45 protein-coding genes, 1 other RNA gene and 2 pseudogenes are annotated in these 41,694 nt (G+C 70.2%); 32 read left to right on the plus strand and 16 right to left on the minus strand.

The features are described from left to right. Nucleotides 1-54: 54 nt before the first annotated feature. Both ABD207_RS02135 and ABD207_RS02140 read right to left on the minus strand, forming a co-directional pair. Nucleotides 55-270, minus strand: coding sequence for a DUF397 domain-containing protein (locus ABD207_RS02135; RefSeq protein ID WP_344009583.1), 216 nt, complete (start codon nt 268-270; stop codon nt 55-57). Then, entirely contained in the window at nt 267-1,157 is an 891-nt protein-coding gene (locus ABD207_RS02140) for a helix-turn-helix domain-containing protein (protein WP_344009682.1), read from the minus strand. The genes ABD207_RS02135 and ABD207_RS02140 overlap by 4 nt, the downstream gene beginning before the upstream one ends. 148 nt (nt 1,158-1,305) lie before the next feature. Between ABD207_RS02140 and ABD207_RS02145 the strand changes: the two genes are divergently transcribed. The 3 genes from ABD207_RS02145 (at nt 1,306) to ABD207_RS02155 (ending at nt 3,562) form a co-directional block, all read left to right on the plus strand. Next, on the plus strand, nt 1,306-1,812 hold the full coding sequence (locus ABD207_RS02145) for an ATP-binding protein (RefSeq protein ID WP_344009585.1): 507 nt from the start codon (nt 1,306-1,308) through the stop codon (nt 1,810-1,812). A 515-nt stretch (nt 1,813-2,327) separates the two neighbouring features. Further along, entirely contained in the window at nt 2,328-3,149 is an 822-nt protein-coding gene (locus ABD207_RS02150; protein WP_344009587.1) for a hypothetical protein, read from the plus strand. Further along, nucleotides 3,149-3,562, plus strand: coding sequence for a hypothetical protein (locus ABD207_RS02155; protein WP_344009589.1), 414 nt, complete (start codon nt 3,149-3,151; stop codon nt 3,560-3,562). Before ABD207_RS02150 ends, ABD207_RS02155 begins: the two co-directional genes overlap by 1 nt. 67 nt (nt 3,563-3,629) lie before the next feature. Here ABD207_RS02155 and ABD207_RS02160 read toward each other — a convergent pair whose 3' ends face one another. Beyond that, nucleotides 3,630-4,289 carry a TetR/AcrR family transcriptional regulator gene (locus tag ABD207_RS02160; RefSeq protein WP_344009592.1) on the minus strand — a complete coding sequence of 220 codons (660 nt, stop codon included), beginning with the start codon at nt 4,287-4,289 and terminating at the stop codon, nt 3,630-3,632. Between the two features lie 108 nt (nt 4,290-4,397). On the opposite strand from ABD207_RS02160, the gene ABD207_RS02165 reads away from it, so the two are divergent. From ABD207_RS02165 to ABD207_RS02205, 8 genes and pseudogenes are all read left to right on the plus strand, one after another. Continuing rightward, entirely contained in the window at nt 4,398-5,090 is a 693-nt protein-coding gene (locus ABD207_RS02165; protein WP_344009594.1) for an NAD(P)-dependent oxidoreductase, read from the plus strand. A gap of 46 nt (nt 5,091-5,136) precedes the next feature. Beyond that, nucleotides 5,137-5,541, plus strand: an RNA gene (rnpB, locus tag ABD207_RS02170) — RNase P RNA component class A. A gap of 441 nt (nt 5,542-5,982) precedes the next feature. Beyond that, nucleotides 5,983-6,467, plus strand: a pseudogene (locus ABD207_RS02175) (MFS transporter); the annotation flags it as partial. Nucleotides 6,468-7,609: 1,142 nt separating this feature from the next. Next, the gene (locus ABD207_RS02185; protein WP_344009596.1) at nt 7,610-7,798 is read left to right on the plus strand and encodes a hypothetical protein; all 189 of its coding nucleotides are present in this window, start codon (nt 7,610-7,612) and stop codon (nt 7,796-7,798) included. 145 nt (nt 7,799-7,943) lie between these two features. Beyond that, complete coding sequence (locus tag ABD207_RS02190) at nt 7,944-9,095, plus strand: PLP-dependent cysteine synthase family protein (RefSeq protein WP_344009599.1); 1,152 nt, start codon at nt 7,944-7,946, stop codon at nt 9,093-9,095. Beyond that, complete coding sequence (locus tag ABD207_RS02195; protein ID WP_344009601.1) at nt 9,092-10,393, plus strand: MFS transporter; 1,302 nt, start codon at nt 9,092-9,094, stop codon at nt 10,391-10,393. The genes ABD207_RS02190 and ABD207_RS02195 overlap by 4 nt, the downstream gene beginning before the upstream one ends. 82 nt (nt 10,394-10,475) lie before the next feature. Continuing rightward, complete coding sequence (locus tag ABD207_RS02200; RefSeq protein ID WP_344009604.1) at nt 10,476-11,696, plus strand: DUF1015 family protein; 1,221 nt, start codon at nt 10,476-10,478, stop codon at nt 11,694-11,696. Between the two features lie 666 nt (nt 11,697-12,362). After that, nucleotides 12,363-12,680 carry a hypothetical protein gene (locus tag ABD207_RS02205; RefSeq protein ID WP_344009607.1) on the plus strand — a complete coding sequence of 106 codons (318 nt, stop codon included), beginning with the start codon at nt 12,363-12,365 and terminating at the stop codon, nt 12,678-12,680. 83 nt (nt 12,681-12,763) lie between these two features. Here ABD207_RS02205 and ABD207_RS02210 read toward each other — a convergent pair whose 3' ends face one another. From ABD207_RS02210 to ABD207_RS02220, 3 genes are all read right to left on the minus strand, one after another. Continuing rightward, nucleotides 12,764-13,417 carry a hypothetical protein gene (locus ABD207_RS02210; protein WP_344009609.1) on the minus strand — a complete coding sequence of 218 codons (654 nt, stop codon included), beginning with the start codon at nt 13,415-13,417 and terminating at the stop codon, nt 12,764-12,766. A 488-nt stretch (nt 13,418-13,905) separates the two neighbouring features. After that, nucleotides 13,906-14,346, minus strand: a complete 441-nt coding sequence (locus ABD207_RS02215; RefSeq protein ID WP_344009611.1) for a hypothetical protein — start codon at nt 14,344-14,346, stop codon at nt 13,906-13,908. A gap of 184 nt (nt 14,347-14,530) precedes the next feature. Then, nucleotides 14,531-15,106 (minus strand): histidine phosphatase family protein, encoded by a 576-nt coding sequence (locus ABD207_RS02220; protein ID WP_344009614.1) that lies wholly within the window; start codon nt 15,104-15,106, stop codon nt 14,531-14,533. A gap of 265 nt (nt 15,107-15,371) precedes the next feature. Between ABD207_RS02220 and ABD207_RS02225 the strand changes: the two genes are divergently transcribed. After that, on the plus strand, nt 15,372-15,593 hold the full coding sequence (locus ABD207_RS02225) for a CbtB domain-containing protein (protein ID WP_171110568.1): 222 nt from the start codon (nt 15,372-15,374) through the stop codon (nt 15,591-15,593). Nucleotides 15,594-15,609: 16 nt separating this feature from the next. Beyond that, complete coding sequence (locus ABD207_RS02230; RefSeq protein WP_344009621.1) at nt 15,610-16,374, plus strand: CbtA family protein; 765 nt, start codon at nt 15,610-15,612, stop codon at nt 16,372-16,374. A 540-nt stretch (nt 16,375-16,914) separates the two neighbouring features. On the opposite strand, the gene ABD207_RS02235 is transcribed toward ABD207_RS02230, so the two are convergent. After that, the gene (locus ABD207_RS02235; RefSeq protein WP_344009624.1) at nt 16,915-19,488 is read right to left on the minus strand and encodes a heavy metal translocating P-type ATPase; all 2,574 of its coding nucleotides are present in this window, start codon (nt 19,486-19,488) and stop codon (nt 16,915-16,917) included. 139 nt (nt 19,489-19,627) lie between these two features. Then, a complete protein-coding gene (locus ABD207_RS02240) occupies nt 19,628-20,107 on the minus strand; it encodes a general stress protein (RefSeq protein ID WP_266552449.1) in 480 nt (159 codons plus the stop codon). Nucleotides 20,108-20,505: 398 nt separating this feature from the next. Here ABD207_RS02240 and ABD207_RS02245 point away from each other — a divergent pair, with 398 nt between their 5' ends. The 4 genes from ABD207_RS02245 (at nt 20,506) to pspAB (ending at nt 23,122) form a co-directional block, all read left to right on the plus strand. Beyond that, nucleotides 20,506-21,282 (plus strand): PspA/IM30 family protein, encoded by a 777-nt coding sequence (locus ABD207_RS02245; RefSeq protein WP_344009633.1) that lies wholly within the window; start codon nt 20,506-20,508, stop codon nt 21,280-21,282. Further along, the gene (gene pspAA, locus ABD207_RS02250; RefSeq protein ID WP_344009636.1) at nt 21,279-21,557 is read left to right on the plus strand and encodes a PspA-associated protein PspAA; all 279 of its coding nucleotides are present in this window, start codon (nt 21,279-21,281) and stop codon (nt 21,555-21,557) included. Before ABD207_RS02245 ends, pspAA begins: the two co-directional genes overlap by 4 nt. A 5-nt stretch (nt 21,558-21,562) precedes the next feature. Then, the gene (gene htpX, locus ABD207_RS02255; protein ID WP_344009684.1) at nt 21,563-22,465 is read left to right on the plus strand and encodes a zinc metalloprotease HtpX; all 903 of its coding nucleotides are present in this window, start codon (nt 21,563-21,565) and stop codon (nt 22,463-22,465) included. Nucleotides 22,466-22,543: 78 nt separating this feature from the next. After that, nucleotides 22,544-23,122: a PspA-associated protein PspAB gene (gene pspAB, locus ABD207_RS02260; protein ID WP_344009639.1), complete on the plus strand. Its 579-nt coding sequence runs from the start codon at nt 22,544-22,546 to the stop codon at nt 23,120-23,122. Nucleotides 23,123-23,228: 106 nt separating this feature from the next. Here the strand turns inward: pspAB and ABD207_RS02265 are convergent, their stop codons facing one another. The 5 genes from ABD207_RS02265 to ABD207_RS02285 all read right to left on the minus strand — a co-directional run bounded on the left by ABD207_RS02265 (nt 23,229) and on the right by ABD207_RS02285 (nt 29,220). Further along, entirely contained in the window at nt 23,229-23,552 is a 324-nt protein-coding gene (locus ABD207_RS02265; RefSeq protein ID WP_344009642.1) for a thioredoxin domain-containing protein, read from the minus strand. A gap of 277 nt (nt 23,553-23,829) precedes the next feature. Continuing rightward, on the minus strand, nt 23,830-25,428 hold the full coding sequence (locus ABD207_RS02270) for a multicopper oxidase family protein (protein WP_344009645.1): 1,599 nt from the start codon (nt 25,426-25,428) through the stop codon (nt 23,830-23,832). A gap of 74 nt (nt 25,429-25,502) precedes the next feature. Beyond that, nucleotides 25,503-25,949 (minus strand): DUF6153 family protein, encoded by a 447-nt coding sequence (locus ABD207_RS02275; protein WP_344009648.1) that lies wholly within the window; start codon nt 25,947-25,949, stop codon nt 25,503-25,505. A 104-nt stretch (nt 25,950-26,053) separates the two neighbouring features. Further along, complete coding sequence (locus ABD207_RS02280) at nt 26,054-26,389, minus strand: metal-sensitive transcriptional regulator (protein ID WP_344009650.1); 336 nt, start codon at nt 26,387-26,389, stop codon at nt 26,054-26,056. Continuing rightward, on the minus strand, nt 26,386-29,220 hold the full coding sequence (locus ABD207_RS02285; protein WP_344009653.1) for a heavy metal translocating P-type ATPase: 2,835 nt from the start codon (nt 29,218-29,220) through the stop codon (nt 26,386-26,388). Before ABD207_RS02285 ends, ABD207_RS02280 begins: the two co-directional genes overlap by 4 nt. 207 nt (nt 29,221-29,427) lie before the next feature. Between ABD207_RS02285 and ABD207_RS02290 the strand changes: the two genes are divergently transcribed. From ABD207_RS02290 to ABD207_RS02345, 12 genes are all read left to right on the plus strand, one after another. Beyond that, nucleotides 29,428-29,694: an SHOCT domain-containing protein gene (locus tag ABD207_RS02290; protein WP_344009686.1), complete on the plus strand. Its 267-nt coding sequence runs from the start codon at nt 29,428-29,430 to the stop codon at nt 29,692-29,694. Between the two features lie 28 nt (nt 29,695-29,722). Next, the gene (locus tag ABD207_RS02295) at nt 29,723-29,968 is read left to right on the plus strand and encodes a DUF2933 domain-containing protein (RefSeq protein ID WP_344009656.1); all 246 of its coding nucleotides are present in this window, start codon (nt 29,723-29,725) and stop codon (nt 29,966-29,968) included. 42 nt (nt 29,969-30,010) lie between these two features. Further along, nucleotides 30,011-30,286: a hypothetical protein gene (locus tag ABD207_RS02300; RefSeq protein WP_344009658.1), complete on the plus strand. Its 276-nt coding sequence runs from the start codon at nt 30,011-30,013 to the stop codon at nt 30,284-30,286. Continuing rightward, complete coding sequence (locus tag ABD207_RS02305) at nt 30,286-30,993, plus strand: methyltransferase family protein (protein ID WP_344009660.1); 708 nt, start codon at nt 30,286-30,288, stop codon at nt 30,991-30,993. Before ABD207_RS02300 ends, ABD207_RS02305 begins: the two co-directional genes overlap by 1 nt. 6 nt (nt 30,994-30,999) lie before the next feature. Beyond that, nucleotides 31,000-32,040 (plus strand): ABC transporter ATP-binding protein, encoded by a 1,041-nt coding sequence (locus tag ABD207_RS02310; RefSeq protein WP_344009662.1) that lies wholly within the window; start codon nt 31,000-31,002, stop codon nt 32,038-32,040. Then, nucleotides 32,037-33,530 carry an ABC transporter permease gene (locus ABD207_RS02315; protein ID WP_344009664.1) on the plus strand — a complete coding sequence of 498 codons (1,494 nt, stop codon included), beginning with the start codon at nt 32,037-32,039 and terminating at the stop codon, nt 33,528-33,530. The genes ABD207_RS02310 and ABD207_RS02315 overlap by 4 nt, the downstream gene beginning before the upstream one ends. Nucleotides 33,531-33,756: 226 nt before the next feature. Then, entirely contained in the window at nt 33,757-34,110 is a 354-nt protein-coding gene (locus tag ABD207_RS02320; protein WP_344009666.1) for a cupredoxin domain-containing protein, read from the plus strand. Nucleotides 34,111-34,163: 53 nt separating this feature from the next. Beyond that, nucleotides 34,164-34,577, plus strand: a complete 414-nt coding sequence (locus ABD207_RS02325) for a DUF6153 family protein (RefSeq protein WP_344009668.1) — start codon at nt 34,164-34,166, stop codon at nt 34,575-34,577. Nucleotides 34,578-34,668: 91 nt separating this feature from the next. Then, nucleotides 34,669-35,301: a DUF305 domain-containing protein gene (locus tag ABD207_RS02330; protein WP_344009669.1), complete on the plus strand. Its 633-nt coding sequence runs from the start codon at nt 34,669-34,671 to the stop codon at nt 35,299-35,301. Between the two features lie 301 nt (nt 35,302-35,602). Then, on the plus strand, nt 35,603-36,064 hold the full coding sequence (locus ABD207_RS02335; RefSeq protein WP_344009671.1) for a hypothetical protein: 462 nt from the start codon (nt 35,603-35,605) through the stop codon (nt 36,062-36,064). Nucleotides 36,065-36,154: 90 nt separating this feature from the next. Beyond that, nucleotides 36,155-36,814, plus strand: coding sequence for a DUF305 domain-containing protein (locus tag ABD207_RS02340; protein WP_344009673.1), 660 nt, complete (start codon nt 36,155-36,157; stop codon nt 36,812-36,814). A gap of 119 nt (nt 36,815-36,933) precedes the next feature. Beyond that, on the plus strand, nt 36,934-37,800 hold the full coding sequence (locus ABD207_RS02345) for a F510_1955 family glycosylhydrolase (protein ID WP_344009674.1): 867 nt from the start codon (nt 36,934-36,936) through the stop codon (nt 37,798-37,800). Nucleotides 37,801-37,814: 14 nt separating this feature from the next. Here the strand turns inward: ABD207_RS02345 and ABD207_RS02350 are convergent, their stop codons facing one another. Both ABD207_RS02350 and ABD207_RS02355 read right to left on the minus strand, forming a co-directional pair. Continuing rightward, the gene (locus ABD207_RS02350) at nt 37,815-38,720 is read right to left on the minus strand and encodes a DUF5134 domain-containing protein (protein ID WP_344009676.1); all 906 of its coding nucleotides are present in this window, start codon (nt 38,718-38,720) and stop codon (nt 37,815-37,817) included. A 146-nt stretch (nt 38,721-38,866) separates the two neighbouring features. Beyond that, on the minus strand, nt 38,867-39,481 hold the full coding sequence (locus ABD207_RS02355) for a TetR/AcrR family transcriptional regulator (RefSeq protein WP_344009678.1): 615 nt from the start codon (nt 39,479-39,481) through the stop codon (nt 38,867-38,869). 99 nt (nt 39,482-39,580) lie between these two features. On the opposite strand from ABD207_RS02355, the gene ABD207_RS02360 reads away from it, so the two are divergent. Together ABD207_RS02360 and ABD207_RS02365 are read left to right on the plus strand one after the other, a co-directional pair. Then, a complete protein-coding gene (locus ABD207_RS02360) occupies nt 39,581-39,826 on the plus strand; it encodes a hypothetical protein (RefSeq protein WP_344009679.1) in 246 nt (81 codons plus the stop codon). Next, a complete protein-coding gene (locus ABD207_RS02365) occupies nt 39,823-40,371 on the plus strand; it encodes a hypothetical protein (protein ID WP_344009680.1) in 549 nt (182 codons plus the stop codon). The genes ABD207_RS02360 and ABD207_RS02365 overlap by 4 nt, the downstream gene beginning before the upstream one ends. 221 nt (nt 40,372-40,592) lie before the next feature. Here the strand turns inward: ABD207_RS02365 and ABD207_RS02370 are convergent, their stop codons facing one another. Beyond that, nucleotides 40,593-40,811 (minus strand): hypothetical protein, encoded by a 219-nt coding sequence (locus ABD207_RS02370; protein WP_344009681.1) that lies wholly within the window; start codon nt 40,809-40,811, stop codon nt 40,593-40,595. 266 nt (nt 40,812-41,077) lie between these two features. On the opposite strand from ABD207_RS02370, the pseudogene ABD207_RS02375 reads away from it, so the two are divergent. Then, a pseudogene (locus ABD207_RS02375) lies at nt 41,078-41,650 on the plus strand (multicopper oxidase domain-containing protein); the annotation flags it as partial. Nucleotides 41,651-41,694: the final 44 nt, after the last annotated feature.

Consider the following 41,694-nt stretch of genomic DNA (forward strand, 5'->3'; position numbering starts at 1 on the left):
ACCCCGCAGTCCGCCTGAAACAAGATCACCGGACTCTACGAAACTCGGGACAGCTCAGACGTGCTGCCCGGACGTGGCGTGCCGGACGAACCCCGCCCATGCCGCACGCGAGACCGTGAGGACGGGACCGGTGACGGCCTTGGAGTCCCGGACATGCACAGCGGCTGTACCGGTTGCGACCTCCACGCAGTCGCCTCCCTCGGCTCCGCTGTAGCTGCTTTTGATCCAGGTGAGGGCGGAGGCAGTGACCGAGGACTCGGCGTTGTTCATAGCTCTCTCAGCAACCCTTCGATGAACTCCAGCGACTCTCGTGGGGTGAGAGCCTGCGATCGGATGATCCCATAGCGGGCGGCGGCGAGCGTCGCCCAATCCGGGTCGGTTTGCAGGGTGCTGGTTCCCTGGGCCTCTGCATAGACGAACTTCTTGCCGCCCTTCTTCGTGACGATGGTGAAGGGGCCGTCCACGCCAGCGCTCTCCTCGGACCGGAGCGGCATGATCTGAAGTTCCACGTTGGGTTTCCGGCCGATCAGGAGCAGATGCTCCAGTTGGCCGCGCAACACCTCCTTGCCGCCATACCTGCGGTGCAACACAGATTCATCCATGACAAAGCTCAACAGTGGAGCGGGTCGGCGATCGAAGATCTCCTGCCGTGCCAGACGTGCGGCCACCCGTTGCTCGATGGTGTCTTGGTCCAGAGGAGGGCGCCGCATCCCCAGCAGTGCTCTCATGTACTGCTCGGTCTGGAGCAGGCCCTTGACCACCAGGGTGTCGTAGGAGAGGAGCTCCACAGCCTCCTTCTCCAACTGCGCCATCCCCTGAAAGAACACCGGATACTGCGCCCGCTCCACCTGCTCCTTCCACACACGGAGCAGCCCATCCGCCCCCAGCACCTCGTCCGCCCGGTCGATCGTGCGGGGCGAGGGGATCCTCCGCCCCTGCTCGAAGGACGCGACCGTGGCCGCCGAGTAGCCGATCCGCCGGCCGAACTCGGCGCGGTCCAGCCCGGCCCGTACTCGTAACGTCTTCATGGTCTGCCCGAACGCGGCGACGACGCCTTGGTGGGTTCTGTCCGCCGCCCGGCCCCCGGTGTCTCCGTCGCCCGCCCATCCGTTGCCCGGGACCGTGCCCGCGTCGGTCTCGACCGGCTCCGTCGTCACCGCGACCACCGCCTCCCCGGCCCAACGCCCACGGAGGGGCGCTGTCACGCCTTGCGTCTCGTACACATCGCCGCACCGCGCGTACACCCCAGCGGCGTCAGTGCGTCACCACTGGTAACGCTACGCGACCGGCGGGATCTTCGTAGGCATGTCGACCAATCCGCCCAGCATCGTGCGTACCACGCAACTCTCCAGCCCTGCAGCGCACTCGGAACCCGTGCATCTCTTCGAGATGCGCTTCACCTCCTCCCCGCGAGGCGCCCGTCTGGCCCGGCGTCTGTGTGCCGTGCGCTTGGACGCCTGGGGTATCCCGTACGGATCGCGGGCCCATGACGAGATCACGCTGATCGTCGCCGAGCTCACCGCGAACGCCGTGCGGCACGGGCATGTACCGGGCCGGGACTTCCACTTCCGGCTGCATGTGACCCCCGGCAGCCGTACCGCGCGCATCGAGGTCACCGACACCCGGGCGGAGCGCCGCCCCCGCCGTCCCGACGACCCTCATGGGCCGGCCGCAGACCCGTTCGAGGCGGCCGGTGATGAGGAGGGCGGTCGCGGACTGGTCCTCGTATCGCACCTCGCGACCTGCTGGGACTGGCACCCCCGCCCGGACGGGCCGGGCAAGACCGTGTGGGCGGAGTACACGGCTCTCTGAATTTCACCAGTACTACTACTTGATAACCAGGATCATCAACCTGAGCCACCGTCAACAATCCATGCCACTCCTACGGTTCCGTTGCGTCGACAGGCACCGGCGGCCCCAGCCGGCCTCCCGCGCCTGCCGGTGCTCGCCCATCCACATCAGTGTCGCCGATGTCGACGATCTGAAGGGGACCGCGGCCGCCGACGCCCACAGCAGGGCCCAGCTGCTCCAGGCCGCCCTGGACCACAGCGACCGTCACGCCGACGACACGGCATGCCCGGTCTGTGGCACGGAGCGGGTCCTGGACCGGGAGTGGGCCTCACGTGCCGAGGCGCAGATCGCCGCGCTCCTGCGGGAGGCCGAAGCGGTGCGTGCGGCCGTGGCCGCTCTGCGGACCGCGCAGCGGACCCTGCACGACCTGATCCTCCCGCCGCGGGAGATCCCCGCCGTGCTCACCGAGCCGTGGCAGGCCTGGATCGACTGCCGGCGGATCACCGACCCCGCCGAACTCGCCGAGCGCGCGTCGAGTGCCGCACTGGCCCTGGCGGAGGCGTGCGACATCGTGGCCCGGACGGCCCGCGAGGAGCTCGCTCGCCGCCAAGGACGAACGCTGGCGCGCGGTCGTCGAGCTGCTGGCCGAGTGGACGAAGCGGTCCAGGGAGGCCGACGCGGCCAAGCCCCGCAGGACGGAGATCAACGCCGCCCTTGCGTGGATCAAGAAGGTGACGACCGAGATCCGCGACGCCCGTGTCGACGCCTTCGCCGGCCACATGCAGCGGATCTGGGAGAAGCTCCGCCGTCAGAGCAGCGTCGACCTGAAGAACGTCCTGCCGCACGCCTTCCGCCGCCAGGGCATGCCCGTGACCGTGCTGAAGGTGGAGCGCGGCGAGAGGTCCAAGGTGCACGTCACCACCGAGACCGACCCGGTGCAGGAGGCGATCGACGACGCCACGGCCCTTGCCCAGACCAAGGAGTGCCCCGCAGAGGCACTGCGCAATGTGCTGCCGGCCCTGTGCCGGGAGGCCCTGGCCAAGGCGATCGTGGAGGCGGCCTGGATCCGCCGGAGCCGCACGGGGCTGTCCGTGGACCGTCTGCAGGCCGCCATCGACGAGACCGACCGGCTCATCCCGCTCGCTTCCTTCGCCCTCTTCGACGACGGTGAGGTCCACCCCGACGAGGAGGTCAGGAGCCGTCTGCGCACCCTGTACGGGCCCGAGAGCACGACCCTGATCCGCCAGTGCCAGCGCGGAGCCCACCCCGACGGATTCCTCCCCGCCGACGCCGTCGCCTTCGTCAGGAAGGTCGAAAACCTCGCCCATCGGATCCGCAAGCCGGAGGTGAACGCCTGATGCCCGCCGCTCCCGCTGGCTTCACCGCTCTCGTCGCGACCGCTGGCGCCCTCCTCTCCGAGACCCTGGGTGGGCCGCTGACCCCGGCCGGCCGCGCCCGCGGCGCGGCCTACGCGCTGCGGATCGCTCTCGAAGCGCTTGTCGACGCCGCCCTCACGGCCCGGGAACCCGGACTCCGCAAGGTGAGCATGCGCGCGAAGATCCTCTGCCTGCGCCACTACGCGGGCGCCGACGTGGCCCACCGCGTCAGCGCCCTGTGGAACGCTCTCGGCGCCGGCTGCAAGTACCACCACGACGAACTCGGCCCGAGCCACGCCCAGGTACACGCCTGGCGAGAGACCGTCGGGGCGCTCGGTACGGCGCTCGCCACGCCGGATGCCCCAGCCGACGGGCACGCGGCGTCCGCGGACTGAGGTGAGATGGAAGCGTGCGCATGTCGAACGCGCGTTCGAACTGGAGGCCGCCGACTTCCTCTGAGACTCACGGCCGGGCGGAGGAGCCCCGTGCGCTTCGGCGGATGCGCCCTGTCGCTGCTGTCGTGCGGGGCGGTCTCGGGGCCAGGGCCGCCTGCAGTGCGGGGGTGAGCATGTGGCGGGCCTCGGACGGGGTGAGGGCGGCGGGGGTGGGCAGGGGGTTCAGATAGCGGGTGTAGATCAGACCGCCGAGGATCGTCACCACGGCCGTTGCGCGGGCGGTCGCGTCGCGGCCGCCGAGAAATTCAACAAGCCGGGCCAGCAGCTCGCTCTCGAGGTACTCGCGGATCACCTCGGCCGCCTCGTAGCCCTGCGCGGTGAGCTGCAGGAAGTCGGCGTCCTCCCACAGGTCCGTCACCGCGTCGACCAGACGGCCGGCGAGGGTGGCCGGGTCACCGCCCAGGACCTCGTCCACCGCCAGTGTCTCGGCGCAGTGGACCTGCATCACCTCCGCGAACAGGCCCTTCTTCGAGCCGAAGTGGTAGGCGATCAGTGCCGGATCGACACCGGCGGCCCCCGCCACCGCCCGCACCGTGGTGCCCCGGTACCCCCGCTCCAGGAACAGCGCGCGGGCCGCCGACACGATCGACGCACGGGTCGGTGGATTCCCGCGTGGACGCCCCCGGGGGCGGGCCGGGGCGGCAGGAGCGGCAACGGCGTTATTCATCAGGCTTGAGCCTCGCGTCCCGCCACCGGCACGGTCAAGGGCATTCCAGACATCTCACGTTCCAGCCATCTCACGTTCCAGCCATCTCACGAGGGGACGCCCGCAACCATGCGCATCGCAGTCTTCGGCGCCAACGGACCGACCGGCCGCCATCTGACCGCCCAGGCTCTCGCCGCCGGCCACGAGGTCGTCGCCGTGACCCGCCGCCCCGGGTCGCTCTCCGAGGGGCCGGGCCTCGGCGTGGCCGTCGCGGACGCCACCGACCCGGCAGCCGTCGAGGAGGCGATCCGCGGGACGGACGCCGTCCTGTCCGCCCTGGGCACGCGCTTCAGCAAGGACACCATCACCACCTACTCGGCGAGCGCCACGGCCCTCACCGGGGCCATGGCCCGCCAGGGCGTCAAGCGTCTGCTCGCGATCAGCTCCAGCGTCGCCGACCCGGGCTGGCGCCCCACCGGAGCGCACTTCTTCAACCACGTCCTGGACCCCTTGGTGAACCGCCGTCTCGGCCGCACCCTGCACGCAGACATGCGCCGCATGGAGGCGGTGATCCGGGAGACGGAGCTGGACTGGACCCTCGTCCGGCCCTCGGGCCTCTTCGAGCACCCCCAGGTCACGGACTACGTGACCGCCGAGACCAGCGCCGACGGCGTCTTCACCGCCCGCACCGACCTCGCGGCGAGCATGCTGCGCGAACTGGAGGAGCGGCGGTACGTCCGGACGGCCATGGGCGTCGTCACCACGCAGGTCAAGCCGAACATCGTCAAGCTGATCTGGAACGAGGGCGTGCGGAAGAAGTGAGCCCGGGTGGGTGTTGTACGTGCCGTACCATGGTCACCACGGCAGACGAGCCGGGCGGACGGCCGCGTGGAGTTCCCCTTGCGGGGGCTCCCCGAGGAACGTCCGGGCTCCACAGGGCAGGGTGGTGGCTAACAGCCACCCGGGGTGACCCGCGGGACAGTGCCACAGAAAACAGACCGCCGGGGACCTCGGTCCTCGGTAAGGGTGAAACGGTGGTGTAAGAGACCACCAGCGTCTGGGGTGACTCAGGCGGCTAGGTAAACCCCACCCGGAGCAAGGTCAAGAGGAAGCACCTCGGTGCTTCTGCGCGGACGCTCGAGGGCTGCCCGCCCGAGTCCGCGGGTAGACCGCACGAGGCCGGTGGCAACACCGGTCCTAGATGGATGGCCGTCGCCCCTGGGTCCGCGAGGACCCCGGGGAACAGAACCCGGCGTATAGCCTGACTCGTCTGCCACTCTTTATTTTCGCAGGTCAGAGGCCATGTTTTCTCGCTGAACAAACTACCCGGGTCGAATTTGGGCCCGCGTATTGTCGCCCCTGTCCACTATCTATGCGACAGATCAGGGCATTCCGGGTGTTGAATGTGGTCCGATGCCGGTCTGGAGTGGACATTCAGGTGCCGGATGCATTCGGAAGTACATGTACGAGGTGTCTTCTTGCCGACTCGCTCGGGTGCACTCGCGCACCGATGGCCGCCCGGCGGCGCGCCGTCCGCGTTGCGGGTCGGATCGGCGACATGGCTCGCGCAGCAGGTCGAGGTAGCCCTCGTCTTCAGTGACCACCGGCGAGAGCATCTCGCTGACTGCTCTGCCTGGAACCACTGGTTCTGGTGAAGGCGGTGATGTGGCGGCATGGCGTTCCCGTCCGTGAGGGCGCGGCGCCGTCGCCCCGCGTGCCGTGGTTGGACTCAGGGTTCTGCGGCACCGGCCCGGGCGTCTTCAACGCCTACGTCATCGCCTTCGGCGGGCTGCTGCTGCTCGGCGGCCGCCTCTCCGACCTGTTTGGCGCCCGTAAGATCTTCAACACCGGTTGGCCGTGCTGATCGCCGGCTCGGTCGTCGCCGCAGCCGCGCAGACGGCGTGGGTGGAGGTCGTCGGCCGTGCCGTTCCGGGCGTAGGCGGCGCGCTGATCGCGCCGTCGGCCATGACACTGCTGATGATGCTCTTCGCGCACGACCCAAAGGAGCTCGGCAAGGCCATGGCGCTCTACGGCGTCGCCACCCTCGCGGCCACCAAGCTCCTGCCCGCCGTCGGCAGCCGTCGCGGTGCCGTCGACGTGCTGGGAGCCGCCGCGGTCACCGCCGGCCTGGCGCTCGCGGTCTTCGCCATCCGAGGTCTCCTTCACGGCTACGGCGCCCAGCGCCGGTGCGTACCGCTTGTTCCTGGACTTCCAGCACGAGGGCACCGTGCGCACGGCAGCCTTCACGGTGCATGCGGGCGGCGCAGTGGATGAGCCCGAGAAGCCTTCGCAGGCCGAGCCCGCTGAGGACGGAGCCGGGCACACGCACACTGAGGCGCGCTGCTGCGGCACGTGTGCCGTCTGCATACTCGCCGCAGCAAACCAGCCATTCACCTGACGAGTTAACCCGATGTTTTAGGACTGGTGGTCGATCACTGCCGAAGAGCCGCTAGGATCACGGCATGGTTACGGCTTGGTCATCCTGGCGCATGGACAGGACCCGCTTCGGTGCGGGTCCGCTGTTGCGCGTGCTGGCCCTGGCCGTGCTCCTGTTCGGCGTCCTCGTGTCGCACGGCGCATACGTGGAGACTGCCAACGGACACCTCTCCACCAGCGCATCAACCCCTGCGGCACTGTCGGCCGATGACATTCGCCATGCTGGCGCTGAGTCTGGAACCCGGTTCACTGCGGAAGCGGCCGGCCATCATGGTGATCACGAGTCGTCTCATCCTGGCGAGCAGTGTGTATCCGGGCAGCCTCAGCAGGGGCCTGCCCTGGCCGCTCCCTGCTTTGCAGCGTCGATTCGCGAATCAAACGGTGCCCACGATGCGTCGGTCGTGCGTGTGCCTGCATCTGGTGGGCCCATGGGCGGGGCGTCCCCCGCGGCTCTGAGAGCAGCCTCCGTGGTGCAGCAGGTCTAGGAGTACCAAGTCCTCCAACCGGCCCGCCGGTGTCACCGGTTCGGCTGATCACGCGCGACGAGCTCCCGATTCCGTGCCCATGATGGGCCGGTCACGTTCGTCGAAGCTGTCCTGCCCCCACCCATGTCTGCGCCTCCCTCCGTCCTCGTCGGAGAGCGGCAGCAGCGCGGAGGACCTGTGCCGACACCTTCCTGTATGCCCTCGCACGCTCCCTGGGCCTCGTGCGGCTCGCCCCGGTGGCGCCGACTCCTCTCGGCGATCCGCGGCACCCTCGTGATCGCGCTCATTCTGTGCGCTGTCATCCACGGAGTGCCCGAGGAGACGCACGGGTCGGTGCCCGTCCCCACCGTTTCATCGGCGATGGTTGCAGGCGGAGAGCCTCACGGGCCCCATGCTCCCCACGGGGCCGAGGACTGCGTGATGGACGTCGTCATCCGTACGGCGGCCCAGTCGATCGAGGATCTTCCCCTCGCCGCGCTGGCTGTCGTCGTGCTCGTCGCCACGTCCGTGGCGGCGGGGAGACCGCTCGTACGGCATGAATCCCGCAGACGTCGCAGCGCGCGCACCGGCCGTGTGGCGCTCGTCCGTACGTCTCGCTGGCGGATCTAGACCACTCGCTCGCAGCCGACCGACCTCGTCGGCTGCCGCGCACTCATGGCCTGAGCGCGGACCGACCCACGGTCCGCTCTGTCGCCATGGGGCGCGAGATGAACCCGCACCCGTGCATTCATCGAGCGAGAGTGACAACACAGACATGCCTTCATTGACCAAGACCGCGACCGGTTCGGGCCAGTCCGCCCTGTCCGGGCTGGTGGGCAACACCCCGCTGCTGCGCGTGTCGGAGCCGCTGGCCCCGGCCGGACGTGGCTTCTGGGCGAAGCTGGAGGGGTTCAACCCCGGCGGCATCAAGGACCGTCCGGGGCTGCACATGGTGGAGCGGGCCCGGGCCCGTGGTGACCTGCGGCCCGGCGGCCGGATCATCGAGTCCACCAGCGGGACGCTGGGCCTCGGACTGGCCCTGGCCGGGATGGTGTACGGCCACCCGGTCACCCTGGTCACCGATCCGGGACTGGAGTTGTCCATGACCCGGCTGCTGACCGCGTACGGCGCCCAGGTCAACGTCGTCTCCGAGCCGCATTCCTCGGGCGGCTGGCAGCAGGCCCGCCGTGACCGCGTGCAGCGCCTGTTGGAGCAGCACCCCGGCTCCTGGTGCCCGGACCAGTACAACAACCCCGACAACGTCGCCGCCTACACCCCACTGGCCCTCGAACTCGCCGCCGAGATGGGCCACATCGACGTACTGGTGTGCAGCGTCGGCACCGGCGGCCACTCGGCCGGCGTCTCACGAGTCTTGCGGCAGCTCTACCCCGAGCTGACCGTCGTCGGTGTGGACACACCGGGTTCGACGATCTTCGGTCAGCCCGCCCGGCCCCGGCTGATGCGCGGACTCGGCTCCAGTATCTACCCCCGCAACGTCGCCTACGAGCAGTTCTCCGAGGTCCACTGGGTGGCCCCGCAGGAGGCCGTGTGGACCTGCCGTCAACTGGCCGCCTCCCACTACGCCACCGGCGGGTGGAGCGTCGGCGCGGTCGCGCTGGTGGCCGGCTGGCTGGCCCGGACGATGCCCGCGGACGCACGGGTCGTCGCGGTCTTCCCCGACGGCCCGCAGCGCTACCTGGGGACGGTCTACGACGACGACTACTGCGCCGCCCACGGCCTGCTGGACGCGCCTCCGGCGCCCGAACCGGAGCTGATCGGCCGCCTGGACGAGAAGGAGGTCACCCGCTGGACCCGGTGCACCACCGTGGTCGATCCCCTCACCCTGCAGGACACAGCGCAGGATTTCGCTGCGGACGCCTCAGACACCCTGGGCGCTGGGTCGGACTCGTCGGAGGAGGGACGGTGAAAGGGCTGCTCACGCGGGTCCGGTCGTACGAGCGCAGCGTCCAGCTGTTGATGGTGAACCAGTTCACCATCAACCTCGGTTTCTACATGCTGATGCCGTATCTGGCCGCCCACCTGTCCGGCACGCTTGGCCTGGCCGGCTGGATCGTGGGACTCGTCCTCGGCGTACGGAACTTCAGCCAGCAGGGCATGTTCCTGGTCGGCGGCACGCTCGCCGACCGGCTCGGCTACAAGCCGATGATCGTCGCCGGTTGTGTCCTGCGCACCCTCGGGTTCGCGACGCTCGGGCTCGTGGACTCGCTGCCTGCGCTGCTCGCCGCCTCGGCGGCCACCGGGCTGGCCGGGGCGCTGTTCAACCCGGCCGTGCGGGCCTACCTCGCGGCCGACGCCGGGGAGCGCAGGGTCGAGGCGTTCGCCCTGTTCAACGTCTTCTACCAGGCGGGAATCCTGCTGGGCCCACTGGTAGGCATGGTGCTGACCGGGGTGGACTTCCGCGTCACCTGCCTGGTGGCAGCCGGGATCTTCGCGCTGCTGAGCGTCGTACAGATCCGCGCGCTGCCCGCCCGGCGGGCCGAGGACGCCAAGCGGCAGCAGAGCGACGGCGGTCCAGGTGTGCTCGCCCAGTGGCGCGGCATCCTCGCCAACCGGCCGTTCCTGCTCTTCTCCGTCGCCATGATCGGCTCGTACGTCCTGACCTTCCAGGTCTATCTGGCGCTGCCGCTGGAGGTGCGCCGGCTCGGCGGCGACGGCAAGTTCGGCACGGCGGCGGTGGCCATGCTCTTCGCGGTCTCCGGGCTGAGCACGATCCTTTGCCAGACGCGGGTGACGGCGTGGTGCAAGGAGCGGTACGAGCCCGGGCAGGCGCTCGTGCGTGGGCTGGCGGCGATGGGCCTGGCCTTCGTACCTCTCCTGCTCGCCACCGCCGTCCCCGTACCGGAGTCCGGGATCGGGCTGTGGCTGCTCGCGGCCGCGCCGCCGACGCTCGCCGCGCTGCTGCTGGCCATTGGCACGATGATCGCCTACCCCTTCGAGATGGACACCATCGTCCGCCTCTCCGGTGACCGCCTCGTCGCCACCCACTACGGGCTCTACAACACGATCTGCGGCATCGGTATCACCGTCGGGAATCTGGGCACGGGCGCCGCGCTCGACGCCGCCCGCGCGGCCGGGATGCCCGCGCTGCCGTGGATCACGCTGATCGCGCTCGGCCTGGCGTGCGCGGCCGCCCTGTACGGCCTGCACCGCACCGGCCGACTGGCGGCGCCGCCCGCCTCCGAGCCGCTGCCCGCCACCGTCTGACCCACCGGCCCGCTGGCCCAGGGGCGGGGCACCACACGGTGCCCCGCCCCTGCTGGGCCGTGCCCTCTTCCTGGAGTTCTTGATGCCCACCTTTGCCGAGCCCATCGCGAAGCCGACCCCGTTGCAGCTCCGGCCCTTCCGGGCGGTGCGCTACGACACGGACCGCGTCGGCGATCTGACCGACCTCCTCGCTCCGCCTTACGACGACCTCGGCGCCACCCGCGCCCGCGAACTCCGGCGTCATCCGCACCACGTGGCCCGACTCCTGTACGCGGACGCGCCGCAGGCCGCCGCCCGGGAACTGGGGCGCTGGCTGCGACGCGGCGTGCTCCGCCGGGACGAGCGGCCCGCCCTGTACGTCTACCAACAGCAGCGGGGCGCCCGGATCCTGCAACGTGGCCTGATCGGTGATCTGGTGCTGCCACGCCATGGAGGGCAGCTGCTGCCGCACGAAGACGTGTCCGCCCACGTGGTCCGGCAGCGTGCTGGCCATATGGCGGGGTTGCGTGCCCAGTTGGAGCCGCTGTTGGTGGCCTGCCGAGGCGCGGAGTCGACGGCTGCGCAGGTCGCGGAGCACGTGACGCGTCGGGCACCGGTCGCCGTGGCCCGCGTCGGAGAGCTCACCCACCGGCTGTGGGCGTGCGAGGACGCCACGGAACTCTCGCTCCTCACCAGTGGCCTGTCCACCGGTAAGGCCCTCATAGCCGACGGCCACCACCGCCACGCCGCCTGTCTCCACTTGAGCGGCGACGCGGGCAGCCCCTGGGACAGCAGCCTCACCCTGCTCGTCGACACCACGACGTACCCCCTCCAGCTCTCCGCGATCCACCGTGTGATGACCGGACTGGAACCGGAGAAGGCGGCGAAGGCCGCGTCCGAGGTGGCCCGGGTTCTGCCCCTTCCCACAGGGCCGCGTCCGCCCGAGCCCGGTGAACTGGTACTCACCGGTGCAGAGCAGGCGTGGACCATCACCGATCCCGACCCTCTGGCCCTGCACGAAGCCCTGGCCGGCCATCCCAGTCGGTGGGCGCAACTCCCCGCTGCCGTCAGCGACCACCTGCTGCTCCGCCACACCTGGTCCGTACCCGACCTGCCAGGTGCCGTGACGTATGTCCACGACCTCCCCCAGGCCACCGCGGCCGTGGCCGGACCCGACAGCGGCAGCGCGCTTCTGCTGCCCGCGATCAGCGAGGACACGGTGTGGGAACTGGCCGGTGCCGGAGTGCGGTTGCCCCGCAAGTCCACCTCGTTCGGGCCCAAGCCGACAGCCGGTCTGGCCATGCGCGTCCTCGGACTGTCGTAAGTGCTGCGCCGGCGTTCGCCGGACCGGAGGTTCGAGGTGCGGGTCATCTCCCCGAAGTGCCAGTTAGTGATCGATCACCGATCGAGGTCGGTCACGCTGCGAGAGCGAGCGGCGCGCGGTGCCTTTCGTTGCCGACCACCCGCATCGGGCAGCGGCGTGGCTTGGGCGGATTGAGCTTGCCCCACCTGAGTGCTTGTGGTGATGGCGCCGAAGACCAGGGTTGAGGTCGGCGATCCGTCGGGACTCCCGTATGGAGGGATTGTCGGCGTACTTGGTCAAGGGCCCTCACCCGCCGCGGCGAGCTGGGGAAGCACCAGCGAGGAGAACCGGCTGGAGGGACGCCTCGCCGAGCGGCGCACTCGCTAGAACGCGCCGCATCCCGGGCCCGCCGACGGCACGCGCAAGCGCCGTGAGCGGGAGTACGAGCCCAGCGTGGTCCGCGTGGGCCTGCGAGAACGGCTACGAGGTGCCGGACCCGGGTCAGTGGCTATGGGACGTATGATGCCGGCTCGGCCGGGTGTCCTGCTCAACGGGAGTCTGATCCTCCTCAACGGAGCCCGGTCCGGCTCTGCGGGGGTCTTGGTCGTGGAGCCGTGGTCGTGGCTGTGGCCGTCGGAGCTGATGGAGCCGGCGAGGGCGGTCATCCCCCGCCAGGCGAGGGCCGCAATGACGACGACGGCCGCGAACGAGCTGAGGAGGTGCCGCCAGCGGCCCTTGGAGTTCTTGGCGACGAACGCGACGTACGAACATGAGCAGGCCGATGGGGGTAATCCAGGCGCTGCGCTCGGGGAACTGCTCGAAATGCTGGATGCCGCCGCCGACCAGGCCGACACCGAAGGACAGCGGCAGGGAGAACGCGAGGCTGTTGATGACCTTCGTCTGGGCGTAGAAGCCGAGCTCTCAGAGGCCGACCGCCATCGCTTCGACGCGGTGACCGCAGGGCTGACCACCGACTGGAACTCCGCCCGGCCGAAGAAACGGTGAACCGGATCAAGTGATCGCTCCACCGCTGCCGGGAGCCGCAGCAGGTGTCCATTGCTAGCAGCCCCGGCCACGGGCGCTCCGACTCAGTGGGCGTGTCCGTCCTCCGCGTGACCGGCTTCTTCCTCGCCTGCGCCGGATCCGGTGCTTTCGGCGCTGGGCGAGGCCTCGGGCGCCGTCGTTCCGGCGTGCTCGGTGTGGCTGTCCTGCGTATGACCGTCGTCTGTCTTCGCCGTCTCCGTTTCGCTCGTGGTCTCCTCGCCGTGGCTGTGGCCGCCACTGCCCGACTCGGCGGCCATGTCGGCGGCGATACCGCGCAGCCCGACGAACGCGACTGCCGCGGTGACCAGCACCAGCAACCCGGTCGGGCCGATGATGCTGCGCCAGCGCGCGGGGTCGTAGCGCAGCACGTACGCCACGAAGGACAGCGCCAGCCCGAACGGGATCAGCATCGCCGCCCGCTCGGGGAAGTCCTCGAAGTGCTGCATCCCGCCACTGAGCATGCCGATGCCGAACGACAGCGCTAGCGAGGCCAGCACGATCGCGACCACCTTCGAGGCGCTGGGCCGCTGCCGCTTGAGGATGAACTCGTTCAGCAGGGTCGCGCAGAGGAACACGCCCGCACCGACCAACGCGATCACTGTGTACCGGTCCGGATCCAGCGGATGGTGCACCACCGCGCCACTGATCAGACCCGCACCCACGAACGTCGTGGCGTATCCCAGGTAGTCACCGATCACCGGTGTCCGCTTCTTCGCCCGCCGACGTGCCCGGCGGCCACCGGTCGGGGGAGGGGTGTGGGATTCCGACGTCTGGTGCTGACGCGGGCTGGACTCCGAGACCGTAGGAGCTGGAGCGGGCTGGACATCCGGTCGGACATGGCCATGCGGCCGCTGCTGGCGTGGCGGGTGCGGCTGATACGAGGGCTGCTGCTGGTACTGCTGCGGGCGAGGGTGGCGTGCCTGCGGCTGGGCGGGCACGCCGACACGGTCGACGAGGTGGGGCTGAGTCACGAGGAGGGGCCTTTCGCGGGTCGGCCGGCACGCGGCAAGGCGTGCCCGGTCCGCCGGGGGCATGCGTGGCAGGGATGCGTCGGATCAGCGGCAGGAGTGCCCAGGCGTACGCCGCCCGGCCCGGACCGCGAAGGGTGCCGGACCCCGGGTGGTGCCTGATTGCGTCGTACGACGTCGCACGAGGAAGGACACGGCCTGCACGCCGTGTCGGCGGCCTAAATCCGCAGGACTGCCAGCTGCGCGATACCGACGCCTCGCGAAAGACGTGGATCTGGTGGTCGGAACAGGCCGGACCGCGCGGCTCGCCTTCGCCTCCTGCGCAGGGGGAGCAGGGCGATGCGGCGACCGCGGAGTCGCCTACCGCCAATCGCCAGCAGAGCGCAGCAGCCGATGACAGCCGCGCAGAGGCCGAGATCCGTCGTGCCCTCGGTGCCGTGATGGTCGTGCTCGACGGACGCCGTCGCGACGAGCGGGATCGCCTCACCCGGTGTGGTCGGCTCGGACTGAACCGCGTGAGCATGAGCGACTGTCTCGCGCTCGTGGCCGATGCCGGTGTCGCCTGCGTGGGCGAGGAGGTGCATCAGGCCGAGGGCGAGGAGCAGCAGCAGGAACAGGCGCCCGACGACGCCTCGCTCCGCCCTGGCCCTGTAGCTCATACGCTCCGTCATCTCGCCGTGGCGCCGATATGGCACCTTCCCTCTACTGTCGCGGCGCATCAATGTACCGGTGCTCGATGACCGGGCGGCAAGCTGTCTGCGTCCGGACGGTGGTGAGTAGCCCTCGTCGTGCGACGCGGCTCGGGCAGGCAGTCCCTCCATACCACCGGGCCAGCGCCTACCGTCAGCTGTCTCCGCTTCCCACGACGGCTCCCATCCGCAGATTCCACCGCCTGGCCCGCCCGGTGAGCGATACGGCGCTTAGGGGAGGCACATCGATGCGCCAGAACGACGCGGGCGGGGTGTCCAGCGCGCGGATCACCGCGGCACGCGCCACCGCCTGCTCGACCACGGCCACCACCCGCCCGGCATCGGCCGACAGCGCATCGAGCCATTCGGCGACCCTGCGGCACACGTCGGCCACGGACTCGCCACCGTGCGGTGCGGCCTCCGGATCGCTCAGCCAGGCGGTGAACCCGGCGGCGTCCGCCGTGGCGAGTTCCTCCGGCGTACGGCCGTACCAGCGGCCCATGCCCACGTCGCGCAGCGCCGGTTCGGTGATGGCGGAGTCCCATCCCAGCGCCTCGGCGGTCTGGCGGCACCGCTGCGAGGGCGCGGCGTATCGGACGGTCGCTGTGGGCAGGGATCCAGCGGCTGTGCGCGCCTGCCGCAGTGCCCGCTCGTCGAGCGGGGTGTCGGCGAAGCGCACCTCGCGCGCGATGGGCGCGGCGGCGCACAACAGCGTGAGCCGGATTGTCATGAGAGCCCCCTTCGCCGGGTCCGCACCGGCCGGCCCATGGTAGGTGGCGCACGCCATGTTGGCTGATTGTCGCCGTGCCCCTACGATTTGGGCGACAAGGACGACGGCGCCTCGGAAGTCCGGTGCAAGCCCGGCACGGTCGCGCCACTGTGTGCCGCAGGCTCCTGCCCCAAAGGGATGCAGGGGGATGGCGGTGAGTCAGACCCGATGCCGTCGTCGAGTGCTCCACATGACACGGGACGCGTGTTCCCGAGGAGGTCTCGCCATGGCGCAGTCCACTGCCGCCCCTGCCCCCGCCGCCCTGCCCGTCACAGCCCCGCTGCCCGTTCGAGCCATCCTGCCCTGGGCTGTGTTCTTCGGCCTCCTGATGCTCGTCCTGCTCTACTTCGTCGGCGCCGAGCAGGGCGCCTTCGCCGTCTTCTCCGGCGAGGGCGTCCACGAGTGGGTGCACGACGGCCGTCACCTGCTCGGCTTCCCCTGCCACTGACGGGGAGCGGACACCCATGAACTCCGCAATAGTGCGAGCCCTGTTGGTGCGCGGCATGCTCGCGGGCCTCGGCGCCGGCATGTTGACCTTCGCCTTCGCGTACTTCGTCGGCGAGGGGTCGGTCGACGCGGCGATCGCCTTCGAGGAGTCGAACTCCCACCACGCCGCCGGCGGGGAGGAGCTGGTCAGCCGGTCGGTGCAGTCGACCGCGGGGCTGGCCACCGGCGTCCTCGTCTTCGGCGTGGCCGTCGGCGGCATCGCCGCCCTCGCGTTCTGCTTCGCGCTGGGCCGGATCGGCCAGTTCGGCGCCCGGGCCACGGCCGCCCTGACCGCACTCGCCGCGTTCCTCACCGTCTACCTGGTGCCCACCCTCAAGTACCCGGCGAACCCGCCCGCCGTCGGCAACCCCGACACCCTGGACCAGCGGACCGCCCTGTACTTCCTGATGATCGCGCTGAGCGTCCTGCTCGGCATCGCGGCCGTGCTGCTGGGCCGCCGCCTCGCCCCCGGCTGGGGCAACTGGAACGCCTCCACAGCCGCCGGGCTGGCCTTCCTGGCGGCCGTGACGGTCGCGATGGTGTTCCTGCCGTCCGGGGACAACGTGCCCAACGGCTTCCCGGCCACAGACCTGTGGGAGTTCCGCATGGCCTCCCTCGGCGTCCAGGCCCTGCTCTGGGCGGCCTTCGGCCTGCTCTTCGGGTACCTCGCCGAGCGTGTCCTGGAGCCGAGGGCCACTGCCTCGGCCGGCCGGGGCGCGGAGCTGTCCGCACCGGCTGCCTGACGGACTCAGCGCCGCGTACAGCACTGCGGCTGGACCTGCCGGGGGCGCGCCCGGCAGGTCCAGCCGTCTTCGCAGGACCGAAGGGCGAAGCGGCCTCGGCCGCGACCGCGGCTTCAACCGACGTGACCGGAGCAGGTCAGCGAACCGTGGGTGCGTTGCCGCACCTGCAGGGCTTTCGAGCCGGGGCGGCTCCGGGCTCCGTGAGGCGGGTCCGCGGCGTGGAGAACGCCGCAGCCGTGAGCCTGGCGACGGGGGCCGACGGCTCGGCGCAGCAACTCCGCCCGCCGGTTCACCGGCTCTCGCCGCCGACGAGCTCGTAGCGGGCCTCGTCGACCGCGGCGGCGACGGCAGCGGGATCCAGCGGCTGCTCGCTGGTCACCTTGACCTTGCCCGACGGCAGATCCACCTTGCCCGTACTCGACTTCTGTCGGGCCCTCCCCGGTTTCCCGGTGGTCCTCGAGCTCGTGTGCGCGGTTCGGTACGACGGGCAGGCCGACCCTGGCCCTGTCGCCCGTAGCCCCGGCCCCGTAGCCCTGGAGGTCAGGTGGCACGGTGGCCGGTGTCGAGCCCGGCGCTTTCGCTCGTGGCGAGGGCGGCTGGGGCGCCGGCAGGTTGGTCGGCGGGCGACGGTGCCGCGCCGGGAAGGTGCAGGCGTTTGAGGGCGAGGGCGTTGACGGCGACGATGATGCTGGACCCGGACATGGACAGCGCGGCGATCTCCGGCCGCAGCACCAGGCCGAGGGCGGGCTCGAAGACGCCCGCGGCAATGGGCAGCGCGATGGCGTTGTAGCCGATGGCCCAGCCGAGGTTCTGCCGCATCTTGCGCAGGGTGCCGCGGCCGATGCGCAGGGCGGTGGGCACGTCGAGGGGGTCGGAGCGCATCAGGACGAGGTCGGCGGTCTCGATGGCCACGTCGGTGCCGGCGCCGATGGCGATGCCGAGGTCGGCCTGGGCGAGGGCGGGTGCGTCGTTGACGCCGTCGCCGACCATGGCGACCTTGAGGCCGCCGTGTTGCAGTTCGGCCACCTTGGCCGCCTTGTCCCCGGGCAGGACCTCGGCGATGACGGTGTCGATGCCCAGACGGTCCGCGATCCGCTCGGCGGTGGCCTGGTTGTCGCCGGTGAGCATGACCACTTCGACGCCAAGGGCGTGCAGTTCGGCCACGGCGTCGGCCGAGGTTTCCCGGGGCGTGTCGGCGATGCCGATCAGGCCCGTCGCCCGTCCGTCGACGGCGGCGACGACGACGGTACGGCCGGTGGCGGCCAGCGCCTCGCGCCGGGCGGCCAGTTGCCCGAGATCGACGCCTTCGCGCAACGCCAGTCCGCGGTTGCCGACCGCGACCCGGTGGCCGTCTACGACAGCGGTCGCACCGTGGCCGGGGACGTTCTCGAAGTGCCGCGCGCTCACTGCCGCCACGGCCCGGCTCTCGGCGTACCGTACGACGGCTTCGGCCAGCGGGTGCTCGGACTCGCGCTCCACCGCCGCGACCAGCCGCAGCAATTGGTCCTCGTCCGTTCCCGGGATGGTGATCAGGTCGGTCACCTCCGGCTCGCCCTTGGTCAGGGTGCCGGTCTTGTCCATGACCACGGTCTGGATTCCGGCCGATGCCTCCAGGGCGACGGCGTTCTTGAACAACACCCCGCGCCGGGCCCCCAGTCCTGTGCCGACCATGATGGCCGTAGGGGTGGCCAGACCCAGGGCGTCCGGGCAGGTGATGACGACGACGGTGATGGCGAACAGCATCGCGGTGCCCAGCGAGCGGTCGGTGGCCAGCAGCCAGACGGCCAGCGTCGCGGCGCCGCCGATCAGGGCGACGAAGACCAGCCAGAACGCGGCCCGGTCGGCGAGCCGTTGGCCCGGTGCCTTGGAGTTCTGTGCTTCCTGGACGAGCTTGACGATCTGGGCCAGGGCGGTGTCGGAGCCGACCTTGGTGGCGCGCACGCGCAGCGTGCCGTTGGCGTTGATGGTCGCGCCGATGACCTGCGAGCCGGGGGCTTTGTGCACGGGCAGGCTCTCCCCGGTGACCATCGACTCGTCGACCTCGCTCTCGCCCTCCTCCACGAGCCCGTCGACGGCGATCTTGGCTCCGGGCCGGACCAGCAGGAGGTCATCGACCACGACCTCGGCGGTGGGCACCTCCACCGGCTGCCCGCCACGCACGACGAGTGCCTTGGGCGGGGCGAGGTCGAGCAGGGTGCGGATGGCGTCGTTGGCGCCGCCCCGGGCGCGCATCTCGAACCAGTGGCCGAGCAGCACGAACGAGGCCAGCACGGTAGCCGCCTCGTAGAAGACGTCGCCGCCCCCGGTGAGCGTGATGATCAGCGAGTACGTCCAGCCGGAGCCGACGGCGACCGCGACCAGCACCATCATGTCCAGGGTGCGGGCACGCAGCGCGCGCACGGCGCCGTCGAAGAAGATCGAGCACGAGTAGAAGATCACCGGCAGGCTCAGCAGCAGCGCCCAGACATCCTGGCGCAGCCCGAAGGGCACAGGGACGTCCAGACCGAAGACGTCCTCGCCGATCGGTGACCAGATGACGATGGGGATCGAGAACAGCAGCGCTACGAGGAAGCGGTTGCGCATGTCGGCCACCATCGCCGCCATCGACATGGCCTCGTGGCCGCCGTGTCCCATCAGCTCGTGCGGTGTCGGCATCTCCTCGGCCTCGGCGGGAGCCTCGGCCGCCGCGTGCTCGACGTAGTCGGCGTGCTCCGCAGGTGCGCTTGGAACGGCCACCCGCGCGGCATGGCCCTCAGGATTCGCATGACGGTCCTCAGCCGCTTCGACAGCAGGGTCCGGTTCGGCCATCGGATCGCAGACATGGGACGGCACCAACTGGCCGTTGCAGTGGTAGCCGCATTCGGTCACCCAGCGGCGCAGCTCGGCCAGTGACGTACGCCGCGGATCGAAGGCAACCGTCGCCGATTGTGCGACCGGGTTGACTTCGGCCTGAAGTACGCCAGGCCGCCGGCCCAGCGCAGCGGTGACGGTGCTCTGCTGGGACGCCCAGGCCAGGCCGCGCACATCCAGAACTGCTGTGGTCCGCTCCTTACCGGGATCTTCGCGCCCGGACGTTTCGTGATGTTGATGATCCGCGTGGTGCTGCACGGTCACTCCTCCTTCAGCGAGTGAGTCCGGGACGGCTGAGGGGCAGAGCCGTCGAGCACGTGGAGTCTGGCCGACCGGTGGCGAGGCCCTTGCGAGAGACAGGGGTGTTCGCAGCGCTGCCCGTGGTGGCAAGGCCGACGGCAGGTCACTCTTCGCGCCAGGCTAGTTTGATCAGCAGGTTCTTGGCCTCCTCGGCGACCTCGGCGTCGGCGACCACGTCGTAGCGGGCGGCCACGATCTGGCTGCGGGAGGAGAAGTCGCGGTGGCCGCCGCTGAGGGCGTGACCGGCGAACCCGAAGACCGCGCCGAAGACGGCGCCGTAGGCCAGTCCGCTCAGCATCAGTACCAAGGCGTGGTGGTTGCCGGCTGAGAACACCGACAGCAGCAGCCCGACCAGCAGCCCGAACCAGGCGCCGGTGCCGGCCCCCGCCAGGGCGGCCCGGCCGCGAGTGAGCCGGCCGAGGACGGTCTCGACCATGCGGAGGTCCGAGCCGATGATCGCGGTGCGTTCCACCGGGAATCTGCTGTCGGACAGGAAATCGACCGCGCGCTGGGCGCCGGTGTAGGTCGGGTACGAGCCGACGACTGGACGATCGACCTCTGTGGTAGGCGGGTGCTGGGTCATCGAAGGACTCCCCTCGTCATCAAGCAGCCTGCGCCCGTGCCATCTCTCGTGCAACGCACGCTGCCGTGGGTGAGCGCATGAGGGGCGGAAGAACGGGTCGGCGACGTCGAAGTTCTGCAGAACGCGAGCCCGAACAGGCTGCTGGCCGCCGAGCAGGAAACTCTGCACAGCGGTACTGGTCGGCTTCGGCGAGACTGCTCCCGGGGTGCGGACCCGGTGCAGGGCCCGACCGGCCCCGAGTGGGGACCGCTGGTCCCTACCCCGCTGGGTATCGCGGGGCGAGGATGGCCGGGTACCCCAGGGATCGAGGTTGCGGCCCGGACCACCGGGCCGGAGCCTGAAGGTGTCCGCCGTGTGGCCTGGCTGATTCCTCACCCCATCGAGAGGAGGCGGCCGTCATGAGCAGCATCGCTCACCGCATCGCCGCCCTGTTCCGGATCAAGGCGAACAAGGCCCTGGACAAGGCCGAGGACCCCCGCGAGGTCCTGGACTACTCCTACGAACAGCAGCTCCAGATGTTGCAGAAGGTGCGGCGCGGCGTGGCCGATGTGGCCACCAGCCGCAAACGCGTCGACTTGCAGATCAGCCAGTTGCAGCAGTCCGGCGGCAAGCTGGAGGGACAGGCCCAGCAGGCGCTCGCCGCAGGGCGCGAGGATCTCGCCCGCGAGGCCCTGACCCGGCGCACCGCCGTGGCCTCCCAGATCACCGACCTGCAGACCCAGCAGGCGTCGTTGCAGGACCAGGAGGAGAAGCTCACCCTCGCCACGCAGCGCCTGCAGGCGAAGGTCGACAGCTTCCGCACCCGCAAGGAGACGATCAAGGCCACCTACACCGCGGCCGAGGCGCAGACCAGCATCACCGAGGCCGTCACCGGCATCGGCGAGGAGATGGGCGATGTGGGTCTGGCCATGCAGCGGGCCCAGGACAAGACCGAGCAGCTGCAGGCCCGCGCCGGTGCGCTGGATGAGTTGCTCGCCTCCGGCGCGCTGGAGGACGCCACCCTTCCGGCCGGCCGTGACGACATCCAGGCCGAACTCGAACGTGTCACCGCAGGCAGCGACGTCGACAAGGAACTGGCCATGATGAAGGCGCAGCTCCCGGCGGCTTCCACACCGCCGGCCGTGGAGGGCGGCGGAGCCAGGCAGGCACCGCCGGACCAGGAGACAACGTCATGATCATGCGGATTCTCGGCGAAGGCCAGTACGAGATCACCGAAGAGCACCTTGACCGGCTCAACGAACTGGACGCGGCGCTGCAGTCGGCCGCGGACGCGGGCGACGAGACCGCGTTCACCGCCGCCCTGTCAGCCCTGCTGGACGCAGTACGCAGCCTCGGCACACCCCTGCCGGACGAAAGGATCACACCGTCCGACCTGGTGCTGCCCGATGCGGACACCAGCCTCGCGCAGGTGCGCGAACTGCTCTCCGACGAGGGCCTGATCCCGGGGTGATGACGATGCGCAGCCGCTTCGAGCCCGACCGGCAGCTGACCGCCCGCATGGCGGTCACGATGTTCCTGCTCGGGCTGGTGTACGTGGCGTTCATCGCCGCGCTGATCGTGCTGCTCAAGTCCGTCGTCCTGGTGGTCGTCATCGCCGCCGCCCTGCTGGTCGCGCAGTTCTGGTTCTCCGACCGGATCGCCCTGTACGCCATGCACGGCCGCTTCGTCAGCCGCGAGGAACAGCCCGAGTTGCACGGGGTCATCGACCGGCTGTGCGCCACCGCGGACATGCCCAAACCCCGGGTGGCCGTCTCCGAGATGGACCTGCCCAACGCGTTCGCCACCGGCCGCAACGCCGACCACGCCGTCGTCTGCGTGACCACCGGACTACTGCGCCGCCTGGAGACCGATGAACTCGAAGGCGTCCTCGCCCACGAGCTGTCCCATGTCGCACACCGTGACGTCGCGGTGATCACCATCGCCTCGTTCCTGGGTGTGATCGCCGGGCTCATCGTCCGCTTCGCCTTCTACTCCCAGCTGTTCGGCGGACGCAACCGTGACCAGAACACCGCCGCCCTGCTCGCCATCGTCATGGCGGTGTCCGCGCTCGTCTACGCCCTCAGCTTCCTGCTCATCCGGGCACTGTCCCGCTACCGCGAGTTGGCCGCCGACCGCGCTGCGGCCATGCTCACCGGGAAACCCTCGGTACTGGCCTCGGCGCTGACCAAGGTCAGCGGCGACATCGCCCGCATTCCCACCCAGGATCTGCGCACCGCGCAGGCGTTCAACGCGTTCTTCTTCACCCCCGCGCTCGGGCCCGGCACGGCGCTGGCCAGCATGTTCTCCACCCACCCCAGCCTGGAACGCCGTCTGGAGGCGCTCGCGGCCATCTCTGTGGAGCTGGGTGAGGCGGCATGACCACCCACCACCGTCCCGGCCGCCCGCCCCGGCGTTTCCCGCCCGAGCCGGGCCCAGGCAGAAGGAGCTGACGGCCCCGTGGGTTTCCTGGACGTCCTGTTCGGCCGGACCAAGCCGGTCAAGCCCGACCTGGACCAGCTCTTCGGCCTGCCCTCGGCCGCGATCACCCTCCAGGCCGCGAGCGGCTTCACCTCGACCGGAGCGGGCTCGGTGTGCTTCGCCGCCATCGAGGGCGGGGCATTCGCCCAAGTCCAGCAGGACGTAGGGGCCCTGCTGGACGCGGACTCCGAACGGGCCGGCGTGCCGGTGGAGTTCAGCCGTGACAGCTACGGCTACTCCTGGCTGCTCTCCCGTCGCGGCCCCGGCGACCTGCCCGCCCTCGTGAGCGACCTGCACGCGGTGAACACCGCCCTGCAGGACAGCGGCTTCGGCCCGCAACTGCTGTGCTCCCTGGTCACGTTCCACGACGCTGAGCTGCGCCCCCTCGCGCTGGTCTACCTCTACAAGCGCGGCACCTTCTACCCGTTCGCTCCGCTGCCCGGCCAGAAACGCGACAACCCGCTGGAACTCCAGGTCAAGGCCACGGTCAAGGACGACCTGCGCGTCGAGGAGGACCTGACCCGCTGGTTCCCGCTCTGGGGCGCCCCCGGCCTGTGAACCCGCGGCCACCTTCTGACAGGTGCGCCTGCGCCGCGCTGCGGCCCTCTCCAGCCAACGCGAACCCCGAAGGGAGCGCCCGGGGACGTGTGGAGGGACGTGTCGCTCAGTGCGGGGAGGCCTCGGCCACGGCCGTGAGGGCCCGTCGCAGCTGACCGGCGTCGGGCGCGCCGGCAAGGCCCTGGGCGGTGCGGTAGACCCGGCAGGCCAGCCCTGGCGGGCGGCCCGGCTCGGTGAACAGGTCGCGCCCGTCGACGAGGATGGTCGGGGAGCCGGTGAAGCCGTCGCGCTCGGCCTCGGTCTGGTCGGCGATCACGCGCGTGGTGAACCCGGTCTCGCGCAGCCCGATGTCGTCGAGCGCCTGCCGCAGATGGTCGGCGACGGTCTGCTCGTTGGGGCAGCCGGGCACGACCAGGACTTCGATCTCCATGCCTTCAGGATCGCTCGCCTGCGGGCCGCGGGGAAGCCGGAAGGGCCCGCGTTCGCCGGGGCGCTGCGGCGCACTGCCTTTCATCTGGAACGGGAGGGATTGACCGGCCGGCGGCAGGGGCGTCCGCTCCCACACCGGTCCGATGACCTGCCTCTCGCGGTTCCAGGGCGCCTGGCGCCACAGCTCGGGCAGCGCTCGCATCTCTTCTCTTGGTCACGTTCCCCGGCAACGGCGGTTGGATGGCACGCAAGCACTCCGCATGCCACCCAACCCGAGGTCACGCCCGGTAAGCCACGATTCCCATCATCCCGGCCTCGCCGTGGTAGGCGTTGTGGCAGTGCAGCATCCACTGGCCGGGGTTGTCGCCATCGAAGAAGACGGACAGCTTCTTCTTCGGCAGGACGATCGCGGTGTCCTTACGGGGACCGGAGTCGCCGAGTTGGTAGGTGTGGCCGTGCAGGTGCATCGGGTGCCACATGGTGGTGTCGTTGACGAAGTCCAGCCGCACCCGCTGGCCCTCCTCCATCAGGATCGGGTTCGCATCCGGGTTGGCCATGTCGAAGGGCTTGCCGTTGATGGCCCAGTTGTAGTGCATCATGCCGCCGGTGAGCTTGATCTGGTGCGTGACGTCGGTCCTGGCGGACTTCAGGCGCACGTCGTCGGCCGCGCGGAGCTGGGAGGCGGTCATGATCAGGCCGTTGAGTTCCTTCGGCCGTACGGACACCGACGGTGCGCGGCCGGAACCCGTACGGACCAGAGCCATGCCGCCGGTGTTCTTGCCCTCGGCCGCGGCGACCAGGGGGAAGACGCCGTCGCCGAGGGTAACCAGGACGTCGTAGCGTTCGCCCATACCGATGAGCAGGGCGTCCACCTGCTGGTGCTGGACCGGGAAGCCGTCGGTGTGGGTGATGGTCAGCCGGTGGCCGCCGAGCGCGACCCGGTAGGCGGTGTCGGAGCCCGCGTTGATGATCCGCAAGCGCACCTTGCGGCCGGGCTTGCCGGTGTAGACGTCCGGGTCGGCCGGGATGCGGCTGTTGACCAGGTGGTACGGGTACTTCACATCACCGGCGTCGCCGCCGAGCAGGTCGCTCTCGGCGCCCATGAGCATGAACCTCGACGACATTCCGCCCGACGAGGAGGACGGGGACGGGGACGCCGCGTCCTCACCCGTGTCCCCCATGCTGTGCATGTCGTGGCCCTCCATGCCCGAGCCGGAGGCGCCGCCCATGTCCATGCCGCCCATGCCCTGCCTGAGCTCGGCGAAGACCTCGTCGGGGGTACCCGCTACGCCGTCGACCCAGTCGTCGAGAACGACGACCCATTCGTCGTCGTACGCCAGCGGCTCGCGCGGGTCCTCCACGATCAGCGGGGCGTACAGCCCGCGGTCGAGCTGGACGCCGACGTGCGGGTGGAAGAAGTACGTGCCCGGGGCGTCGGCGACGAACCGGTAAGTGAAGTTGGACCCGGCCCGGACGGCGGTCTGCGTGGCCGGGGGCACACCGTCCATGTCGTTGCGCAGCGCGATGCCGTGCCAGTGGATCGAGGTGGTGATCTTGCCCGGCAACTGGTTGGACAGCTCAGCGGCCAGGGTGTCTCCGGCGGAAAGCCGGATCTCCTTGCCGGGCGTGCGGCCGTCGAAGGTCCAGGTCTTGGCCCGGACGCCACCGCCCAGGTCGAGCATGGCGGGCACGGCGGTCAGGGTGATCTTCTGCTCCCTGCCGGTGCCGGCCCGCTTCTTCTCCACGCGGACGACCTGAGAGCCGGACGGGCTGACCAGGGCGGGAGTGCTGCCGGAGGTGCTGCAGGCGGCGAGCGCGCCCGCGCCGGCGGCGCCGAGTCCGGCGAGCAGGACGGAGCGGCGGTTGATGCTGTTCACAATGTGAGTCCTCTTGTTCGAGCTGCAGGTGGGGTCGCGGACGCGAGACGGCACACGGGTGCCGTGGGTGCGGCCTAGATGCGCAGCTGGGAGAGGACCGACAGGTCGGGTGGCGCGCGGCCGATCGTCCCGGCGGACACCGGGCCGGATCGGGCCTGGTACGGGTTTGCCGACTGCCCGGCAAGCCCCTGCGGTGGCACAGCGAGCTTGACCACTTCGACGCTCGCAGTGGTGCAGTGCTGCATGCCCGCAGTGGCGCAGGCGCTGTCGGGAGAACTGTGCGCGGACGTACTCGCGCCGGGCACGTCCGTGTGGCCGGCGGCGGAACTCATCGGCTTCGCGTCGGCGGGCGAGGACGCCATGCCCGGCATGACGTGCCCGGCATGCGGGGTGGAGGGCGCGGAGGTGACAGCGATCGCGGCGGTCTCGTGGTGGACCAGTACGGCCAGGGCGGCGCACAGGGCGATGACGACGCCGCGCGCCCAGCGCACGGCGCCCGCGCGGGCTGACTGTGTCGCCATCGCCTCCACCCGGACTTCTCCTTTCCGAGCCCTGTGGGTAGGAGCTCGCCGCCCGCTCAATATACCCCCGTGGGGTGTGTCCGGCCTTGGGGCCGCGGAGGCGGTCACAGGCGCAGTGTGCGGCGCAGGGCGAGGGCGAGTTCGCCGAGCTTGGCCTCGCCCGCGGCCGGGTCCGAGCGGGCGGCGTCGGTCACGCAGTGCCGCACGTGGTCGTCGAGCAGGCCGAGTGCGACTTCCTGCAGGGCTCGAGTGACGGCGCTGATCTGGGTGAGGACGTCGATGCAGTACCGGTCGTCGTCGACCATGCGGGTGACCCCGCGTACCTGGCCCTCGATCTTGTGCAGCCGGGCGAGATGGTCGGACTTGTGGTCGGCGTAGCCGTGCGGGGCCGCGCCCGGTGCCGGATCCGGAGTACCTGCAGGGCCGGAGATGGTGGTCACCTGGTCTCATCTCCTTGTGCCGTGCCGTGCGCAGCAGATGCCCGGTAGCGGTCCGGGTCGGCGCAGAAGGTGGCAGCGCATCCGGCGGAGCAGAAGTAGTACCGCTCTCCGTCCATCACGTGACGCTCCGCCGCGGTCTCCGGGGTGACCTGCATGCCGCACACCGGGTCAGTGACAGCGGTGGCGGACTCGCGTGGATGGTCGTGGCTGGGACGCTTGTCGCTCACTTCGCCCTCCGGTGTCGTGGCGGACTGGGGCGCGTGATCAGCCGGTGTCTCCGTCCGCGGCTCGACCCCTGGTTCGACCGCTGCCGCTGCGGAGGGCGGCAGCGGGCTGGTGTGCCAGCGCCGCAGGCGCGAGGCGTTGGTGACCACCGACAAGGAGGACAGGGCCATGGCGGCGGCGGCGATGATCGGGCTGAGGCGGATGCCCCACACCGGGAACAGGGCGCCTGCGGCGAGGGGGACGCCGACGGCGTTGTAGACCAGGGCGAAGAACAGATTCTGCCGGATGTTGCGCATCGTGGCGCGCGAGAGCCGGATCGCGGTGACGACACCGGTCAGGGAGCCGGAGATCAGGGTGATGTCGGCGGCCTCGATCGCCACGTCGGTGCCGGTGCCGATCGCCAGCCCGACATCGGCGGCGGCCAGCGCCGGGGCGTCGTTGATGCCGTCACCGACCATGCCCACCCTGCGGCCCTCGCCCTGCAGGCGGCGGACCTCGTCCGCCTTGTGCTCGGGCAGCACCTCGGCCAGCACCCGGTCCACGCCGACCTGTGCGGCGATCGCGGCGGCGGTCCGGGCGTTGTCGCCGGTGAGCATGACCACGTCGAGGCCGAGCCTTTGCAGGGCTGCAATGGCCTGGGTGGAGTCGTCCTTGACGGTGTCGGCGACGGCGAGCACTCCGGCCGCGCGGCCGTCGACAGCCGCGAGTACGGCAGTCTTGCCCTGGGAGGACAGCTCGGCCGCGACCGGGGCCAGCGCGGTGGTATTGATGCCGGCGTCGGAGAGCAGCCGGGCGGTGCCGACCAGGACGGCGCGGCCGTCGACGGTGGCCTGTACGCCCTTGCCGGTGACCGACTCGAAGCCGCCCGCCGCACGTGGGGTGAGGCCGCGTTCCCGGGCCCCGGTGACGATCGCCGCCGCGAGCGGGTGCTCGCTGTCCGCCTCGGCCGCTGCGACCAAGGCCAGCAGTTCGTTCTCCTGGAAGTCCTCGGCCGTGTGCACGTCGGTGAGCACGGGCTTCCCGGCGGTGACGGTGCCTGTCTTGTCCAGCACCACGGTGTCCAGCTTGTGGGCGGTTTCCAGGGCTTCGGCGGAACGTATGAGGATGCCGGCCTGGGCGCCCTTGCCGGTGCCGACCATGACCGACAGCGGGGTCGCCAGGCCCAGGGCGCACGGGCAGGCGATGATCAGAACGGCGACTGCGGAGACCAGCGCGAGGGTGAGTGCCGGTGCCGGTCCCACCGTGTACCAGAGCGCGAAGGTGGCGATGGCGATGGCGATGACGGCGGGCACGAAGTAGGCGGAGACCGCGTCGGCGAGCCGCTGGATGGGCGCCTTGGACGCCTGGGCCTGCTGCACCAGGCGGACGATCTGCGCGAGCATGGTGTCGGCGCCGACCTTGCTCGCGCGTACCCGCAGGGATCCGGTTCCGTTGACGGTGGCGCCGATGACCGTGTCCGCGGCGCGTTTGGTGACCGGCATGGGTTCGCCGGTGACCATGGACTCGTCCACCGCTGAGGAACCCGACAACACCTCCGCGTCGACCGGCACCTTCTCCCCGGGCCGGATCAGCACCTCGTCGCCGACCGCGACGTCCTCCACCGGGATCTCGGTCTCGGTGCCGTCACGGATCACGCGGGCGGTGCGGGCCTGCAGCCCGAGCAGCGCGCGGATGGCCTCGCCGGTGCCGGCCTTGGCGCGCGCCTCCAACAGCCTGCCGAGCAGGATCAGAGTGAGGATCACCCCGACCGCTTCGAAGTACACCTCGCGCACGTTCTCGGGCAGCAGGGTGGGGGCGAGCGTGACGACCAGGCTGTATCCGTACGCGGCCGTGGTACCCAGCGTGATCAGGGAGTTCATGTCCGCGCCGCGGTGGCGCAAGGTGAGCCAGCCGGTGGAGTGGATCGGCCAGCCGGTATAGAGCATCACCGGAGTGATCAGCACGAGTTGCAGCCAGTGGTTCAGCAGCCAGCCCGGCACCCAGTCGGCGCCGAAGAGCTCGTGCGCCATGACGGCGAAGAGCACCGGGGCGGTCAGCACCGCGCCGAGGGCGACCCGCCGGGTGAGGTCGGCGATCTCCGCGAGCCGCTCGGCGGACTCCGCGGCCTCCGCCTCGGCTGCCGCGGCCTCGCCGCCCGGCAAACTGCTCGCCGGCCCAGCAGGAGCAGTCGTGGTGGCAGCCGCTGTCCGGCCTTCACCGTCCGAGGCGGTCTCCGGGGCGCCGGAACCGTCTGCCGGTTCGACCAGTAGCGTGCCGTGGATCATGTTCATCCCGCATGCGAAGCCGAACGAACCAGCCTGATCCGGGCTGAGGTGCACGGTGGTACGCGTGTACGCCGGGAGCCCGGCGCTGACCCGCAGGTCGGGGAAGACCACCCGGGAGGTGCACTCCCCGCTCTCCTGCCGGTCGAAGACCAGTTCCACCGGCACCCCTTGGCGGACCTTGATGACGTCGGGGCTGTAGCCGCCCCGCACGGTCACCTCCACCCGCTGCATCCCGCCCTCGATCAGCGCGGTGCGGGCCCTGCGCGGACCGAAGAAGAACCAGCCCAGACCCGCGATCAGCACCGCCGCAGAGACCACCACGACGACATCGGCAACATCCATGGCAGATCGGCCTCCCTGCGTGTTCACTCCCTCCAGCCTCGCTCGCGGCTACCCCAACCAGGTAGGGGCTGACCGGACCCCCGCCCGGGACCAGTGGACCCTGGGCCCTCAAGCCAGAACGGGAGGACCCTGGAAGCAACACAAGAACGAGGCCGGACAACGCGGGCCCTGCGCCCGCCGCCCGGGTGACCTGGGGACGTGATGGTGATGATGTTCTGGTACGACCACGACGTCAGCGGATGGGGCTGGTTCGCGATGTCGGCCGGCATGATCCTGTTCTGGGCGTTGATCATCACCGCCGCCGTCCTGCTCTTTAGGGCCCTGGGCCGCCCCCACGAGCACACTCACAGCCCGGCCAGTCCCTCGCCCGAACAGTTGCTCGCCGAGCGGTTCGCCCGCGGCGAGATCAACGAGGAGGAGTACCAGCGACGCCTGACGGCCCTGCGCTCTTCGGGCCCTCTCACCAAACACTGACCCGCCCTCCCAAGGCGGAGGCCCCGCCATGAGGAACAACCGGAATTACGGCCTGTACGCGATCGCCGTCGCCATCGCCTTCGTCGGCGCCCTGGTGCTCGGCATGCCCCTGGGCAGCCTCGCCCTCCTCGCCATCGTCGTCGCCTGCCCGCTGATGATGTTCTTCATGATGCGCGGCATGCACGGCGGCCACGGCGGTGGTGACCAGCACACCGACGACAGCGATTCGCTGCGCAAGCACGACCACCACCAGCACCCCGGAGGCCGGCTGTAACCGGCCGGATCCCCGCCTCGACGGCATGGCGAGGAGAACGCCATGAGCGCCGTGATAGCCATTTCGATCGGCACGCTGATCCTGGCGGGCGTGATCTACGACATCGCGCGCCTGATCACGCCGAACGAGCCCCGCTGCCCTCCTCTGGCACGCCTTCGGAGTCGGCGCGCCGCTCTGGAAGACGCTGAGCGATGGTGCGTCGGCCTGCGCCTGCACGGCCGTATTGACGAGGCCACCTACCAGCACCGGATGAGCGGCCTCGCCCGCGGCCGACGCAGACCAGTCACCAATCGCACAGCCTCGACGAGGAGGACGTGATGGCGGATGCCGCATACGGCCTGTGGCCGCTGGTGGTGCTCAACACCCTGCTGTTCATCGTCTTCGCCGCGAGCTTCTTCCACCCGAAAAGCAAGCGGGACTGGCGAGCGATGGGCGCCTACAGCGCCTTCCTGGTGGCGTTGTTCACCGAGATGTACGGCACCCCGCTGACCATCTACCTGCTGGGCGGCTGGCTCGGCAACCAGTTCCCGCTGCTCAAGGACACCCACGCCGGCGGTCACCTGTGGAACGACCTGACCGGCTGGCAGGGCGATCCGCACCTGAGCCCCTTCCACCTCGCCAGCTACGTCGCCATCGGCGTCGGCTTCTGGCTGATCGCCGCCGCCTGGAAGGTTTTGCACGAGGCCGCCCAGCACGACCACCTCGCCACCACCGGCCCCTACTCCTGGGTGCGCCACCCGCAGTACGACGGCTTCCTCCTCATCATGATCGGGTTCCTGCTGCAGTGGCCCACCATCCCCACCCTGATCATGTTCCCGGTCCTGGTGTACGTGTACGCCCGCCTCGCCCGCAGCGAGGAACGCGAGGTCGCAGACCGGTTCGGCGAGCAGTGGACCGTCTACGCCGCCGGCACCCCCGCCTTCTGGCCCAGGCGGCCCCACAGGACGCCGCCCGCCACGAAGCACGGCACCCCCAGCACTCCCGGGTCCGCACGTGGACCCGACTCACGAGCCACGCGGAGGTGACCTGGCATGGAAGCCCTCGTCTGGACTCTGATCGTCCTCGGCGACCTGGCCACCGCCGTGTGCGCGGTGCATCTCACCCGGCGCCACAGGCGCGACGCCGCGCACCTGGTCCGCTTCATCCACCGCGCCGCCCCCGTCCTCCTCGCGGCCGGTCTGCTTCCCCTTCCCGCGCTCCTTGCCGCTGACGCGTCCGCGGCAGCCTGGGGTCTGTGGGGCGCCACCAGCATCGTTGCCGCTTTGGTCTACGCCTACGCTGACACCCTTCGCGACCTGCCGCCGCACGCACGGGACGGCATCCCGGGCCGGGAGCGGGCCGTGAGCGGCCGGGAGCGGCGGGAAACACGGAACAGCGGTCCCAAGCCGACCGATGCACCGCACACCAGCGTGATCGAACCCGCCCGGCAGAGCGCCGACCGCGCGGCCCTGGAGGCAACCGGGGTCGAGAAGACCTACCGGCGTGGCCTGTGGCCGGCCTCGCACCGGATACCGGTACTTAAGGGCGTGGACCTCACCCTGGCCCCCGGCGAAGTGGTCGGCCTGGTCGGGGAGAACGGCTCCGGCAAGAGCACCCTGATGAAAATCCTGGTCGGCGCGCTGGCCGCGGACGCCGGCACCGTTACCCGCAGCGGGCGGCTGGGTTACTGCCCGCAGGAGCCGATCGTCTATGAACGCCTCACCTGCGACGAGCACTTCGAGCTCTTCGGCCGCGCTTACCGCCTGCCCCAAGAGGCGGAGCGACGCTCGCGCAAGGACATCTACACCTCGCTCGGCTTCGAACGCTACGCCGCCACCCGCGCGGACCAACTGTCCGGCGGGACCCTGTCCAAGCTGAACCTGGGCCTGGCGCTGCTGGCCGACCCCGAGGTGCTGCTGCTGGACGAGCCGTACGCAGGCTTCGACTTCGACACCTACCTCAAGTTCTGGGACCTGGTCGGCCAGCGCCGCCAGGCGGGCCGCTCCGTGCTGATCATCAGTCACTTCGTGACTGACCAGGAGCGTTTCGACCGAATCGTTCAGCTGCGGGACGGGCGGGCGGTGCCACGGTGACCGCCGCGCCGTTCACCCGCAGGTTCCTCATCGAGGCCGCCCGGACCCCGGTCAACCTGCTCGTGCTGGTCCTCGTGCCGGTGGTGTTCGTGGTCGTGGCCGCCGGACCGATGGCGGATGCCGCCGAGCTGCTCGGCGGCCCCGGCGGTCCCGCAGTGCAGACCGCCACCGCCGGGTGGGCCGCCTCCTTCATCGCCGCGATCGCCATGTACTTCCAGATGCGCGGCGCCCGCGCGGCCGACCGCCGCCTGGTCCTGGCCGGACTGGCCCCCTCCCGTCTGGTCGCCGCCCGTACGACCACCGGCCTGGCACTGGCACTGCTGGCCGCCGCGGCTGCCCTGCTGGCCCTTCAATTGCGGACCGGACTCGGGGACGATCCGGGGCGGGTATTGGCCGGGACGCTGATGTTCGCGGTGATCTACCTGGCGATCGGTGCACTGATCGGCGTCCTGGTCGCGAACCCGGTCAACGGCACCGTGCTGGTGCTGTTCGTGTGGATCCTGGATGTGTTCTTCGGTCCCGCGATCGGCGCGGCGGACCGGCCGGTGACCCGCGTCCTGCCGACCCACTTCGTGACCCTGTGGATGATCGACCTGCCTTCCCACCACGCGGGCCGGATCGGCGATCTCGGCTGGGCCCTGGCCTGGGTTGTCGTTGCGACCGCCGTCGGCTGGACGGTGATCATCGCCACCAGCCGCGTCGCCCGGCCCCGCCGCCATGCCCGACCCGGCTCGGCCGTCGACCAGGTGGCGGCAGGCGTGCGGATGGGCCTGCGGGAGACGGGACGCAACCGCGTGCTGTGGGCGCTGCTTATCGCCGTACCCGTGGTCTTCGTCCTCCTCGCGGTGGCCACCACCCCCGACGAGTTCACTTCCATGACGGTGCGCGAGCACGGCCGCGCCTTCTCTCAACAGGTCTGGCTTCCCGACGTCCACGGCGGCACCATGGCCCCGATCGCCATCGCCTCACTGGCCACCCTCGCCGGACTGTTCACCGTCCTGGGCGCCCGTTCCGCCGACCAGCGCCTGGCCCTGGCAGGCTTCCGTCCCGGCAGCCTGCTCGCCTCCCGGCTGGCCGTCGTCAGCCTGCTGGCGCTGCTCGCGACCGCCGCCTCCCTCGCCGTCACCGCAACCGTGTTCGAGGCCCGCCAGTGGGGCCTCTACATCGCCTCCAACACCCTCATCGCCCTCACCTACGCCCTGATCGGCGTCCTGATCGGCCCGATCTTCGGCCGCGTCGGCGGCGTCCTCATCGCCTTCCTGGTGCCCTTCCTCGACATCGGTATCGAACAGAGCCCGATGCTGCAACCTCAGCCCCCAACCTGGGCCCACGCCCTGCCCGGCTACGGCCCCGGCCGCGTCCTCATCGACGCAGCCCTCACTCCCACCTTCGACGAAACCGGCGCCCTGCTCCTCGGCATCGCCTGGCTGGCCGCCCTCACCACCGCTGCGGCCCTCCTGTTCCGCCACGCCGCCACCGCACCCCGCTGACTCCCGTACCCGCGCCCGTACTGCGCCGGGCTCCACGCCGGCTTTCAGGCGAACAGGCGACGCGGACGGCCGTACCGCCATGGCGAGCGCCGCCCCGGGCGGCGAACCTGAGTGCGATGGCCCACCGACGGCCGCGCTCTGACCCCACAGCCCTCGCCCGAAAGGTCCGCCCCGCATGTCACCCACCTCTCCGCGCCGGGGCCGCGCCGCTCGCGCCGTGGCAGGAGTGTTCACCCTGCTCGCCCTGGCCGGCTGCTCAAATGGCGGCAACGGCACCGCCCCCGCCACCAGCCCCTCATCCGCCGCAACCAGCGACGGAACCGGCACGGCGCGCATCGTGATCGAGAACTTCACCTTCAGCCCGGCGGATCTTCAGGTACGCCCCGGAGCGAAGATCACCGTCGTAAACCGCGACTCGGACCCACACACCGTGACCGCCACCGGGGACAAGACGACGTTCGACACCGGCAACATCACAGGCGGCGCAACAGTCACCTTCACCGCTCCGTCCAAGGCCGGCAGCTACTCCTACCTCTGCACCATCCACCCGAACATGAAAGGCACCCTCACCGTGCGCTGAGACCACGGCTGCAAGCCCGCGCACCTGGCCCCGGCCGCGCCTACGATGACGCTGTGAGCCCGAGCACGCCGACGTCGTCTTCGCGCCCGCAGCCGACGCTGCGGCTGCGGGCGCTGCTGGTGCTCACGGTGCTCGTCGCGCTTGTGGGCATGCACGGCCTGACGTTCGCGAGCCAGGCCCCCTCCGGACACACCGGGTCGCATGCCTCGCGCCAGATGGTGGCTGATGCAGATCAGTCGTACGCGTGCCATACCGATGACTGCGGCAGCGCAGATCGGCACGCAAGCCACGCGGACCAGATGTGCGCCGCGGGGGCGATCCCCGGCCCCGCCGTGATCCCGGCCCTGGCCGCCTCGGTACCCAGCGGTATCGCCACGGCAGCACAGCCCCTCACCCCGGTGCCGTACCAGCCCGCAGGCGAACGCGCGCCGCCCTCGCTCGCCGAACTCCAACTCCTGCGGATATAGGAAACGCCCCGCGGCACGCCGCCTCATGCACGGGCCTGTCGCCGCGTCCAGGTATGCCCTGATCCCCTTCCGATCCCAGGAGCTCCCCCCCATGAACGCGAACGCTTCCCTCACTCGCCGTACCACCCTGGCCGCCACGGCAGCGGCCGCCGCGCTCGTCCTGGCCGCCTGCGGCGGCAACGGCGACACCGGCACGGCCGTCACCTCGCCCAGCCCCACCACATCCGCTTCCGTCCCTGCAGGCGAGCACAACCAGGCCGACGTCACCTTCGCCCAAGGGATGATCCCGCACCACCGTCAGGCCATCGTCATGGCCGACATGGCCGAGACCCGGGCCTCCTCCAGCAACGTCAAGGCCCTCGCCGCACAGATCAAAAAGGCGCAGGACCCGGAGATCAAGACCATGTCCGCCTGGCTGACGGCCTGGGGCGAGAACGTCCCGCAAGGCATGGACGGAATGGACGGCATGGATCACGGCGACCCCTCGTCCATGCCCGGCATGATGGACAACCAGCAGATGGACGACATGCGAGACGCCTCCGGCAAGGCATTCGACACCATGTTCCTGACCATGATGATCGAACACCACGAAGGCGCTATCGAGATGGCCGAGACCGAGAAGAAGCAAGGCGCCTACGCCCCAGCCAAGGACCTCGCCGACGACATCATCACCGCCCAGACCGCGGAGATCACCCAAATGCGGAAGATGCTCGGCACGAGCTGATCCCGGACACCTGAACCGCTGTACGCGAGCCGAGGCGGCAACCGGAGCAGCGACTGCAACACCGGCACCGACGCCCCACATGGAACGGCGCTTCCCGCGGCGCCACACCGCCCTTCGGCGCGTCCGCAGCCTCTCACTCCCAGGTCGTGGCTGGCCAGGCAGGAGATCCACCGGACGACGTGTCTCGACGTCGACGAGCAGGGGATGGGCCAGGCCTCGACCCGAGACCTGAGTGGCGGCGCCCCAGCGCCAAGTCACTTAGTAGTATCGCGGACGGTCGAGTACGGAGGGCAGGCTGAGTATGAGCGGGCGACTGCGCGCAGGTGGGGCCTTCGGGCACCTGCTGCTGGTCGTCGTGCTCTCGCTGGGCGTGTTCGCCATGCACACGATGGGCCACCCGGAAGAGTCGTCCGGGCACGGCATGAGCGGCACCATCCCTGCTGTGGCAAGTGCGTACCAGGGCGGCATGGCCCGAGAGGCCGCAGCCGCTGAGGCCCCGGCCCAGACCGAGGCGATGGCCGAGCACGGGAGCGCGGCGCCGGCTGCCACACTGCCGGTGCACGAGATGCCGAGCGGCACGGACGTGATGTCCGTGTGTGTTGCGGTGCTCACCGTGTGGCTGCTCGGGCTGTTCCTGCGTGCGGCGGTGGCCGGTCGGCAGGCGCGGTTGACCGCTCTTATCGCTCGATCGATGGTTCAGGCGCGCCCCAGCATTCCGCCGCCAAGACCGCTCCTCTCTCGGTTGTCAGTTCTGCGGATATAGGCCGACCCGTCGCGCGGCCCATTCAGTGCTGCCCGCGCCAGACGCGCATGCCCCCACACAGACAGAACTGACCACAAGAGGTATTCGCACATGACTGCCGACAAGCACGCCCAGAGCCGTCGCCTCCGCCGCCGTCTCACGATGGTGGGCGCCATCACGGCGGGCGGGCTGCTCCTCGCCGCCTGCGGCGGGGACGACATGGAGGGCATGGACCACGGGAGCGGCAACTCCGCTTCCGCCACGTCCAGCCAGACGGCGGGTGACAACCCGGCGCCCGGCGCGTTCAACGACGCGGACGTCACGTTCGCGCAGATGATGATCCCGCACCACGAGCAGGCCCTGGAGATGGCCAAGCTCGCGGACGGCCGGGCCTCCGACGTGGAGAGCAAGACCCTGGCCGCGGACATCGAGAAGGCCCAGGACCCCGAGATCCAGACCATGAAGTCCTGGCTGAAGGCCTGGGGCAAGCCGGAGTCCGCTGAGGAGGGCATGCCCGGCATGGACCACGAGTCTGGGATGTCCGGAATGATGTCCGACGAGGACATGCAGAAGCTTGAGACCGCCAAGAGCACCGAGTTCGACCGGATGTTCGCGGAGATGATGACCGAGCACCACAAGGGCGCGATCACCATGGCGGAGGACGAGCAGAAGAACGGCCGTAACGCCACGGCCAAGAAGCTCGCCGCCGACGTCGTGAAAACCCAGTCCGCCGAGGTCGAAAAGTTCGAGAAGATCCTCGACCGGCTCTGAGCATCACCCACTGACCGCCCAGGGTTCCGAGGCACGCACCTGAGGAGCCCGGGCGGTCATCTCCCTATGCCGGCTGACCGCTGCGGCGGTCGTCGCTCCCGTACGCACCCCGAGGAATCATGAACAAGCGCCCCGCCGTAGTGGCAGCCACTGCCCTGGCTCTCACCCTCACCCTGGCCGCATGCTCCGACAGCGGAGACAGCGCAGAATCGACCGGCTCGTCCGCCGCTTCCGGGACGACCATGAGCCACATCCACGGTCTCGGACTGGACCCGGCCGACCAGCGTCTCTACGTCGCCACCCACGAAGGCGTCTACACGCCCGACGCAAAGGGGAAGCCCGAGGTGGTGGGCGACAGCAAGGACGACTTCATGGGCTTCACCGTGGCCGGTGACAAGACGTTCTACGCCAGCGGCCACCCGACCTCCGGCGGCAACAAAGGGCTCATCAAGAGCACCGACGCGGGCAAGACCTGGAAGTCCCTGTCCTTGTCCAGCGAGTCCGACTTCCACGCCCTGGACTTCGTCCACGGCACCGTCTACGGCTACGACTCCACCAACGGCCTGGTGCGCACGACCAAGGACGGCGTCTCCTGGAAGGACGGGGCGCGGCTCGAAGCCCTGGACATAGCAGTCAGCCCCACAGACCCTGGCGTCATCCTGGCCACCACGGCCGAGGGCGTCGCCCGCAGCAGCGACGGCGGGAAAACCTTCGCCCGGGGGAAGGAGCCGGTGATGGCCTTCCTGTCCTGGACCGCGAAGGACGGCCTCTACGGCATCGACACCTCTGGTGGCCTGAGCCGCAGTACGGATGGCGGCACCACGTGGAAGAAGGTCGCCACCGTGCCGGGTGGCCAGCCGCAGGCGCTTACGGCTGTCGGCGCAGAGCATGTCCTTGCCGCCACTCAGACCGGGGTGTTCGAGTCGAAGGACGGCGGTAAGACGTTCAAGAAGCGCTTGGCTGTTGCGTTGAGTGGCGGCCACTGACCCGCGACGGGCGGTCAGGCGGCCATCATGACGAGCATGGTGCACATGGTGCCGCCCATGCCGATGTGGGCCGTCAGGGCCGCGCCCGGTGATGTGCCGGGAGGGCGACGGCGGCTCCGGTTTCCCCCTGCCGCATGTGCCCGGCGTTTGGTCCCTCCCAGCCGGGCCGTGTCCCAGACGGAGAGGGCTAGGGATGCGACGAACACCACGATCGCGTCGGGCAGGGCGAGAAGTCTCCGTGCCCAGCGTCCCCTGCCTGCACCGCGGCCCGCACCTGCCCGCTCTTCGGTGCCGCGGAGCCGCGCCCATACGGACGCGACGATCGAGAGCAGGAAGTACAGGGCCAGAGCGATCAATACCACACGCCACGCAGAGGCCGATCCTCCCGCGGCGGCGCTTTCGGTGGCGCCGGTCGTCATGTCGTGGGCAGTCATCCCCGAGGAGTGGCCAGTGCTGCCCGCGTCCCCGGCCATGCCCGCCATCTCGTGGCCGTGGGTCGTCCCGGCGGATCCGTGCCCGTGCCCCGTACCGGCTATCGAGTGCCCGCCCAGTGCCAGGACCGGCCCGGAGTCGCTGCCCGGCATGGCCAGCGTCATGATGACCATGGCGGCACTGCCGATGATGTGATGCGCCCAGCGGCGGCCGTGCCGCCAGCCGTGCAGCCGAGCGTGGCGTATGGCCAGGCCCACGCTGCCGAGGCCGACGGCGGCGAACCCCGCCACCCACCACAGGCTGTGGTTCCCGAAACTGGCGGCCATCGCGGGCAGGAACATCGCGGCCATGCCGCCGGCCATGAGGACGTCGCCTCCGGCGGCGAACCGGGCCTCTCCGCTGTCGGCAGCGGCCAGTCGGGCTGCGCTCACGACGGCCACGAGTGCGGCCACCGCCGCCAGCGTCCAGGCCATAGCGGGACTTCCCATTGGTGCCCTCCGCGTCGACCGGCAATCGCCCGCGCCGTATGCGCGAGCACGTCGACGTGCGTCGTCCTCTGGCTGCTATCTACGGATGCCCTTAGTACGTAGCGAAGCCAAGAGGCGTTCAGCGGAAGGGAGTTTCCCTGGGGGCCTCAGTGCTGGGGAGGGCGCACGCCTGCCAGGGTGACCGTGACCAGGCGCCGCACGGCGGCCTCGGACGGCAGGGTTCGTGCTGCGGCGAGGGCGCTGAGGCAATAGCGCGTGAGCTCCGCCGACGGGATGTCGTCCCTGACGTCGCCGGCCCGTGCTGCCTCGGTCACCAGCTCTTGAACCATGTGGTGAAGGTGCTGGTGCGCGTGGGCAAGGTGGTTGCCACTGTCCTGGTGCAGGAACGCGCCGAGGTCCGTGTCGTGGTGGCCGTGCGATTCGTGGGTGATGAGGGCGTAGGCCTCCAGCACCGCTTCGAGGCGGGCACCGGGTCCTTCGGTGCGGTCCCGGACTCCCGTCAGTTGGTCGAGGTGACCGGCGATCTCGCGCGCGTGCCAGGCGTGCAGGATCGCTTCGACGTCCGGGAAGTACTTGTACAGTGTGGCCCGCCCGATACCAACCTTCTCCGCAATCTGAGACATCGTCACCGACAGCGGGCCCTTCTCAGTCGCCAGGGCGGCGGTGCTGTCCAGGATGGCGTCGCGCACGTCCCGGCGGTGCGCCTCGATCGTCTCGTTCCACAGCTTCGGCACGCGGAAAGCGTACGCGATGCCGATCATGCGGCACTATGGTTTGATGGCGACAATGTGTATCGATAAATCTGGGGTCGTTCGCACGGCACGCCGCCCAGGCCTGGGCGAGAACAAGGAGAACCCGTCATGGTGGATCCGTCTCAGGAGCCGGACGCTCGCGACAAGACCGCTGAGTCTTCCGTCAGCGGCCCGAGTGGGGGAGTGCCGCGCTGGGTGAAGGTGTCCGGGCTCGTCACGCTGGTCGTGGCCCTTCTCGTCGTGGTCATGCTGCTGATCCCGGGCAACCACGGTCCGGGCCGTCACCTCGGCGGACAGGCTCCGCTCGGCGGCGTCACTGCAACCACCGGTCCGGCCACAGGAGGCACCGGATGACGATGCCGCCTCGCCTGCGCAAGCTGGCTCTCATCGTGCACGTCACGTCCTCGGTCGGCTGGCTCGGCGCGGTCCTTGCCTTTCTCGCTCTGTCGGTGATCGGCCTGACCAGCCAGGACCCGGCGACGGTACGCGGGGTCTACCTCGTGATGGAGCCGGCCGCCTGGTACGCCCTTCTCCCCCTGGCCTTCGCCGCGCTGCTCACCGGCATCATCCAGTCGCTGGGTACGCCCTGGGGCCTCTTCCGGCACTACTGGGTCCTGTTCAAACTCCTGATCAACGTGGTTGCCACCGTCGTACTGCTGATCTACATGGGGACCTTCAGGTCGATGGCGCACATGGCAGCCGACCCGGAGGTCGAGCTGTCCTCGGTGCGCAACTTCTCACCTGTGCTGCACTCCGTACTGGCGCTGGTCGTGCTGCTGCTCGCCATGGTCCTTGCGGTGTACAAGCCGCGGGGCGTCAGTCCATTCGGGCAGCGGAAGCAGCGGGCGCAGAGCGAGAGCCGTATCGCGCCGGGCGCGGTGTCCGTGCCTCAGGCGTGAGGGGGCGAGGGGGCCACCACTGAGGGGTGCGACAGAGGCTGTTCCGGGAGTGCGGCTTACCCCCTACGGGTATATTGGCGGCCAGTCGTCTCACCGGGAACTTTGAGGGAAGCGATGACAGCACCGGGAGCCTGGGCCCCGCGGATCCACGCCTCGCACGGCGCCGGCCGCTGGGCGCGTGCTGCCGTCATCGCTCTCCTCGCGGCACTCGCCGTACTGATTCACCACGAGACCGCCGGCGCAGCGATCGGCTCGAACCCTTCCTCCGCCGCACACGTGATGACGCCCGGCATGGCGATGTCGGACAGCCATGCCGCACCGGCGACGGCCATGTCCGGGCATGGGCACGGCAGCGCCGCAGCGCAGGCCGCAGAGCCGACGACGGCCGCCGTTCCGACGAAGAGCAGTGCCGACAGCCCGCCCTGCGCCGGCATGACCATGCAGCACTGCGCGACCGCGAGCTTCGAGGTCGTGAAGCTGCCGCCACCGATGGAGACCCCGGTGCCGTGGGGTCTCGCTGTGCCTGTCGGTGTCGCTACCGGGCCCAAGGCCGCCGGGACAGTGAACCGAGCGCCCCCGGACCTGTCCGTTCTCTCTCAGCTGCGCATCTAGGCCGTGCCCAACGGCTTCCTAGTGCCTTTGTCATGCTGAGGAGCCGTCTCAGCACGCCAACTTCCGTATGCGTACTCTGAGATCGAGGACACCCATGAACGGCATCAACCGTCGCTCCGTCCTGCTCGCCGGGCTCGGCGTCGCGGGCGCCGGCGCGCTCGCCGCCTGCAGCAGCGGCTCCAACAGCACCCCCGCTCTGGTCGACCCCTTCGGCGCGGTGGTCGCCGCAGCCGAGAAGAAGCGGAAGGGCACCGGCAGGACGCAGCAGGCGACCCTGACCGCCGCGGCCGCCATGCTCGACCTCGGCGGCGGCGTCATGGCGAAGAGCTGGGCCTTCAGTGGCCAGGCCCCGGGCAAGGAGATCAGGCTGTCCGTCGGCGACACCCTGGCCGCCGAACTCTCCAACCAGCTGCCGAACAGGACCGCCACGTCCATCCACTGGCACGGCATCGCCATGCGCAACGACATGGACGGCGTACCCCCAGTGACCCAGCAGGCTGTCCGCGCGGGTGCCAACTTCACGTACCGCTTCATCGCGGACGCCCCCGGCACGTACTTCTTCCATCCCCACGTCGGCGTCCAGCTCGACCGGGGGCTGTGCGCGCCGCTGATCGTCGAGGATCCCGAGGAGCCGCTGTCGTACGACGACGAATGGGCGGTGTGCATCGTGAAAACTGCACGTCGGGTGGGCTGGTGTGCGTAGGTGTCGGG

The organism is Streptomyces thermospinosisporus, assembly GCF_039526425.1.
Classification (GTDB): domain Bacteria; phylum Actinomycetota; class Actinomycetes; order Streptomycetales; family Streptomycetaceae; genus Streptomyces; species Streptomyces thermocarboxydovorans.

Coding starts and splice junctions, on each gene's coding strand:
- ABD207_RS02365 (WP_344009680.1), top strand. CDS start 39,823: ATGACGATGCCGCCTCGCCTGCGCAAGCTGGCTCTCATCGTGCACGTC.
- ABD207_RS02145 (WP_344009585.1), top strand. CDS start 1,306: ATGTCGACCAATCCGCCCAGCATCGTGCGTACCACGCAACTCTCCAGC.
- ABD207_RS02285 (WP_344009653.1), bottom strand. CDS start 29,220: ATGGATGTTGCCGATGTCGTCGTGGTGGTCTCTGCGGCGGTGCTGATC.
- ABD207_RS02265 (WP_344009642.1), bottom strand. CDS start 23,552: ATGGAGATCGAAGTCCTGGTCGTGCCCGGCTGCCCCAACGAGCAGACC.
- ABD207_RS02165 (WP_344009594.1), top strand. CDS start 4,398: ATGCGCATCGCAGTCTTCGGCGCCAACGGACCGACCGGCCGCCATCTG.
- ABD207_RS02205 (WP_344009607.1), top strand. CDS start 12,363: ATGACGACGACGGCCGCGAACGAGCTGAGGAGGTGCCGCCAGCGGCCC.
- ABD207_RS02330 (WP_344009669.1), top strand. CDS start 34,669: ATGAACGCGAACGCTTCCCTCACTCGCCGTACCACCCTGGCCGCCACG.
- ABD207_RS02190 (WP_344009599.1), top strand. CDS start 7,944: ATGCCTTCATTGACCAAGACCGCGACCGGTTCGGGCCAGTCCGCCCTG.
- ABD207_RS02160 (WP_344009592.1), bottom strand. CDS start 4,289: ATGAATAACGCCGTTGCCGCTCCTGCCGCCCCGGCCCGCCCCCGGGGG.
- ABD207_RS02370 (WP_344009681.1), bottom strand. CDS start 40,811: ATGGTCATGCCGGCGCAGGGCGGGCTGTCGGCACTGCTCTTCGTCGGA.
- ABD207_RS02245 (WP_344009633.1), top strand. CDS start 20,506: ATGAGCAGCATCGCTCACCGCATCGCCGCCCTGTTCCGGATCAAGGCG.
- ABD207_RS02310 (WP_344009662.1), top strand. CDS start 31,000: ATGGAAGCCCTCGTCTGGACTCTGATCGTCCTCGGCGACCTGGCCACC.
- ABD207_RS02220 (WP_344009614.1), bottom strand. CDS start 15,106: ATGACAATCCGGCTCACGCTGTTGTGCGCCGCCGCGCCCATCGCGCGC.
- ABD207_RS02355 (WP_344009678.1), bottom strand. CDS start 39,481: ATGATCGGCATCGCGTACGCTTTCCGCGTGCCGAAGCTGTGGAACGAG.
- ABD207_RS02155 (WP_344009589.1), top strand. CDS start 3,149: ATGCCCGCCGCTCCCGCTGGCTTCACCGCTCTCGTCGCGACCGCTGGC.
- ABD207_RS02240 (WP_266552449.1), bottom strand. CDS start 20,107: ATGACCCAGCACCCGCCTACCACAGAGGTCGATCGTCCAGTCGTCGGC.
- pspAA (WP_344009636.1), top strand. CDS start 21,279: ATGATCATGCGGATTCTCGGCGAAGGCCAGTACGAGATCACCGAAGAG.
- ABD207_RS02295 (WP_344009656.1), top strand. CDS start 29,723: ATGAGGAACAACCGGAATTACGGCCTGTACGCGATCGCCGTCGCCATC.
- ABD207_RS02225 (WP_171110568.1), top strand. CDS start 15,372: ATGGCGCAGTCCACTGCCGCCCCTGCCCCCGCCGCCCTGCCCGTCACA.
- ABD207_RS02360 (WP_344009679.1), top strand. CDS start 39,581: ATGGTGGATCCGTCTCAGGAGCCGGACGCTCGCGACAAGACCGCTGAG.
- ABD207_RS02215 (WP_344009611.1), bottom strand. CDS start 14,346: ATGAGCTACAGGGCCAGGGCGGAGCGAGGCGTCGTCGGGCGCCTGTTC.
- ABD207_RS02230 (WP_344009621.1), top strand. CDS start 15,610: ATGAACTCCGCAATAGTGCGAGCCCTGTTGGTGCGCGGCATGCTCGCG.
- ABD207_RS02275 (WP_344009648.1), bottom strand. CDS start 25,949: ATGGCGACACAGTCAGCCCGCGCGGGCGCCGTGCGCTGGGCGCGCGGC.
- ABD207_RS02185 (WP_344009596.1), top strand. CDS start 7,610: ATGGACGTCGTCATCCGTACGGCGGCCCAGTCGATCGAGGATCTTCCC.
- ABD207_RS02340 (WP_344009673.1), top strand. CDS start 36,155: ATGACTGCCGACAAGCACGCCCAGAGCCGTCGCCTCCGCCGCCGTCTC.
- htpX (WP_344009684.1), top strand. CDS start 21,563: ATGCGCAGCCGCTTCGAGCCCGACCGGCAGCTGACCGCCCGCATGGCG.
- ABD207_RS02290 (WP_344009686.1), top strand. CDS start 29,428: ATGATGTTCTGGTACGACCACGACGTCAGCGGATGGGGCTGGTTCGCG.
- ABD207_RS02345 (WP_344009674.1), top strand. CDS start 36,934: ATGAACAAGCGCCCCGCCGTAGTGGCAGCCACTGCCCTGGCTCTCACC.
- ABD207_RS02300 (WP_344009658.1), top strand. CDS start 30,011: ATGAGCGCCGTGATAGCCATTTCGATCGGCACGCTGATCCTGGCGGGC.
- ABD207_RS02335 (WP_344009671.1), top strand. CDS start 35,603: ATGAGCGGGCGACTGCGCGCAGGTGGGGCCTTCGGGCACCTGCTGCTG.
- ABD207_RS02200 (WP_344009604.1), top strand. CDS start 10,476: ATGCCCACCTTTGCCGAGCCCATCGCGAAGCCGACCCCGTTGCAGCTC.
- ABD207_RS02135 (WP_344009583.1), bottom strand. CDS start 270: ATGAACAACGCCGAGTCCTCGGTCACTGCCTCCGCCCTCACCTGGATC.
- ABD207_RS02350 (WP_344009676.1), bottom strand. CDS start 38,720: ATGGGAAGTCCCGCTATGGCCTGGACGCTGGCGGCGGTGGCCGCACTC.
- ABD207_RS02305 (WP_344009660.1), top strand. CDS start 30,286: ATGGCGGATGCCGCATACGGCCTGTGGCCGCTGGTGGTGCTCAACACC.